Source organism: Halorussus litoreus (assembly GCF_003382685.1).
Classification (GTDB): domain Archaea; phylum Halobacteriota; class Halobacteria; order Halobacteriales; family Haladaptataceae; genus Halorussus; species Halorussus litoreus.
Map to the genome: position 1 here is coordinate 12864 of NZ_KZ859514.1, position 56171 is coordinate 69034.

Below are 56171 nucleotides of genomic sequence, written 5' to 3' on the forward strand. Positions count from 1 at the left end.
CCCTCCATGCCCCCGGCCGGTCCCCCCGCCGCCCCCGCCCCGCCCGCCCCCCCCCCCCCCCGACCGGATAGGCGACCGAACACGTGCTCGCTTTCGTCCGCTCGTTGCCTCATCTCCTCGTGAGTGGGGATTCCACAACCGATTTACCATCAGCGGTTGACGTTTCGCACCTCACATCGCGAAGGCACTAGGTCCTCTCGCTCGCGAGCTGTCCCTGCCGTACTACGACGACGCCCTCCCCGCACACGACGGGTTCCACGCCCGCCGGGTCCGCGACCTGTCGATTCGATTGGCGGACGTGCACGATAGCGCCGTCGACGGGGACGTTCTTCGTCCAGCCGCGTGGCTCCACGACGTGGGTCGGCCGCTGGAACGAACGGGAGAGATCGAGTGCCACGACAAGTGGGCCGCGGAGGAAGCGAGACGCTTCTCGACGGTGAGCAGGTGGCTGCCGATCAGATCGACGCCGTCGAACACTGCATTCGGGCCCACAGCATCCGGCGGAGTTCTCCGGAGCCGGAGACTCCGGCGGCGAAACTGCTGTTCGACGCGGACAAGCTCGACGCGGCGGAGGAGCTGGTTCGGCGCACGTCACCCTTCAGCGAGCGTCATTCCCCGGCACGCGTCACTCTTCGCTGTCGAACTCCTCCGGCGGAGTCCGACCGGAGTCGGGGGGAGCCCGCTGGGAGCGATCGACTCCCGCGCGACCGTTCCGAGTGTGCTCGTTCCGGGCGTGCTCCTCCCGTACGCGCCTGCTCTCCATCGACACCCGGGCGGTGCCGCTGGTCTCGTCGAACACGTGGTGCTGGTGGGGGTAGGCGATCTCCACGTCGGCGTCAGCGAGCTGGCTCCAGATGCGGTCCTGGATCTTCGACCGGACGCGGGCCATGTAGTAGGGATCTTTCACCCAGTAGCGCAGGTCGAGCAGGACCCCGTGGTCGGCGAACGACTTGATGTAGGTGACCGGCGCGGAGGGGTAGCGCGCGCTCCCGACCCGGATGTCGGGACCGCCTTCCACGACTTCGGGTGTCTCGCGGGCTGCTCGCTCCATGATCGCGCGGCCCTTCTCGACGTCGCTCTCGTAGGTTATCAGCACCTCCAGCGAGATGCGCGAGCGGGTGTCCTCCGCCGAGTAGTTGATGACGTCCCGGTCGCGCATGTTCGAGTTCGGGATGACGAGGAAGGTGTTCTCCAGCGTGAATATCTTGGTGTATCGGAGCGTGATGTCCTCGACGTAGCCGCGCTTGTCCCGGTCGACGAGTTCAATCATGTCGCCGATCTCGTATGGCTGGTCGGCCAGCAGGAACAGGCCGTTGATGACGCTCCCGATGATGGGCGCGAGCACGAGGCCCAGCACCGCCGAGAACACGGTCACCGACAGGAGGATGTCGCCCGGCCTGAACCCGAGTCGGTTCGCGGCCAGCGAGGCGGCGAACAGCATCAGAACTGCCTGGATGCCGCCGAGCACCGTCTTCGTCAGGCTGGGCCGCTGGAAGCGTCGGGCGACCGGGCGGCCGACGAACCGGAGCAGTAGCTTCGAGACGTACCAGCCCGCGACGAGTATCAGCGTCGCCTCGACGTACTTCCGCCCCGGCAGGTTCAGATAGGTCCGAACGACCTCGTCGAGGACCGCCGCCACGTCGACCATGAGCCAATCTCCCGCGGAGCCGCAAAAACACTTTCCCACTGGCAGAGAGGGAGTAACCCCTCAGTCGAGAAGGGGCGGTGAACCCAATCGTCTACCCGCGAACTACTAAGGACGGTGCGACCGAAATCCGAGTATGAGCCGCGACGCCCGCCCAGCGCAAGCATCGTTCGACATCCGGGCCGAGAACCCGCAGGAGACCGTCGTGGCGGGGTTTTCGCAGTTCGGCCTCGCGGGGCTGACCGCGGTGGACTACCTCGTCGACCACCTCGAGTTCGAGCAGGTCGGCCACGTCACGGCCGACCAGCTCCCGGCCGTCACGCCGTTCGAGAACGGGCGGCCGCGCCACCACACCCGGCTGTTCTCCCACGCCGAAGCCGAACTAACCGTGCTCGTCGGCGAGCTATTCGTCCCGGTGTCGGCGGCCAAGCCGTTCAGCGACGCCCTGCTGGCGTGGGCCGAGAGCGAGGGCGTCGGTGAGTTCGCGGTCCTCAACGGCGTCACGCTCCCCCACGGTCCGGAGGAACACCGCGTGTTCCACGTCGCCACCGACGACTACCGCCAGCAACGCCTCGACGGCGTGGACGTGCCGCCGATGGGCCACGGCTTCCTCGACGGCACGAACGCCGAACTGATGGCCCGCGGGATGGAGTCGGACCTCCGGACCGCGGTGTTCGTCACGCCGGTCCACCAGCAGGTGCCCGACGTGGAGGCCGCGATCAGGCTTCTCGACGCGATAGAGCGCGTCTACGACCTCGACGTCGACACGGAGCCGCTGGAGCAGTTCGCCGCGGAAGTCCGGAGCCACTACGAGGACCTGACCGAGCGGCTGGCCGAGCGTGCCGAGGCGGAACTGCCCGAGGACCGGATGTACATGTGAGACAACCTTTTAGCCACGACCTTTTGCTGCGGTCGCAGGGCGCGCGACGAGACGCGCGCCCGGCTCCCTGGCAAAAGCTCGACCAAAAACACCGTCAGAGCGAAGCTCTGACGAGCCTTTGCTCGCTCCGCTCCCGAAGACACGGCGTCACTCCCTCAGGCTCGCGCCATCGGCGCGAGCCTTCGAGGATTCCTTGGTCCGCTCGCTCGCCGCTGGCGCTCGCGGTTTCACCCCTCGCGTGGCCGCGGCGCTTCGCGCCACGCTAGCGCTCCTCGCTCGCGGTGCAGCCGCTGGATGTGAGCGGTGGATGGTCAGCGATGCGCTGAGGTAATCCATAGCGCTTCGTGAACCGGACAAAGTTCGTATTCACCTGCCGGTGCGCCAAGAGTTTATAAGTGAGGGCGGGACAAACCCGCCGCGTGCCGATTCCGCGCGTGGTCGCCCGAATCACGAACTTGCTTGTCGCGGTCCTCCAGCGGTCGCTTTGGGTCGTTTGCGACGAGAGTACTGACATGATGAAACTCGTTTTCGGAACCTCGTGCTACTCGAAACCGGATAAATCATTTAACCTCCCGGGCGAATGTCCCGTACATGACCTCGGACGACCTGCGGATGACCATGGAACAGGTGGGCGAGCGATTCGACCTCGGAGAGTACGAGATCGAGGCGTACCTCACAGTGCTCGAACACGGCAACCTCACCGCCAGCGAGATCGCCGACCGGACCGACATTCCCCAGCCGCGGGTGTACGACACGGTGCGGAGCCTGAGCGACCGCGGGCTCGTCGAACTCCGGGAGTCCCGGCCGATGAAGGTCATCGCGGTCGACCCCGACGAGGCGTTCTCGGGCATCCAGTCGTCGCTGATGGACATGGTTTCGGAACTGGAGGCGCGCTACACCGCGCCCGCCCGGGACACCGAGGCCGTCTCGCTCGTCAAGTCCCGCTCGACCATCCTGCGGTACCTCGAAGACGTGATCGACGAGGCCGAGTACGAGATCGTGCTGTCGCTGACGCCCGACCTGCTGGCGCGGTTCCGCGAGGAGCTCTCGGCCGCCATCGACGACGGCGTCAGCGTCGAACTGCTGGTCACGCCCGCCGCGGACGCGCCCGATCCGGCGGAGTTCGACTACCTCGACGTGGCGACGACCGCCCGCGCGCGCCGGGGCATCACCACGCCGGTCATCGCGGTCGCCGACGGCGAGTACTCCATTTACGCCACGCAGGACGCGCTGCGGGACGACGAGGACCGCTACGGCGTCATCTTCAACCGCTCGGCGCTCGGGTTCCTCGTCTCGGGATTCTTCGGCACGGTGCTGTGGACTACCGCCGAGCGCACCCTCGCGGCCGACGGCGAGGACCGCCCGTTCCCCCGCCGGTACGCTTCCATCCGGCGCTGCGTGAAGGAGCTCCAGGAGCTCGAAGGCGACTTCTACGCCACCATCGAGGGCCGGGACATCGAGACCGGCGACTCGTGGGTCGTCGAGGGGTCGGTCGTCGGCTTCTCGTTCGAGGGCGGCGAGCGCGTCGCCGGGATGACCATCGAGACCGAGGAGGTCGGCGAGGTCACGGTCGGCGGGCAGGTGGCCGCGCTGGAGGACATCGAGGCCCACGAGATCCGCGTCGGTCGCGGGAGCCCGCCGAAACGCTAATCGGCGGGAGCGACCGCACCGACTACCGGCAGGTTCGACAGGACGGGGCTTCAGGTTTTCCGACGTGGAGGTTCAGCAGTGTTCGGGGTGCAGTCAGAACTACGGAGATGACCTCAAAGGCCCTCGGACGCTCGACTTCCGCGAGCAGCTGACCCCCGAGGAGTTTATCCTCCCCGACGACGTAGCCCGTCTATGCCTGGTCGAGGCACGGGAGAGACTGACACGGCCGGCTCGACTGCTGCGGCGCTTCGAGGGGGCGCGGCATGACCGACCGACCCGACGTCCTGCTGTTGTTGACCGATCAGGAACGCTACGACGTCAGCGCGCCGGACGGACCCGCCGTCGAGACGCCGACGATGGACCGACTCCAGCGGGAGGGCGTCCGATTCGCCGACGCGTACACGCCGATAGGCATCTGTTCGAGCGCCCGCGCCTCGCTTCTGACGGGACTGTACCCCCACAACCACGGGATGCTGAACAACTGTCACGAACCCGACGCGATCCGGTGGAACCTCCCGCGCGAACACGACACGTTCGGCGAACTGCTCGCCGACGCCGGCTACGACAACAGCTACGCCGGCAAGTGGCACGTCGGCCGCGACCAGCGCCCGGAGGACTTCGGGTTCACCACGCTGGCCCGCGAGGGGCCGCCCTCCGGCACCGACGAGTTCAGGGAACACCAGCGCGAGCACGGCGTCGACCCCGACGCGATAGCACTCGAAGACGCTATCTACGCCGACTACGGCGACGACGACCTCCTCGTGTCCGCGAAGACTCCCGTGCCGAAGGAGGCGACACTGACCTACTACCTCGCCGAGGTCACCGTCGAGCGACTGGAGGCGGCCGCGTCGAGCGACAGTCCGTTCTTCCACCGGACGGACTTCCCCGGTCCCCACCACCCCTACGTCGTACCTGAACCGTACGCCTCGATGTACGACCCGGCCGAGATAGAGCGGTGGGGCAACTACGCCGAGACCTTCGACGGCAAGCCCTACGTCCACGAGCAACACGTCGCCTATCGTGGCGTCGAAGACTTCGACTGGGAGACGTGGTCGCGTGCGGTGAGCAACTACTTCGGATTCGTCACCTTCGTCGACGAGCAGATGGGCCGCGTCCTCGACGCGATGGACCGACTCGGCCTCGCCGACGATACCGTCGTCGTTCACACCGCCGACCACGGTGACTTCACTGGGAGCCATCGCCAGTTCAACAAGGGGCCGATGATGTACGAGGAAGTGTATCACGTCCCCATGATGGTCCGCTGGCCCGACGCGGTCGAGGGCGGACGCACCGTCGAGGAGTTCGTTCGTCTACATGACCTGATGCCGACCTTCTGCGAACTCGCCGGGGTCGAACCGCCCGCCGACCTCGACGCGCGGACCCTCGTCCCGATACTGGAGGGTGATTCACCGGACGACTGGCCCGAGAGTCTCTTCGCGGAGTACCACGGCGACGAGTTCGGCCTCTACAGCCAGCGGATGGTCCGGAAAGGCGAGTATAAACTGGTGTACAATGCGTTTGACACCGACGAACTGTACGACCTCGGGGACGATCCGGGGGAACTTCAGAATCTCGTCGAGCACCCGGAGTACCGCGATACGTATCGGGAACTGCGGGCTGAGCTGGGCGATTGGATGGAACGAACCGACGACCCCATCAACCCGTGGACCCGGACGGTGCTCGACAAGTCACCCCCGTCGCGGTGACCGAACAGCGAGACCGCCGACGCGGGTGCTCCGCGCCGACATTCGGTCAGGAGGTGAGGACCGTCACTCAACCACTCGTCTCTCGGGGTTCTCGTGGTCCCAATCGTCGAGTCTTCACGGATCGTGTCTTGGGTATGGACATGGGTCATGAGCGAGGTGTGGATCGGTCGTGGTAGCGAACCGGTGACGAGCGGGTCGACGTTGTCATCCGTCGAAAGGGGCGCTCGTTTCGACCACTGTCCCTTCGGGGAGGTCACGCATCTGCCCCTCGTTAGGGAGTCGACGCCAGAACGAGTATAAGCACCAATTCGACCGGTATACGAGTCCTTACGCGCGTTAGTTATAAGTTGTATGCCATCCTTGAATGGTGTGGGGATGACTAACAATGACACGACTTCGGATGGGGAATCGGTTAGAGGCGTCTCCCGTCGCCGGTATCTGACGGGAGTCGGATCCGCGAGCACGCTCGCTCTCGCGGGGTACGTCGGCCGTCCGGCGACCGCCCAGCAAATATCGGTCCAGATGGCGATGCCGCCGCCGGTCACGAACAACGCCGACGCCACGCGGGAGGCGCTGCGGAACGCCGGATTGCCGGACAACATCCAGGTGGAGTTCCTGACCACCTCGGAGATAACGGGCGACGTCCGCTCGCAGTTCCGCCAGTGGCTCTCGGCGGGGCGAAACAAGCCCGACATCTTCCGGATGGACAGCGGGTGGACCATCCCGTTCATCGCACGGAATCAGCTCGTGAACCTGAGCGAGCGGCTCTCGGACGAGTCGCTGAGCCTCATCGAAGAGCAGTACTTCGATGCGTCGGTTAACACCGCAAGCGGGCGGGATGGGAACCTCTACGGGGTCCCCTGGCAGGTTGGATTCCCGACCGTGCAGTACCGCAAGGACGTCATCGAGAGTTCGGGGTTCGATCCGGAGAGCGAAAACTGGGCGACCGAACCGATGTCGTGGGAGAACTTCGGGGAAATCATCGCCCAGTCTCACGACCAGTCCGACATCGAGTTCGGCTACGCCTGGCAGGGCAACGACTACGGGGGACTGTCCTGCTGTACCTTCAACGAGTTCATGAGTTCTTGGGGCGGCGCGTACTTCGGCGGGCGCGAGAATCTGTTCGGCCCGGTTGGTGACCGACCGGTCACCGTCGACGAGGAACCGGTCCTCGATGCGCTCCGGATGGCCCGGACGTTCGTGCAGGGGACCGACGACGAGTTCGCCCTGGAGGGGTTCCAGAACATCTCGCCGGAGGCGGTGCTTCAGTGGACCGAGGGTCCGTCCAGTACGGCGTTCATGGACGGCAACGCGATGGCGCTTCGGTACTGGCCCTCCACGATTCCTCAGGGCGTCGAGACGTTTGGCGACGATTTCGGCGTGATGCCGCTTCCCTACGGCATCCCAGAGGGAGAGTCCGAGCACGAAGGGCTCGGGGGGAGTACGCCGGCACTGGGCGGGTGGCACCTCACGGTCAACCCCAACTCGAACAACGTCGATGCGGCCGTCCAAGTCATCGAGGCGACGATACAGCAGAGTTTCCGCGAATTCGAGTTCGGCGAGTTGGGATTCCTGACGGGCGACCGCCGGCTGTTCGACCCGGATGTCGCCCCCGACACCTGGGCCCCCTACATGGAGACGCTACGCATCGCGGGTGAGAACGCCGTGCCGCGACCGGTCACGGTCGTCTGGCCGGACCAGTCGCCGCTCATCTCCTCGGAGATCAACCGAGCGCTGTCCGGGCAGAAGGCCCCCGACCAAGCGTTATCCGACCTGCAGGGATCACTCGAGGAAGTCGAGGCGAGTGTCTGACCCCCCGACCACTACATTCAACTGCCTCACTCGACTGCTTCATGGTGCTATCACACGTATTCGGCCGTGCCCGGTCGCTCGCGACGGCTCCCGCGAACTGGACCGAACAGCTCAACGAGGAGCAGTTCGCGTACGTCCTGCTTGTTCCGACGTTCATTTTGATCGGCGCGATGGCGTTCTGGCCGCTGTGGGACACCTTTCAGATGTCGTTGCACGCGGACAACCTGTACGGGGGCGGGTTCGTCGGCGAGTTCATCGGCCTTGAGAACTACGTCAAACTTCTGACCGGCCAGCGCGATGCGGTTTTGGGTAACTCATTCTTCAGCGTAGAGGAGCCGTTCAGGAGCGCCATCACGGTGACGCTGATTTACACCGTCGTCTCCGTCTTCCTCGAGACGCTCATCGGGTTCGGCCAAGCGCTCGTGCTCGACCAGGACTTTCGCGGCCGCCGGTGGGTCCGGGTCGCCATCCTCATCCCGTGGGCGGTCCCTATCGCCATCCAGGGGTTGATCTTCTTCCTCATCTTCCAGCCCGGCATCGGCTTCGGTACCGAAGTGATGCAAAACCTGGGGATATTCTCCTCGACGCCCCTGATAAACAGCTTCGACTCGACGGTCATCATCATCTTCGCAGACGTCTGGAAGACCTCGGCGTTCATGGCACTGCTCATCCTCGCCGGGCTACAGAGCATCGACCGGAACCTCTACCGCGTTGCGGACGTGTCCGGAGCCACGCTCTGGCAACGGTTCAAACTCATCACCCTCCCGCTGGTGCTGCCTGCGCTTCTGGTCGCGATGCTGTTCCGGACCATCCAGGCGATGCGAGTGTTCGGCGTCATCGAGACCGTCTCCAGTTGCTCGGTCGTGCCGTCGCTTACGTGCATGGTCGTCGGAACGTTCCAGAGCGGTCGCTTCGCGACCGCCGCCGCCGTCGCGTTCATCACGGCCGCTATCGTCGGTGCCGTCGCCACGATCTACATCGTCAAGTTCGCAGACCTTGAGGGGGGACGATGAGCGCCGCCAGCCCCGTCGAGGACGAAGAGGACGGTGGCCTCCTCCAGCGGTGGACTCGCAAAGCCATCGCCGACCCCCGCAGCGTCTACCAGGCGCTGTTCTACGTCGTTACCCTCTTTTTCCTGATCACGACGCTGTTCCCGTTCTACTGGCTGCTGGTGCTGGCGCTCACGCCGCTGGATGCCATCGTGAACATGGGACTGCTGCCGAAGGGATTCAACGTGTACGCCTTCGTAGAGGTGTTCGAGCGACTCCCGTTCCATATCTACATGTTCAACAGCATCGTCATTGCGCTGACAACGACGGTCATCGTCCTGATATTCGGGAGTCTAGCTGGCTACGCGTTCGGCCGACTGCAATTCCGCGGGAAATCCGTGCTGCTCATCGCCCTGCTGGCTGTCTCGTACTTCCCGCCGGCGGCGTTTATCCTCCCACTGTTCCAACTGTTCACGGGAAACATCACGATACTTGCCGTTCCCGGAGCCGGAGCCATCCAGAGCCCCAACTGGTTCAACACGCCAGGGGCGATGGTGACTCCATTCAGCGCGCTGTTCCTCCCGTTGACGATTTTCATTCTCACCACGTTCTACAGCCAGATTCCGGACGGGTTGGAGGAGGCCGCCAGGGTCGAGGGCACCACCCGGATCGGCGCACTGTTCCGCGTCATCGTCCCCCTGTCGGCCCCGGGGGTCGCAACCGCCGGTGTGCTGACGTTCATCGGCGTGTACAACGAGTTCTTCATCTCCTTTTTGATGACCGACGGACAGGCACAGAACTGGGCACCTATCGTCTGGGGCATCCTCAACTATCAGGGCCAGTACCAGGCGTTCTACAACCTGATGGCCGCGGCGAGCATCCTCGGGGTACTCCCGGTAGTCATCCTCGTCGTCGTCGCGCAAGAGCGCATCGTCAGTGGACTGACTGCGGGCGCACTCAAGGAATAACCATGGGAGACGTAACACTCGATCACGTCACGAAACGCTACGCGGACGTAACGGCAGTCGACGACATGAACCTCGACATCGAAGACGGCGAGTTCGTCACGCTCGTCGGCCCCTCAGGGTGCGGAAAGTCGAGCACTCTGGAGACCATCGCGGGACTGACCAAGCCCACCGAAGGAACGATAACCATCGCGGACAGGGACGTGACGAACCTTCCCCCGAAAGACCGCGGAATAGCGATGGTGTTCCAGAACATCGCGCTGTTCCCGCACATGAACGTCTACGACAACATGAGTTTCGGGCTCAGGCTGCGGGACTTCTCGAAGGAGGTGATCGACCAGCGGGTCCACGACGCCGCCGAAATCCTCCAGATCGAGGGGCTGTTGGAGCGCGAGCCGTCCGAGCTGTCTGGCGGGCAGCGCCAGCGGGTGGCCATCGGGCGAGCCATCGTGCGCGAGCCCGAGGTGTTCCTGATGGACGAGCCGCTGGCGAACCTCGACGCCAAGCTCCGGGTCCACATGCGGACCGAGCTCCAGCGGCTCCACAAGGAACTGGACACCACCATCATCTACGTCACCCACGATCAGGCCGAGGCGATGACGATGTCCGACCGTATCGCGGTCATCGACGGCGGACAGCTTCAGCAGATCGCGCCGCCGCTGGTCTGCTACAACGAGCCCGCCAACCTGTTCGTCGCGGGCTTCATCGGCTCGCCCTCGATGAACTTCGTCGAGGGCGAGGTGACCGCCGCCGGGCTCACGACCGAGAACTTCGACGTGGCGTTCGACCCCGGACAGCTGCCGGGCGTCGCGCCGGGCGACCACCTGACGATGGGCGTCCGCCCGGAGGACGTCTACCTCTCCGAGCAGGGGAGGGAGCTGGCGAACCCGAGCCAGCCCATCCCCGCTCGGACGGACGTGTTGGAGCCGATGGGCGACGAGATCTTCGTCTACCTGCTCACTGGCGACGCCATGGACGCCGGGATGGGGACTGACCCCGACGAGGGCCAGAACCAGCTACTGATGAGCGTCGACCCGTACTCGGACATCGAGAGCGACCGAGATGTCGAGATCGTGCTCGACCGCGAGCGCGTCCACCTGTTCGACACGCAAACCGGCAAGGCCGTCAGCCACACGCTGGAGTTCGCGGCGGCCGACGCCGACCCGACCGAGACGGAAGCGGGGGGCGACGACTGATGGTCACCACGCTCGGGTGGTTCTACCTGCTAGGCGGGACCCTGCTCTTCTTCTTCTGGGCGTACGGTATCGTCTCGTTCGCGTTCGACTGCAAGAACAAGTTCCTCCCGGCCGCCCGACAGCTCTGGACCAACTGGCGGGGACGACGCGGACAGTCCAGTCGGTCGGACCGCGCCGACGGAGAGCCCCAACGCGATGAGGAGGAGGAGCGCCAACTGTACTGAGGGGGCGACGACCGATGACCAGCCTCGATTCGGGAACGACAGTCGGCCGACGCGGGCGTTCCCCGAAGCGACGGCGGGGACGTTCCGGCAGGAAGGGACGCCACCGACGTTCTCGCGGGCTGATACACGTGCGAAGGGAAAAACCTAACACCGACTCCGAGTTGCCTACCACTAGTGACTATGCCGGGTACGAATGAGGTGCGGGTCGGGTTCGTGGGGCTGGGGAACATCGGCCACTACCACGCCGACCGACTCGTCGACCTTCACGACGTGGAGATGGTCGGCGGAGTGGATATCAATCCGGAGGCGCGAGCGAGGTTCGCCGAGAAGTACGGCGTCGAGTCGTTCGAGAACTACGAGGACCTGTACGACGCCGACGTGGACGCCGTGATCGTCACGACGCCCAACAAGTTCCACGAGGAGTACGCGGTGTCGGCCCTCCGGAGCGGTCTCGACGTGCTCCTCGAGAAGCCGCTGGCCCACTCGCTGGAGAGCGCCGAGCGCATCGCGGAGGCCGCGCGGAACGCCAGCGGCTTCTGCATGGTCGGGTTCCACAACCGCTTTCGCAACCCCGTCGAGGTGCTGAAGGCGTATCAGGACGAGGACCGGTTCGGTCGGACCCGCCACGTCGAGGCCAACTTCATCCGGCGGCGGGGCATCCCCGGACGCGGGTCGTGGTTCACGAACGACGAGATCGCGGGCGGCGGCGCGCTCATCGACATCGGCGTCCACGCCATCGACCTCGCGCTGCACTTCCACGACTTCCCGAAGGTGACGGAGGTCTCGGGCGCGATCAGGTCGCAGTTCGGGACCCGCGACGACTACGCCTACCTCGAAATGTGGGGCGAGGACGCCGAGTCGGGTGAGTTCTCTGTCGACGACTCCGTGAGTGCGTTCGTCCGCTGCGAGGGCGGCAAGACCATCGCGCTGGAGGTCGCGTGGGCCGCCAACCGCGAGCCGAGCGAGAAGTACGTGGTCCGCGGCACCGAGGCGGGCGCGACCTTCGACCGCGCGGAGGATTCGCTGACCATCTACGAGACGGGCCAGTCGGGGACCGACCACTTCTCGAACTCCGAGATCGAGACTCGCACGGAGGACCCCCACAAGGCCGAACAGCGCGCGTTCGTCGAGGCGGTCAGGAACGACGTTCCGCCCCGCCGGAACACGGTCGAGCAGGCGCTGGAGGTCCAGCGGGTCATCGACGCGGTGTACCGATCCCACGAGCAGGACGCCGCGGTCCGACTCGAGTGATCCGGTTTTTCGGCTCGATTCCTGCGATTGCCCTTGTCTACTGCTCGACCACGGCGTAGAACGAGTCGGCGACGCGAGGGAACAGTCCGACCGGGAACGCGCCGACGACGAAGGCGACCGTCGTGGTGCGCTCGCCGTGGCCGTGCCACGACGTGCGGCGGCGGATCCGGGCCGTCTCGGTCTGTCTCGCCGGTCGAGACGGGTCCTCCGACCCGATTCGCTCGTTGGACACCGTAGCGTCGAACACGACGCCCGGTCGCAAAGCGTGGGTGAACGCTCGTTCCTGCACCGCGACACCAGACCCTACTGCGACAGCAGACCGCACCGAATCACGTGTCGACAACAGACCGCACCGAACTCGTACCGCGACAGCAGACCGCACCGTGACCGCTACTATTGCTTGAGCATAGGAGTACCGCTACCGCACAGCCGGCCGCTACCGCACAGCCGGCCGCTACCGCACAGCGAACAGCACCGCTGACCGCGACTGCTGGAACTGCACTCGGGTAGCTGCCGGATGGACTCTAACACGAGCCGCCCGTCCGAACGCCCTCGGTTTCGACTGTCGCGTCCTCGGTGGTGATTGCCTCGCCGCTCACCGCGATGGTCGAGTTCCGGACGGAACAGCCCTCGGCGGTGTTGACGCCGATGCCGTTACGCGAGCCCTCGGAGTGGGTGATGCAGAGCCCCTCGAACTGGCAGTCGTCCCGGCGGGTCGTCATCACGGCGGTTCCCGAGGCGGCCGACCCCTCCACGCGGACGTTCCGGCAGTCGACCCGCCAGTCGTCGGGCAGACTGTCCATGCTCGGGATGGTCTGGCCCTCCATGCTGTTGACGGGGTTGCGGACGTTGATGCCCGGTGCGTTCACGTCGGTCCTGACGCGGGTGTTCTCGATGGTGGCCCGCCCGAACTGCTTGCCGATCACGATGCCGCCCGAACTGTAGGTCCCCGTGAGGTCGGTGATGGCGATGTCGCAGTCCTCGATGCGGACCTGCGCGCCCTCCTCGGCCCAGATGCCGCGCATATTCGGCTTGTTCTCGCCCTGCTGGGGATTGTCCACGCGCACGGTCACGCCGCGGACGACCGCGCCGGTCTTCCCGCCGCCGACTCGGACCTGTTCGATGCCGTTGTTGGCGTAGTAGCCCCCGAGCACCCGGAGCGGGCCGGAGTGGTACGAGGCGTACAGTCCCTCCCACCAGTGCTCGACGTGGCAGTCTCGGAACGTCAGGTCGCCGACGCTCTGGGGGAACACGTAGATGGCGTGGCCGTCGGTGGAGCCGTCCGGGAGCCTGACGTTCTCGAACAACAGCTCCGTGTCGCGGGTCACCGCGTCGATCTCGAACGCGATGCGGGGCGCGCGCCGGTGGCCCTCGATCTCCACGTCGCGGACGACGTTGCGCCCCCCGGACGTGGAGAGCCGGATGGTCGGCGCGACGCCCTCGGCAGTGTTGTCGATGGTGACCCCCGCGAAGGTGAAGTCCCGGAGCTGGCCCCACTGGAACCAGTAGCTCCGGTGGCCGTCGGGCGGCACGAACGTCGCGTCGGTGCCGACCACGCCGAGGTTCCGGTAGTCGACGACCCGCCAGTCGGTCAGCCGGTAGCGACCCGGCGGGAAGTACAGCAGCGTGTCGTCGCCGACGTGCTCGTCGAGGATGGGGTTCACCGGCTCCTCGCCGCTGGTGTCCGCGCCCTCCTCGGCGACGTTCACCACCGTCTCGTAGTCGGCCCTGTCGACCGACTCGATAGTCTGGGTCTCCGTCGTCCCCGTAGCCGGGTCACCTGCGGTCGTCTCCGCGGTCGGACTCCCGGGGGTTCCCGTGGTACCGGGCGGCGGGGAGTCGGTCGGCGAACTCGTCCCGGGGTCCCGCTCGGCACAACCCGCGAGCGCCGCGGCGGCTGCGGTCGCTCCCGCCGCTCGGAGGTACGCGCGTCTCGTCGGCGGACTGTCGTCGCTCGTCACGTCCCAGTTTCGGGGCCGCTCGTACATTGTTATAGGCGGCCTGCGAGCGCCTAGGGAGTCTCTTCGACCGGTTTCGACCGGACGAGCCACGACCACGCCGCTCGCAGGGGCGGCATCCCGTCGAGGACCCACAGCGCGACCACCGACGCGAACAGCCCGAGTTCGACCGCGAGATACGTTCCGACCTCGCCGCTGGCCAGTTCCGCCACGTAGCGGCCGAACAGCTCCCGGACCTTCGCGACCAGATTCACGGTCGCCCCCGAGTCGCCGGCCGGAACGACCGGCCACAACACGACGGAGTAGGCGGCGTCACTGCCGACGAGAAGCGAGTAGAACACGTCGCCCGGAAGATGTGAGAGGTAGCCGAACGCGAACGCCGCGCCGATCTCGGTCCGGCGGAGCCCCCACGCAGCGGTGATCACCAGCGCCGACAGCGGCGCGGCCACGAACAGCGAATGCCCCAGCGAGTAGCCCGAGGGCAGGATCCCCAGCACCCACGCTAGCGGCTTGTCCACGAGGTCCGGGAACTGCGTCCCGAGCGCGAGCGCGACCACGGCCGCGTCCCCGGGCGCGCGCCGGGCGAGCAGGCGCACCACGAGCGAGTACCCGATGTAGCCGACCGCGAGATGTTCCCACGGCCACATGGTCAGCGGCCCCCCACAGTTATTGGTCCCTCACGAGGCTACCCCGTCACGTCGACCCAGACGTGGACCCACCGATAGGCGTTACGGCTGTTCGGATCCTCGGGCGGGTCGCCCTCGTAGACGAGATACGTCAGCCGCAGGTCCTCGCCCGTCATGGTCGGGGTCACCTCGTGAGTGGTCCGCCACCTCTCGCCCGCGTCCACGCTCGGCGTGAACGTCGCCAGTCGGCGGTCCTCGACGACTCGCGCGCCGCCGTCGGGCCCGTCCCGGACGCGCTGGAGTTCGACCACGACCGAGTAGTCGGTGGACTCGCCCTCGTGGTTGGTCAGCTCCACGACCAGCGGTTCGCTCGCGCCCTGCTCGATGGCGTCCGGGTAGTCCTCGGCGACGAGTTCCCCCGTTCCGTTCCGGGTGAGCAGCGAGACGTCGGTGTACGACTCGCTCGGGCTGGGCGCGGCGACCGCGAACCCGATGGCGGCGACGGACATCACGACCGCGATAGCGAGCCCCACGTTGATGGCCGAATCTAGTATCGACCCACGCGAGATGGCTCGTCGCGCGCGCCGGACCCACGCCCGCAGCGGCACGGCGAATCGACGGTCGGGCGGTCGGCGCGACCGACGGACCGCGCCGACGGCCGAGCAGCCGACAGCGAACCCACTCACGGCGAGTAGCGCGGGCCACGGGGCGATGGGCCAGGGAGAGAGCGAGATCGCGAGGCCCAGAATCGGGAGCAGTGCGAGACTCGCTCCGAAGCCGAGCGCGATCCGCTCGACTCCCGAGAGGCCGTGTCGCCGGACCGCCGCGAGCGTCCGGTCGTCGACCGCATCGTCCGGAGTCGCGCCCGGGAACAGCGCCGAGACCAGCGCGTAGCCCGGAACGAACAGCAACAGCGGGACCCCGAGCGCGACGGCCAGCGGAGTGCCGTACACTCCGGCTCGAAACAGGAGCGCGACCGCGACGACGACGTAGCCCACGACCGCGAGCAGGTCGACCGAGAGCGCCGGCCGGCCGAGGCGGTCGAGCAGCGGTTCGTCGGCCGCTTCCAGACTCATCGGCTCGACCCCTCGGCGACGTCGACGGGAGACGCGTCGGGAGCGAGCCGACGGTGCTCGACGGTGTCGGTTCGATGGCTCATTACCCGTCGCTATCGGGGGATTGGTACTTTGTTATCTCCCGTCTGTCGGAACGCAATCGGTGATTACCGGCGTCTGCGCCGCGGAGTCGGCACGTTCGAGGATCGGTCTTCAGGGACGAGCATCGTGCTCTTGAACTCCAATTAGCGACTCCACGAACGAAGGCACGTCCTATGGAACCGTCAGCGCGCACATAACAAAGGGTCGAACGGGAACACTTGTGGAGTAACGTTCGCTCCGGCCGTCACCGTCCGGGGAGAACGAAGCTAACCGCAGAATAATTCGGGACAACGATACGATACTATGCGCTCGAACAACAGCACATCGAACGGAACGGATCGACCCGTGACGCGGACGGCGGCGGTGGGCGTTCTGCTCGCGCTGCTCGTCGTGGCGGCCCCCGTCGTCAGCCCGGTCGCGCTCGCGGCCGAGACCGCAAGCGCGACCGACGACCGGGTTTCACCCGACGGGAGAGACGACGGCCTGCCAGACAGGTGGTCCGCGACGGTCGGGGGCGGCGACGACGACAAGCTCGCGACCGGGGTGCCGGTCGACGGCGGCTACCTCGTCGTCGGCTGGTCGAACAGCTCGACCGACGAGGCGGCCCACGACGGCTACGTCGCCAAGCTCGACCGCACGGGCGAGACGGAGTGGGAACGAACGTACGGCGATTCGGGCACCGACCGGCTGTACGACGTCGAGAAGGTCGACGACGGCTATCTGGTGGCCGGGATGGCGACCGACGACGCGGGCACGTGGGACGGCTGGCTGCTGAAGCTCGGCGAGGACGGCGAGACCGAGTGGGAGCGAACCTACGGCGAGGACGTTCCGGGCGCGTTCTGGTCGCTCGCTCGCGCCGACGACCGAATCTACGTCGGCGGCTGGCAGGAAGACGGCAGCACCGCCGACGGGTGGGCGATGGAACTCGACTCCGACGGCGACCCCGCGTGGAGCGAGACGTACGACACGCCGTACTCCGGCGCGGACGAGTACGTCAACTCCGCGTTCGCGACCGACGACGGCGACCTCCTCATGACCGGGTCGGTCGTGGGCAGTTCGAGCGACCCCTCGGACGCGTGGGTGTTGAAAGTCGGTGACGGCGGCGAGCGCGAGTGGGACGAGATCTACGGTGGCGGCCGCTACGACCGAATCCACGACGCCGTGGCCGCCGGCAACGGGGACTACGTGCTCGCGGGTCAGACCGCCAGCGACGGCGCGGGCGAGGAGGACGGCTGGATGCTGAAGATCGGCGAGGACGGCACCCAGCAGTGGGACCGGACCTTCGGCACGCCGCGGGGAGACGCCTTCTTCGGCATCCACGACGATCCCGACGGCGGCTACGTCGTCTCCGGGGCGAAGCACGTCCTCGGCGAGAACGGGGCCGACGGCTGGGTCGTGAAGACCGACGACGCGGGCCACCAGCAGTGGGCCGACACCTACGGCGAGGAGTACTGGGACAAGTTCTGGCCGGTCGTCGAGGGCCACGGCGGCGGCTACCTCGCCATCGGCGAGTCGACCAGCTTCGGCGACAGCCGCGACGGCTACCTGGTCCGGATCGGCGGTCCCGAGGTGGCGGCCATCCAGGACGCCGACGAGAACGAGTCCGTCAGGCGGCTCGCGTTCGACGACTCGCGGCTCCGCGCGGTCGCGCTGACCGAGTCGAACGTCTCGGGTGTCGTCTCGGTGGCCGAGCGAGTCGACCTCGCGGCGCTCTCGCCGCCCGGCGAGCCGGTGTACGCGGTGACCGTGAACGCGTCAGACGCGAGGATGAATGGTTCCGCCGCGACGACGAACGGCTCCCTCTCGGCCGCGAACGCCACGGCGGCGGTCGAGTTCGAGGTCCAAACGAACGAAGTCGACGCAAACCTCTCGGACCTGCGGGTCGCCCGCCATGTGAAAGACGGCTGGTCCGTGCTGGAGACGGCGGTCGTCTCACAGAACAACTCGACCGCGATCCTCTCGGCGGACACCGTGCTCGGCTCCACGTTTGTCGTGACCGACGTGCCGGCCCCGGAGGCCAGCATCGACGCGAGCGAGGTCGTCACCGTCGGGGAGTCGGTCGAACTCTCCGCGGCGGGCTCGACCGCCGAGAACGGAACGCTGACCGCCTACGAGTGGTCGGTCGGCGAGGAGTCGCGCTCCGGGCGCACCGCCAGCGTCTCGTTCGCCGAGCCGGGCGAGCGCACGGTCGAACTGACAGTCGTGGACGAGAACGGCCTGCGTGACGGGGCCGCGACGACCCTGCTGGTGAACGACCGGCCCGAGGTCGAGGTCGACGCGCCCGACGAGGTGACGGTCGGGAGCGCGGGGAGCTTCTCGGCCGACGTGTCCGACGATGTCGGGAACGTCACCGTGACGTGGGCGTTCGGCGACAGCGAGGTGACCGGCGAGTCGGTCGAGCACAGCTTTGGCTCGCCCGGGACGCAGACCGTGACCGTGCTCGTCGAGGACGAGTACGGCGCGTCCGCGACGGCCGAGGTCGAGGTCGACGTGCGAGCGCAGGGCGAGGGGACCGAGGGAACGACCGAGCAGACCACCGCCGACACCGTGACCGAGACGCCCGACTCCACGGGTGGCATTCCGGGCTTCGGCGTCGGCGCGGCGGTAGTCGCGCTGCTGGCGACCGTGCTCCTCGCTCGCGGCCGTCCGTAACGTTCCGTTATAAACCGTTTCACCCCGGTACGCCGGGCGTAACGGGAGGTTACGCACGGGACGGTGGCGTGTACTAAAGTCGGCCTCTGCGCTACAGACTGGTACGCGAATCACGGTGATCTCCCCTGAGTTGGACCATTCCCACCGACGACATCGACGAATCGTTCGAGAACGGCGAAGTCATGTTCGCCGTCGACGACGACGGCGACGACCGCACGACCATCATCGCGGACGTGTCGAACGACGAGGCGTACCTCGCGATGCCGTACGACGAGTCGAACACCCTCTCGCAGTGGCGGTAGCGACCCGAGACCGCCTTCTTCCTCGCAGTGTTTTCCTTCGCGCGAAGCCCACCGAGTGTGTTCCTCGATCTCGGTGGCCTTTCTGCGTGTGCTGTTCGCTCTCAGTCCAGCCTACGTCGAACTGGCCTTTGCTCCGTCTCGCGCTGGTTCCACTTCTTCTCCCGGCGCGCGATTGGGCGCGGCGCACCTGTGCGCCGCGCCCCAGCGTGCGAGGGAGGGGGTCGCGTCTGCGCGAGGGACCAAACGAAGCCAAGCAGAAACTCCTTTCATCGTCCGGCGGTAACCGGCTGGGAAATGAACGTCACGCTCACGCTGCTGGCACTCCTGACCGGGTTCGTCACGGGCGCGCTGTTTACCTTCCTCGGCATCCCGATGCCCGCACCGCCGGAACTCCCTGGAGTGGTCGGAATCGTGGGTATCTACACCGGCTACAAGACTGTCAAGTACTTCGGCGCGGGCGTCGACCTGCTGTCTCTGCTCGGGCTTGCCGGCTGAGGTCGTTCGAGCTCTCGAACTAACAGTCTCGCTCCAACCGCCAGTTTTCTCTGAGCCACACAGGCCGATACGCCCTGTCAATTAACGTAGCAGAAGATAGAACTAAAGAAAAAGTATATAAAATAAACGGGAGAGTAGTATCCCAAGGTTAATGACCGAACTGTCAGACTCCGACGCCTCCTCGGAAGCGGAGGCGCGCGACGAGGGAGACCCGGATCACGGGCGACTCGGAAGCGAAGTCGAGGCCGAGGTCGTCGACGACGTCGATCCGGACGACCCCCTGGGTGGACTCGACATCGAAAGCACCGCCGACATCGAGATTCCCGACCGGCTGGTCGATCAGGTCATCGGGCAGGACCACGCGCGGAAGATCGTGCTCAAGGCGGCCGAACAGCGCCGGCACGTGATGATGATCGGCGCGCCCGGCACCGGGAAGTCGATGCTGGCGAAGGCGATGAGTCGCCTGCTTCCCGAAGAGGATCTCGAGGACGTGATCGTCTACCACAATCCGGAGGACAGCAACGAACCCGAGATCCGAACGGTGCCGGCCGGCGAGGGCAGCGAGGTCGTCGAGGAGCACCGCAAGCGGGCGAGCAAGCGCCAGCAGGTCCGCAAGAACGTGATGTGGGTCGTCATCGCCGCGATCGCGGTGTACTCGCTCTTCTTCGCCGGCGAACCGCTGCTGGGGATCATCGCGGCGGGCGTCATCTATCTGGCGTTCCGCTACGGCACCTCGGACGTCGAGGCCGAGATTCCGAAACTGCTGGTCGACCACGCCGACCAGACCACTGCGCCGTTCGAGGACGCGACGGGTGCCCACGCCGGCGCGCTGCTCGGCGACGTGCGCCACGACCCGTTCCAGTCGGGCGACATGAGCACGCCGAGTCACAACCGCGTGGAGGCGGGTGCCATCCACAAGGCGAACAAGGGCGTCCTCTTCCTCGACGAGATCAACACGCTCGACATCCGGTCCCAGCAGAAGCTGATGACTGCGATCCAGGAGGGCGAGTTCTCCATCACCGGCCAGTCCGAGCGCAGTTCCGGCGCGATGGTCCAGACTCAGCCGGTGCCCTGCGACTTCGTCATGATCGCGGCGGGCAACGTCGACGCGATGGAGAACATCCATCCAGCGCTCCGAAGCCGGATCAAGGGGTACGGCTACGAGGTGTTCATGGACGACACCATCGAGGACACTCCGGAGATGCGCCGGAAGTACGCCCGCTTCGTCGCCCAGGAGGTCGAGAACGACGGCCGCCTCCCGCACTTCGACGAGGAGGGGGTCGAGGAGGTCCTGCTCGAAGCCCAGCGTCGCGCGGGCCGGCAGGACCACCTCTCGCTCAAGCTCCGCGATCTCGGCGGGCTCGTCCGCGTGGCTGGCGACATCGCTCGCGGGGAGGACGCCGAGTTCACCAGCCGCGACCACGTCCTGCTGGCGAAACAGCGCTCGCGCTCCATCGAACAGCAGATCGCCGACGACTTCATCGAGCGCCGAAAGGACTACGAACTCACCGTCAGCGACGGCGACGTGGTCGGCCGGGTCAACGGCCTCGCCGTGATGGGCGACGACAGCGGCGTGATGCTCCCCGTGATGGCCGAGGTGACCCCGGCGCAGGGCGGCAGCGAGATCGTCGCAACCGGCCAGTTGAAGGAGATGGCCGAGGAGTCCATCCAGAACGTCTCGGCCATCATCAAGAAGTACAGCGACGAGGACCTCACCGAGAAGGACCTGCACGTCCAGTTCGTGCAGGTGGGCAACCAGGGCGTCGACGGGGCCTCGGCGTCCATCACGGTCGCGACCGCCATCATCTCCGCGCTGGAGGAGGTCCCCATCGCGCAGGACCTCGCGATGACGGGCTCGCTGTCGGTCCGGGGCGACGTGCTCCCGGTCAGCGGTGTCACGCACAAGATCGAGGCCGCCGCGAAAGCCGGCATCGAACGGGTCGTCATCCCCGACGCCAACGAGGAGGACGTGATGATCGAAGAGGAGTACGAGGAGCAGGTCGAGATCGTCCCCGTCTCGCACATCAGCGACGTGATCGAGGTCGCGCTCGCAGGAGAACCGGACGACAGCGGTCTCGCCGACCGGCTGAAGCGCGTCGCGCAGGGCACGTTCGACGAGGACTCGGAGGCCGGCGGGAAACCCAGTCCGACGCCGCAGTAGCCAAAACCGCCACCTGAGTAACGCGACTTCGCCGTTCCGATTCTGGTTTTCTATCACACACTTCGAGAGTATCGGAAACCATTTGAACCGGTGGAGATATCTCTCCGTCATGCAACGACGAACGTTCGTCGCAGGGGTGGCAGGTGCGACGGCCGCCCTCTCGGGCTGCATCTCGACCCTGAACGACTTTCGAACGGCGTCCCGGAGCGGGAGTCGCACGTACGACGTCGACGCTGGAACGAGCCTCCACGTCCTGAATCGAACCGGCTCTGTGACCGCCGAGCGTCACGACGGCGAGACGGTGACCCTCGACTTCGAGATCGAGGGACCGTCGAGCGACGCGGTCGAGGCGGTGTCGGTGACCGACTCACACGAGGACGGCGAGCTACAACTCGAAGTCGAGCCCGGCGACTCGTCGGCCGACCGCGACACCAGCGTCTCGATGACTGTTCAGTACCCAGACAGCGTGTTCGTGAGTCGGCTGCGGACGCGAAGCGGGTCGATAGACGCAGACGTGTCCGGTATCGAAGACGGTGCCGAGATCGAGAGCACGAACGGGAGCGTCGACGCCGCGCTCGCCTCGGGCCTCGACGCGGCGGTGACCGCCACGACGACCAACGGGTCGGTGACCGTCCACGATCTCGAACTGGATTCGTCCTCGACCTCCGCCACGGAAGTGTCGGGGACGCTGGGTGACGGCTCGAAGTCACTCACCCTTCGGACCGAGAACGGCTCGATAGACCTGCGAGCGCTGTCGGACTGAATCGGTGCCGGCGGTCAGTCGAGAAGGTACGAGGAGTGCAAGTCAGTTTCGACCCCAGGTTCGGGCACTACTCGGGTAACTCAGTTGCAGGGGTCGTCGCCGCACCACTGCGAGCACATACAGGTACACGAGCAGTCTAAGCTCCAGATACCCGTGATTTTCTCGGTGTGCTCCTCGAAGCGCTCGTCGAAGACGCCCTTGATCTCGGTTTCCGCGTTGTACGCCATGCCGAAGGATGTCTGATTCGTGGACATCACCGAGAAGTGTATCCTGCAACCATTTATTTTTATTTATTAGTTTATATAGAAAAATAAACACTGCTAATCACGCCGGTAGTTCGGGTGTGGGATCTGCGAACCGACGCAACTGTCTCTGGTCGTGGACAGCCTCGGGTCGAAAAAATCGGGAACGGGTCGGTTCTAACAGCCGCAGGAGCAACCGTTACAGTCGCCCGAGCAGAGACAGGAGTCCGTACAGCTCAGGCTCCAGATGCCGGCGGCCTTCTCGGTGTACTCCTCGAAGCGCTCGTCGAAGACGCCCTTGATCTCGGTTTCTGCGTTGTACGCCATGCCGAAGGATGTCTGATTCGTGGACATCAACGAAAAAATACTGCCATGCAGACTTATACTTTTCTATACTTAGCTAATAATTATATACTAAATAGTATAAATAAAGTGCTCCTTCAGACGTTGTGTCTGTCGGTGACGCATCTATCACCGGTGGTCGATATTCTCACGCCAAAAAATCGGGAACGGGTCGGTTCTAACAGCCGCAGGAGCAACCGTTACAGTCGCCCGAGCAGAGACAGGAGTCCGTACAGCTCAGGCTCCAGACGCCGGCGGCCTTCTCGGTGTACTCCTCGAAGCGCTCGTCGAAGACGCCCTTGATCTCGGTTTCCGCGTTGTACGCCATGCCGAAGGATGTCTGATTCGTGGACATCGAGAAAAACATAGTCCTATTCATACTTGTAGTTTTCTATACTTGGATTATATTTATATTTCTATCTCTTAAATAATTACACTGTCAGAGACGGAAATACGCGTGTGGTCTGCTCTTTTCACCAGTCGGCAGTCGAACGAAGTCCTCGAAAGCCTTTGGCGTGGTCATGCGAGTCGCGGGGGCCGGAGTGGTCCGCGGTCGTTCGGAGAACTGACTTCAGTTCCAGCCCCGTCCTCGGACGCTACCGAGACCGTTCAGTAGCAGTTAGAGGTGTCGCAGTCACCGGTCGAGCAAAGGCAGGAGCCCGTACAGCTAAAGCTCCAGATGTCGGCCATTTTGCCGGTGTACTTCTCGAAACGCTCGTCGAAGACGCCCTTTATATCATTTTCCGCCTCGTGCGTCATGCCGAAGGATGTCTGATCGGTGGACATCGAGAAGAAATAACTGCGTTAGGATTTGTATTTTTCTACACGAAATTTATATTATATTTTATATATATTAAACTATTATGTGTTATAAACGAGAAAGACACGTAGGTACGCCGTTCTTTTCAGTAGTTGGCATACGGGTCGCAGTCGACAGTCGTCGAGCAGAGACAGGTGTCCGTACAGCCAAGGGTCCAGGTGCCAGCGATTTTCTCGGTGTACTCCTCGAAGCGCTCGTCGAAGACGCCCTTGATCTCGGTTTCCGCGTTGTACGCCATGCCGAAGGATGTCTGATCGTGTGTCATCGTGAGAAGTGCCTTACCGCTACCTACTGGCTTTCGATAAACTAGCGTCGGGGTTGTTCAGTTCAGCAACAGCAGGAACAACCGTTGCAGCCGAACGAGCAGATACACGAGCAGGAGAAGCCGAAGTCGAACGTGTCCGGCACTGCGTCGCTCTCGAAGAGACGGTCGAGTTGCGTCTTGAGTTCACTGTCGGTGGTGCTGTGCGTCATGCCGAAGGTGGAAGTCTGAGTTGCTGACATCCGAGAATGCTTTTCTCCGATAGTCACTTATAATTTACCTTTATATTTAATTATACAACATGAATTGTACTCGTATCCGAATCGGGACGACGAGCGGTCTATCGGTCCACGGTTCGACGCGGCTGCGTGGCGGTGTCGCGCTTCCCCAGTGACGCCGAAAAAACGGTACTGGTCGGCTGCGAATCGCTCGGAACTGCCGAACTGTGGGTCGCTTGGAACTGTGAATCACTCGAAACCGGCGTTGGTCCCGAGTTCAGTTCCTCAGCAACCGCAGGAACAGCCGTCGCAGGCGATGTTCGTGCAGAGGCACGAACCGGTACACCAACCGCTCCACTCGACGGTGTGGACGTCGCCGAGGTCCACGTCGAACTTCTCGTCGAACAACTGCTTGAGGCTACTGTCACTGGTACTGTGCTGCATGCCGAACGTCGATGTCTGAGTAACGGACATCAGAACGGACGTACAGGCGCTTCCCTTATATTTCTACTGCTAGGATAGAAAAATTTTGTCTCGTGGGTGCTGTCGTTCGGGGGTTCAGTAGTGGCCCATCACCCCACGCCTGCGTGCGACGCGCGAGCAGACGAGAAACACCGCATATCCGGCGAGCGAGTAGACTGCGGCCACTCCGACGAGTATCCCCAGATCGAACGCCGGGAACTCCCACAGCCGGACGCCGTTGCGCATCGCGTCCTGGAGCATCGACGAGCCCTGAACCAGCGGGAGGAATCGCAACGGGGACAAGCCCGCCACCGGTGCCGCGATGAGGCCGACGATGACGAACTGCATGAGCTGCGAGACGCTCTCGACGCGCTTGTACACGAGCGCGAGCCCGGCGAACACGAAGCCGATGCCGACCACCGACACGAGCGCCAGCAAGGTGACGGGGACGATGGTCAGAACGTCGATGGCGAGCGTCCGCTGGGTCGTCAGCAGTATCAGCCCGAGCATCAACGCGCCGACGAGGAAGCTCTGGAAGATGTTGACGACGACCTTCGTGACCATCACCGGCCCGAAGCCGTACGGCGACATGTACAGCTGTTCGAGCGTCCCCCATTCGGACTCCTGCGTGACGTTGCCCGGCAGGCTGGAGTACGCCGACTGGGCCATGGTGTAGAGGAACCAGCCCACGATGACGCCGTCGAGCGTCTCGGTGATGGCCTGATTCCCGCCGACGCTGCCGACCGCGGCCTGTCCGCCGAAGAACAGCACCGCGAAAAACAGGTACGAGGCCAGCATCTGCGCGAGGAAGTTCACCCGGTAGCGGAGCATGATGCGGAACCGTTTGATGAACAGCTCGCGCAACAGCGTGAGTCCGCCAGCGAGCGACAGGTCCGCACTATCCGATCGGCCCGTGCTATCGTCGGCTGCCGACGCGGTCTTTCTGGTGTTGCTCATGGGTTCGTCGCTCGTGAAACCGTCTCCGTTTTCCGCTCGGTCGCTTTCCGGTCGCGTTCGTTGGCGTCCTCGTCGTCGGTGATCTTGAGGAACACCTCCTCGAGATCGGGTTCGACGGCGTCGAACGACTCGACCGACAGGTCCGCCGAGCGCAACTCGTCGACCAGTTCGTAGAACTCGTCGGTCGTGACGCTCACCTCGAAGCGGGTCGCGTTGGGGAGGCGCTCGAAGTTGTCGGCGTCGAACGTCGACTCGAGTCGGTCGCGGATCGACGCGTCGAGGCGCTCGGTGACACTCACCTCGTACACCTGCGTGTTGAACAGGCTCAGGAGGTTCTCGACCGTGTCGTCGGCCACGATGTGCCCCTCGTTCATGATGATGACGCGGTCGCAGACGTCCTCGATGACGTCCATGTCGTGGCTCGACAGCAATACTGTCGTGCCCTCGTCCTCGACGAGGTTTCGGAGTTCCGAGCGCAGGTCGAGCGAGCTCTCGACGTCGAGGCCGAGCGTCGGCTCGTCGAAGAACACCACGTCGGCGTCCCGAGCCATGGTGCAGGCCAGCGACACCTTCTGTTTCTGGCCGCGCGAGAGCTCTCGAACGACCGTGTCGGCCTTCCCCTCGAGGCCGAACTGCGTGACGAGTTCGTCGTGACGGTCGCCCATCTCGCGGGGGTCGTTGCCGGCCAGCGCCGAGAAGAACTGCATGTTCTCCTTGACGGTGAGCCGCCAGTAGATGTTGCGAGCGCCCTCCAGGGTCGCACCCATCCGCCGATAGGCGACACCCGGCTCGTCGTGAACGTCGATGTCGTCGACCCGAACCTGCCCGGAAGTCGGGACGATGAGTGACAGCAACGACTTGATGGTCGTGGTCTTGCCCGCGCCGTTCGGACCGAGCAGGCCGACCGCGGTCCCCGGCTCGACCTCGAAGTCGACGCCGTCGACCGCTCGAACCGCCTCGTCGCCGCTTCCGTACTCCTTCGAGAGGTTCTCCACGGCGATCGCCGGCTCGCCGTCTCCTGACCGGTCCCGATTCGGAGAGGACTCGACCCCGTCCGGCGGCTTGGATGTGGTTCCCATTGTATGTGCGCCCATACGACGCATCGTATAATAACTATTCGGTTTAAAATATAAAACTGAAAATTAGAATATAACTACCGCAGGTGAACGGGAGTTTCGTGACGGCCGAACGGGGTCCATTAGTCGTCCGAAACGAATTATTTTACAATAAGTACTGAATGGGTAAAGTTAAATGAATAGGGCTGGGAGAGTGGGACATGGCCGCCATCGAAACGAACGGGTTGACCAAGGTGTTCGGCGACTCCGTCGTCGCCGTCGAGGACCTCGACCTCGAAGTCGAGCAGGGCGAGGTGTACGGGTTCCTCGGACACAACGGAGCCGGGAAGTCGACGACAATCGACATCCTCCTCGACTTCCTGCACCCGACCGACGGTAGCGCAAGCGTGCTGGGACACGATACGCGAGAGGAGTCGCTCGCCATCCGCGAGCGGGTCGGCGTCCTGCCGGAAGGGGCGAAGCTGTACGACCGACTCACCGGGCGCGAGCACATCGAGTTCGCGATGGAGATCAAAGGCGTCGACGGCGATCCCGACGACATCTTCGAGCGAGTCGGGCTCGACCGCGACGACGCCGACCGGACGGTCGGCGAGTACTCGAAGGGGATGTGCCAGCGCCTCGGCCTCGGCATGGCGCTGGTCGGTGACCCCGACCTGCTCATCCTCGACGAACCCTCCTCGGGGCTCGACCCGACCGGGATGAGCGAGATGCGCGACCTCATCCGCGAGGAGGCCGACGACGGCACCGCGGTGTTCTTCTCGAGTCACCTCCTCACGGAGGTCGAAGCGGTCTGCGACCGGATCGGTATCCTCAGCGACGGGAAACTCGTCGCGCAGGACAGCATCGAGGTGCTCCGCGAGCGGTTCGGCGGCGAGGCAACGATAGAGGTGACTGTCGACGCGGTGCCCGACGACGGATTCGATCTGGAGACCGTCGACGGCGTGCTCGGGTCGACGGTCGACCCCGAGGAAGACACCGTCGTCGTCGAGTGCGAGGACTCGACGGTGCGGGGCGACGTGGTCCAGCGGGTCGGCGAGGCCGCGACCATCATCGACATCGTCTCGGAGGAAGCTTCGCTGGAGTCGATGTTCGAGGAGTACGTCCGGAACGGAACCGGCGAGGAACTCGCGGGGGGCGATCTCGACTCCGAGAGCGCCGACGGGTCGACCAAGAGCGAAGAATCAGCGAGTAGCAACGGGTCGGAGACGGAGGTGGCCCGATGAACTGGCTCACCATCGCGAAGAAGGACTTCCGCGACGCCCGCCGGTCGAAGATCCTGTGGGGCGCGCTGCTCATCTTCAACGTGTTCATCGTTGCGGTGCTGGGAACCAACTCGACCGACCCCGGCGGCCCGTACTCGGCCGCGCAGGTCGGCATGTCCACGATGGTCGGGGTCGGGATGTTCTTCCTCCCGCTCATCATGCTGGTCATCGCGTACCTCTCGATCACCGGCGAGCAGGAGTCGGGTAGCATCAAGTACCTTCTCGGCCTGCCGAACACGCGGCTCGACGTACTCGTCGGCAAGCTCGTCGGCCGAACTGCGGTCGCGATGCTCGGCATCGGCGTCGCGCTCGTCGTCGGCGCGCTCATCATGTCCGTTCGGTTCGACGAGGTGCCGGTCGGCCAGTACGCCGGGTTCAGCCTGATGATACTCTACTTCACGGCGGTGTACGTCGCCATCGCGGTCGGCGTCTCCGCGCTGTGTCGCACCCGCGCTCGGGCGCTGGCCGGAACGCTCGGCGTCTACTTCGTGTTCAGCGTGCTCTGGATCTTCCCTTCGTTCAACCCACAGACCGCCGTCTCGTACGTGGTCGAGGATCTGCTCGGCCTCGCGGCGATGCCGCGGCTGTACGACCTCATCCTCCACCTCAGCCCGTCGTACGCCTTCTCCATCGCGAACTACGAACTCGTGCTCGACATGACCCGCGGCGGTTACATGGGCACGTACGTCGACGGCTTCCCGTTCTACCTGCAGGGATGGTTCATGCTCGTCATCCTGCTCGCGTGGTTCGTCGCCCCGCTGGCCATCGGGTACGCGCGCTTCCGCAAGGCCGAGTTGAGCTAACTTGAGTTGAGTCGACCTCCGGACCGCTGTCTTGGTCGCCGCGTGCGGCCCTCGCGAACGCGTCGTACGGCGGTAAGAACGCCGCCACGTGACGGGAAGCTATTCAAAACGCTTATTTAATTAGTTGGTATAGAGTCACTCACCGATATGATTAGAGATTATTGTTCGAAAGAAACGGGAGAAATGGGCGTGACCGAACGGCTTCGAGAGCCGCGGTTCTCTGCTAACGACAGATGACCACCGTATTCAGCGAGGACCACAAGCGCCTCATCGCCGGGCGGGCTCGCACGCTGTTCGAACGATTCGAGGATCCCGAGGCCGTCGAACACGGCTTCCGCGACGAGGAGGAGGTCACGGAGATCTTCGAGGAGTGGGAGGAGACGTTCTCGACCGAGGAGTCGTTCGAGCGACGGCTGGATCAGCTCGACGCGACCGAGGCGGAGTGTCGGCAGGCCATCAGCGCCGACAGGCTCGCCGAGTCCGAACCCATCCCTGAGTGGGTCGACCGGCTCGACGATCTCGTCGCGTCGGTCCACCGGACCACTCCGGAGAAGGCCGCCGAGCGACTCGGCCCTGAGGGCTATCGGGTCGAGGAAGAGCGAACGTTCAAGCAGCTGTCGGCGGCCATCGCGGCCCACGCGTGCGACCAGCTCGACGAGTCCGTGCTCGACGTGCTCTCGGCGGAGGCCGTCTGGACGATGGCCGACTGGTTCCGCCGCCGGCTCGAAGACCGGTTCGTGCGCATCCTGTTCGTGGAGTTCAAAGCGTTCATCGCGGCCCACGACGAGGACATGGCGTTCGCCGAGCCCGAGGACTTCGACGACGGCGACCTGCCGACCGACTACTACGAGCTGTTCCTCGGCTACCTGTTCGACGGCGGCTTCGGCGACCTCTGCCAGGAGTACCCGATGTTCGCTCGACTCGTCGTGACCCAGATCCGCCAGTGGCACGAGCATCTTGAAGAGTTCGGTCGCCGCCTCGAAGCCGACCGGGACGCGCTCGCCGACCGGTTCGGCTACGAGACGGGCGTCGGCAACGTGACCCACCTCGAACCGCTGGCCGACGACACCCACGGCGACGGCCGCGCGGTGATGCACGTCGAGTTCGAGTCGGGGCTCGACGTGGCGTACAAGCCCCGGAGCGTCGAAGCCGGCCAGACGTTCTACCGGATGCTCGAACGGTTCAACGACCACCTCGCGGTCCCCGACTTCAAGACGCCGACCTACCTGCCGCGGGGCGACTACGGCTGGATGGAGTGGATCGAGTACGAGGAGTGCGAGGATAGCGACGCGGTCGAACGCTACTACCAGCGAGCCGGGGCGCTCGCGTCGCTGGCGTACTTCCTCGAGTTCACCGACTGCCAGTACGAGAACGTCATCATCAACGGCGAGTACCCGATGCTGGTCGACGCCGAGACCATCTTCACGCCCCACGTCAGCGTCGAGCGCAAGCCGACCCGGACCGGCATCGGCTCGCTCCGGGACAAGAGCCTCCTGCTGACGCTGCTGATCCCCTACGACGTCGAGGACATGCACACCGACCAGAGCGGCGGCCAGTCGAGCACGATCTCCGGGTTCAGTGACTCGGCCGACGAGGACGTGCTCGAGGACATCACCAATCCCGCGATCCAGGCGGTCAACACCGACGTGATGAAGGTCGACCACCAGCCGGTGCCGGTCGACCCCAGCGAGAACATCCCGATGGTCGACGGCGAGGCCCAACCCCCGGCCGACTACCTCGAGGAGTTCCTCGACGGCTTCGAGACAGCCTACGAGACCGTGATGGAGCTGCGCGACACGGGACAGCTCACCGACGACGTCGAACTGTTCGACAGCTTCCGGTCGGTCGAGAACCGCATCGTCTACCGACCGACGATGCAGTACGGCAGCGTCATCAAGTCGCTGTCCTCGCGGCATTGTCTCGGCGACGGGGCGAGATTCGGCGTCGAGATCGACGAGTTGAGCGTCCCGTTCTGCAACGGCATCATCACCGAGCCGAAGCCGTGGGCGCTGTACGACGCCGAGCGGGTGGCGCTCAAACGACTCGACCCACCGCGGTTCACCTGCCGGCCCGACGACACCGAACTCGAACTTAACGGGGAGACGCTCGGCGTCGAAGCCGACGAGTCGGGGATGGAGCGCGCTCGCCAGCGCATCGAGTCGGCGTCGGAAGACGACCTCCAGATGCAGATCGAGTTCGTCCGGGGCTGTTTCGGCGTCACGCCCGACGCGAAGCAGGACGGCAACCGGCCGCCGGACGTCGAGCCCGAGCCAGCTACCGACGAGGCGTTCCACGAGGAAGCGGTCGCGCTGTTCGAGGACCTGCGCGAGTCGGCGCTCGAAGGCGTGAACGGCGGCTACTACTGGGCGTCGGTCGCGCCGTGGACCGAGACAGAGCGGCTCACGCTCCGGCCGGCCGGCGGGTCGATGTACTCCGGACGGAGTGGCATCGCGCTCCTCGGCGCGGGGCTGTATCACCTCACCGGCGAAGACCGCTACCGATCGTTCGCGCTGGACGCGGTCCAGGGCATCCGGCAGGCGGTGCGGCTCGAACTGCCGATGCCGTCGCTCACCAACCACGGCGGCGCGACCGGCATCGGCTCGGTCGCGTACGGGCTCAGCCTCGTCGGCGACCTCGCGGACGAGCCCGAGATCTACGACGACGTGCGCCAGCTACCGAACTTCTTCACGGACGAGGCGCTCGAAGCCGACGACACGTACGACGCGACCGCGGGCTCGGCCGGAACCGTCCTCGGACTGCTCGGCGCGCACGACCGGGTTGGCGGTGACGAACTGCTGTCGGCCGCGCGGGACTGCGGCGACTACCTGCTCGACAACCGCGTCGAGACCGACGACGGCGTCCGCGTCTGGCAGACCCTCGAAGACTGCCCGCCGATGGCCGGCTTCGCCCACGGCGTCAGCGGCATCGCGTACGTGCTGCTCCGACTCTGGAACGTGACTGGCGAGACGAAGTACCGCGACGCAGCGCTGGAGGCGCTGGAGTTCGAGGACGCCCAGTACTCAGAGTCGGCGCAGAACTGGCCGGATCCCCGCGGCTGGTCGGAGACGGAGTTCCTCGACCAGTGGTGTTACGGCCGGAGCGGCATCGGCCTCGCCCGGCTCGGGATGACCGAGTACACGACCGACGACCGCGTCACGCGCGGACTCGAACGAGCGGTCGACGGGTTCCCGAACGACGGCATCGACCGCTTCGACCACGTCTGCTGTGGCGAGGCTGGTCGGTCGGCGTTCCTGCTCGAAGCCGAGCAGCGCCGGGGCGACCGCTCGGGGGAAGCTCGCGAGCGACTCGGCGCGGTCCTCGACCGCAAGCGCGAGGCCGGCATCTACCAGACGCTCGCGCACACCGACAAGATCGACGACCCGACGTTCTTCCACGGCACCGCCGGCATCGGCTACTCGATGCTGCGCGTGACTGCGCCCGACGAACTGCCGAGCGTGCTCCTCTGGGAGTGACGCCGGCGAACGCGTTCTTTTCGGAGTGACGACCGGCTGATCGGCTCTCGCTCGCCTCCGGTGGAGGCGAACGAGAGCCGATCAGCCAAAAGCGAAGAATCGAGAACAGAGAATCGAGAGCCGAAAACCGAGAACCGAAAACCCGATACCAGAATCGAGGACGAGGCCGCTCAGTAGCTGCGCTCTTTCGGCTCGTAGGTCTTGTCTTCGCCTTCGAGGATGGTCGGCTTGTACCAGAGTTCCGGCGTCCCCTCGTTCCACGACAGCATCGTGTGCTTGAGCCACTCGTCGTCCTTACGCTCCTGGTGTTCCTGTCGCCAGTGGGCGCCGCGGAACTCGTCGCGGGCCAGCGCGCCGAGCGTGATTGCCTCCGCGAGGTCGATGAGGTTGCGCGTCTCGATGGTGTGGATGAGGTCGGTGTTGAACGTCCGGGAGGGGTCGGAGACGTACACGTCCTGATACGCCTCGCGGACCTCCTGGATGTCCTCGAGCGCCTGCTTGAGCCCCTCCTCGTTCCGGAAGACGTTGACGTTCTCGGTCATCGACTCCTGGAGGTCGGCCCGGAGCGAGGCGTGCTGGACGCCGGTGTCCTTCTCCAGCAGATGCTCGATGCGGGTGCGTTCGCGCTCGACCGCGCGCCGGACCGTCTCGTCGGGTTCGACGACTGCGGCACCGCCATCCGCGACGGCGTCGTCGTCACCGCCGGCGTTTCCGCCGTCCGCGACGGCATCGTCTTCCTCGGTACTCGCGGACACCGCGCCCGGTTCGACCGGCGTGTCGAGCCCGTCCTCTTCCTCGATCTCGCCGGTGCGGCCGGTCGTGATCTCGGCCTCGCCGAGGTCCGAGCCCGCGGCGTGACGGCCCGCCCGCGCGCCGAAGACGATGAGCTCCGGCAGAGCGTTGCCGCCGAGCCGGTTCGAGCCGTGGACCGAGACGCAGGCGCACTCGCCCGCGGCGTACAGGCCGTCGATGCAGGTCAGGCCGTTCTCGTCGGTCTCGATGCCGCCCATCTCGTAGTGCTGGCCGGGCTTGACCGGCATCGGCTCCTCCAGCCCGTCCACGCCCTCGAAGTCGCGGGCGAGGTGGAGGATGTTTTCGAGCCGGTCGGTGATGCGCTCCTCGCCGAGGTGACGCATGTCGAGGTAGACGTACTCGTCCTCGACCCCGCGACCGTTGTTGACCTCCGTGAGCTCCGCGCGGGAGACCACGTCGCGAGAGGCGAGTTCACCGTCGTTGTTCGCGTAGCCGTACTCGAACATGAACCGCTCGCCCTCGCTGTTGTAGAGGATGCCGCCCTCACCGCGGACGCCCTCGGAGATGAGCACGCCGGTCGAGGGAAGCGTCGTCGGGTGGAACTGGACGAACTCCATGTCCTCCAGCGGGACGCCGGCCCGGTAGGCCATCGCCGGGCCGTCACCGGTGTTGGCCACCGCGTTGGTGGTGTGATCGTACACCTGTCCGAGTCCACCGGTCGCGAGGATGACACCGTTGCGCGCCTTGAACCCCTCGATCTGGCCGGTCTTGATGTCGTAGGCGATCACGCCGTGACACTCCCGGTCGCTCGGGTCGTCGTGGTCGGTCACCGCGAGGTCCGAGACGTACCACTCGTCGTACACCTGGATGCCCCGCTTGACCACCTGCTCGTACATCGTGTGGAGCATGTGGTGGCCGGTCTCCGCGCCGGCGTACGTCGTCCGGGCGAACGAGAGGCCGCCGAACGGCCGTTGGGAGACGGTGCCGTCGTCCTCGCGGGAAAACGGCATCCCCCAGTTCTCGAGCTGGACGGTCTCCTCGGGGCTGTCTTGGGCCAGCGTCTCGATTGCCGGGGCGTCGCCGAGGTAGTCCGACCCCTTCATCGTGTCGTAGGCGTGGAGCTCCCAGTCGTCGCCCTCGCGCAGTGCCGCGTTGATGCCGCCCTCGGCCGCGCCCGTGTGGCTCCGCACCGGGTGGAGCTTCGTCACGATGGCAACGTCGGCACCCTCCTCGTGGGCCGCGATCGCGGCCCTGAGTCCGGCACCGCCGCCGCCGATCACCAGTACGTCGTGTTCGTGCATAGTTGGTAGTTCCGTGGTTGTCTTCGTAATCGTTGCGTTCGGTTACCAGAACTTCAGATTCTGCTTGACCGCTTCCCGCTTGAGCTCCTGGATGTGCTCGGTCAGCGGGATGTCCTTCGGGCAGACGTTCGTACAGGAGAACTGGGTCTGGCACCGCCAGACGCCGTGCTCCTGGTCCATCACGTTCAGCCGGTGTTCCTTCATGTTCTCGCCCTCGCGTTCGTCCATCGCGAACCGGTAGGCCTTGTTGATGGCTGCCGGGCCGAGATACTGGTTGTCCCCGGCCGCGATGTTACAGGAGGACATGCACGCGCCACACCAGATGCAGCGCGTGGACATCTTGATCTCCTCGCGATTCTCGGGCGACTGGCGGTACTCCTCGAGGTCGCCCGGCGACTCCTCGTCGGGCTGGAAGAACGGCTCGACCGCGTGCATCTGGTCGTAGAAGTGCTCCATGTCCACGACGAGGTCTTTCACCACGTCCTGATGGGGCAGCGGCTCGACTCGGACGGGTTTGTCGAGGTCCGAGATCTGGGTCTGGCAGCCGAGTCGCTGGCGACCGTTGATGAACAACGCGTCGGACCCGCAGACCGCCTGCCGGCAGGAGTGGCGGAACGTCAGCGTCGTGTCGTAGGTGTCCCGGGCATAGATGAGCGCGTCCAGGACCGTCATCCCCTTCTCGCGGGGGACGCTGAAGTCGTCGAACCGCGGCTCCATCTTGCCCTCGACCTCGGGGTCGTACCGGAACACCTTCAGCCGGAAGGCGTCCTGCTCCGGTTCGGCGGGCGCGCCCGACACCGACTGGCGCTTGGCGTCCCGATCCGCGCGTCGCCGGTCGCCGTGTGACGCCTCGGGCTGTTCGGCGCTGTCTTCGGCCTCGTGTTCGACGCTCTCGGTTCGTTCGTCTTCTTTCGGAACTTGCGTGCTCATTGTTACATCACTCCGGACATGACCAGCGCGAGGTAGGTACCCTGCCCCGCCAGCGCGAGGCCGGCGATGGCGAGGACGACCTGGACCGCTCGCTTGGCGGTGCCGGTCAGCCCCTGGTTCAGTAGCGCGGCGTACACGCCGTTGACGCCGTGGAACGTCGCGGTCAGCAGGAACAGCACCATCGTGAGCAGGTAGCCCCACTCCTCCATCCGCGCGGTCGTTCCGGCGAACGTCACCTCGGAGGCGTGCTGAACGAAGTGCAGCAGGAAGAAGTGAAACGCCAGCACGACGACGAGGAACGCCGCCGTGACGCGCTGGAGCAGCCACGACGTGCTCCCGCTCCGGAACGAAGAGTAGCGTTCGGCCATCTCAGAACGCCCCCTCGAGGAACGTCGGGATCGAGGCGATCACGATGACGCCCGTCACGATCAGCGACGCGTAGAAGCTCTTGTCCTGCGATTCCAGGCCGAGTCCGAGGTCCACGAACAGCAGGCGGACCCCGTTGAGGATGTGGAAGACCGCGACCGCGAGCAGACCGACCTCCATGACCCGGACGATCAGCAGGCTCTCCAGCCCCTGAATCGTCGCGGTGTACACGTTGAGCTGCTCACCGCCGACCAGCACCGTCTGGCCGTTCGCGCCCGCGATGGCGGTACTCAGTACGGCGATGTGGGTGAACAGATAGCCCACGAGTACCCACCCGGTGAACTTGTGGAAGATCCAGGCCCACATCCCGGCCGTAAACTCTCGCCACCGGCCGAAGTCTTCGACGAGGCCTCGATTGTACGATTGACTCATACTTGTCCGTTCGGGGAGTTGGACTGTGGGCAAATAGAAGTTTCTACCTGCTTTCGGGCGGCGGCGCTACGTCGCCGTCACTTTCTCGGTCCTTTCTCGCCCGGTCGCGCTTGAGCGCCCGACGGGTGTCGGCGGCGAGCTCGACCATGTGACACAACGGGTTCCCGGGGTAGACCACCGGGTTCTCCAGCACGCCGACCAGCAGACCGGTGAACGGTGCCGTGACGCGCTCGCTGTCGGTCTTGAACGGGTTCGTGATGGTGCAGATGACGTCGCCCTCGTACACCAGCGAGCCGCGGTCGTGGTGCATCTCGACGATGCCGCCCACGTCGGCCCGGAGCCACGTCTTCTCCATCTCGTCGTCGATGACGGTGCGCCAGCCCGGCCACTTGACCGCGTCGGTCCGGTGGAGGCCGTACTCGGCGAGCACGCTCTCGACGCCCTCCAGCCCGCGGTCGATGAACTCTCGTTGGAAGCGGTGGGCCTCGCCCATCTCGATGGTGATGGTCGGGACGCCGTACTCGCTGGCCTCCCGGCGGAGCGTCCCCGAGGGCCCCTCCGAGGCGATGACGACGTTCGAGCCGAACGACTTGGCGAGGCGGGCGACGTCGGGGTCGTTCGTGTCCGCGCGGACGTGCAACATGTTCGTCCGCCCGCGCGTGGACGTGTGGAAGTCCAGCCCCACGTCGCAGGGCGCGATGAAGTTCCGGAATATCTGGTGGGCCATCCGCTTGGCACTCGTCGAGCCGGCCCGACCGGGGAACGACCGGTTGAGGTCGCGGTCGTAGATGGGGAGGTAGCGCTCCTGCGCGATGAATCCTGGGACGTTCAGCACGGGGAGACAGACCAGCGTCCCGCAGAGGTCGTCGTGGTTCCACTCGTGGGCGACCTCCCGGACGACCTCGATGCCGTTGAGTTCGTCGCCGTGGGCCGCCGCCGACAGGAACACCGTCGGGCCGGGTTCGGAGCCGTTGACGATGGTGACGGGGATGCGAACCGGGTCGCCAAGATACGTCTCGCTGATGCCGTATCGGATGTTCTGGGTCTCGCCCGGTTCCACGATGCCGCCGTTGTAGGTGAAGGCGTCGGGGTCCGGGTCCGAACCGGTCATACCACCCACTCGGACCCCGCCATATATAAACTCGCGGCAGTCGGGACGAACGTCCTGACCATTCCTTTCGACTCGCCGACGTTCGCGTTCCAGACGATTCCATTTTATAACTTCGGGCCTCCAACGATAGCCCACGAATGACTACTGACGGGTCCGGCGTCCGGGTGGGCGTACTGAGCCTTCACAACAGCAAGGAGACGAAAGCGATCCTGAACGCGGTCGAAGATCTCGGCCACGACCCCTACTGGCTCCGTGAGGAGAACACGGCGGTCAACATCGCGGACGACGAGGTCGAACTCGAACCCGACATCGACGTGGTCGCTAATCGACTCCTGTTGTCGAACACCGAACAGCCCTCCGAGGCGCTCGGGCTCGCCAAGATCTACGACTCACTGTTGCCGATCCTCAACGACCCGAATTCCGTGATGACCGCCATCCACAAGTTCTCGACCGCCACCTCGCTGGCCGCGGCGGGACTTCCGGTGCCCGACGCGCTGCTCGCGCTGTCGAACGACCGGCTCAACGACGGCCGCGCGACCTTCGGCGAGGAGGCCGTCTACAAGACCGCCATCGGCACCCACGGCGGCGGGACGTGGAAGGTCGGCGCGGACGAACTCGTCAACCCAAGAGTCGGCGACCGGCAGGCCTTCCTCCAGGAGCTCATCGAGCGCGACGAGGGCGAACACCGCGACCTCCGGGTGTACGTCGTCGGCGACCGCATCGTCGGCGCGATGAACCGCTACGCGCCCGACAACGACTGGCGGACCAACGTCGCACTGGGCGGTGCCGTCGAGGACGCGACCGAGACGATGCCCGACGAGGTCGCCGAGATCGCCCGCGAGGCCGCGGACGTCATCGGCCTCGACTACGCGGGCGTCGACCTCATCGAGGGCCACGAGGGCTGGCACGTCCTCGAGGTCAACCCCACCGCGGGGTTCAAGGGGCTGTTCAAGGCGACCGAGCGCAGCGCCGCGCCGTACATCGCCCAGCTCGCCATCGAGCGCGGCGGTGGCACGGTCGACGAGCGCCGCGTCGAGGAGCTGGCCGCGACGCTCGACGACTCGGTGCCCGCCTGCAAGCCCCGGCCGAAGGACACCGGCCCGACCGAACCGGTCACCATCGGTTACACGGAGGAGGTGGTCCTGAGCGGTACGTCCGGCTCGGAGACCGTCACCGCAAAGTCCGACACGGGCGCGACCCGGACCAGCATCGACACCAAGCTGGCGGCCCAGATCGGCGCGGGCCCGATCAAGAGCATCGCCCGCGTGAAGTCCGGCTCCAGCAAGACCAGCAGGTCCCGCCCGGTCGTCGACGTGGTGGTCGGCGTCGGCGGGAACCGACACACCGTGACCGCGAGCATCGAGGACCGCGGGCACATGGACTACCCGGTGTTGCTCGGTCGGGACATCCTGAAAAACTATCAGGTGGACGTCCGTCGGCGCGCGGATCAAGAAGAGGAGACCGAGGAAGAAGAATAACGACTGGAGCGCCAATCCCGACGGTCGAGCACGACAATCTATTTCCCGATAAGCATCCGTAGTATCGGACGACACACATGCGACGGAGTACGCGGACCGCTGTCGGCCGAGTCGTCGAGCGCGCCATCAGATACGGACTCGTCGCCGTGTTCGGCGAGGGCGTCCGACGGCGGAACCCCGGCGCGATAGCGAACGCCGTCGGCTCGCTCGCGGCCACCTATCTTCCGAATCTCGTCGAGTCTCAGTGGAACGTCGAGTTCCGGCCGTGGCAGCGCGTCTACGCCGGCGTCGCGATGCTGGCCCATGCGATCGGGATGCTCGGTCCGTACGACGACACGTGGTGGTGGGACCACGTGACTCACACCCTCTCGGCCACGCTGTTCGGTGGGGTCGTCCACGCCGCCGCGCGCCGCCGCGGGCGCGACCCCCGACCGCGGGTCCTCGGTGCCGTCGTCTGTGCGGGCGTCGTCTGGGAGATTCTGGAGTACACCATCCACGCGGTCAGCCGGCGACTCGGCGTCGAACCGCTGCTGGTCCACTACAGCACGCGCGACACCGTCCTCGACCTCGTGTTCAACGTGATGGGGGCGCTCTTGGTCGTGGTCTTCGGGGACCGTCTGCTGGGGAACTTCGTCGAAGACGGGACGTAATCTCTCTTTTCGTGGGTGTTCTCGTTCGGCCAAGCTACTCGAACAGGCGAGTGTTCTCGAAAGCCCTCGGCGCGGTCACGCGAGCGAAGCGAGTGTGACGTTGTCTGCGTGAGCGCCGCGAACGCAGGTTCGACGGACGGGTCCGTCGGCGTCGGAGCTTGTCTCGGACAGAACTCGCGGTCGTTCAGCAGAATATCTCGCGGGCGCAGAACTGCGCCCGCGAGATAGTAGCCGTGTTGAGACGACCATGCGAACGCGAGCGCGCCTCGCCCGTTCAGTCCACCAGGGTAGCGGTTGTTTCACTGGCCGACACCAGTAGTGGTCTCCTCTCCAGCTACCGCCCCGAACCGTCCCGACAACGCTCCAAAGAATCGGACCGACTACGCCAGCCAGTCGTCGGGCTTGGTGTCGTAGTCGACCTCGTCGGCCGCCACGTCCTCGACCTCGGTCCAGTCTAAGTCCTCCATCGTGAACTCCTCGCCGTCGTAGCGCAGTAGTTTGCCGACCTCCTCCGGGTCGGGCTCGCGGTCGCGCCGCCGGGCGATCTCGGCGTCGCGGTCGTCGACCTCCTTCACGATGGTCTTGAGGTTCACCGGGCGACCCCAGAGGTCGAACACGCGTTCGAGGGTACGCTTGGCCTGCTGGAGGTCGAGCATCACGCCGTTGTAGTGGTGGCCCAGCAGCAGCTCGTTGCGGTTGTTGTAGTTGCCGTCGTACACCGCGATGGTGGGCTTGCCGAAGTTGGTGAACTGGAGCATCAGTTTCTTCTTCACGTCCTCGTAGTCGGTGCTGGCGACCCGGTAGTCGCCCGTGGTCCGGCTGAACTCGTAGGTGAAGTACTCGTTGTCGGTGACGAACTCCTGAGTCAGGAAGCTGTCGAGGAACGTCACGTCGTTGTGGCTCTCCCGGACTTCCCGGAGTTTGTCCCAGCCGGTGGTGTACTCCACGTCCGCGATTGCCTCCTCGACGGTGGCGTACCGCGCGTCGTCGACGACGTACCGGGCGTACCGTTCGAGGTCCTGCTGGGAGATCGACCGGAGGAACCCCCGGTTCTGGCGCTTGCAAAGCGAGAAGTGTCGCTCCGCGAGGCCCGCGTAGGTCAGTAGCTTCCACGGGTACCGCTCCACGTCGATCTCCCCGGCTTTCGCCCGGTCGAGATTCTCGCCGTCGACCTTCTCGGGTACCAGCGCTTCGAGGTCGTCGAGATTCTCGGGGTCGACGGCGTCGATGCGGTGGTCGACCGCGAGCAGGTCCTGCACGCGCTCGAAGTCCACCGTGTCGTGGAAGTTGCGCCACGTGACGCCCTCCACGCGGAGCAGCTTCCGGGCGACCTCCCGGCGGTTCTCGGTGTTCTCGACGTACTCCCACAGCTCCTTGCCGAGCTGGTAGGGGTTGAGGCCGGGCGAGTTCAGGACTCGCGCCTGGTGGTCGGCGTACTGGAGGAACTCGTCGTCGCCCGCGAACGCCTCCTCGCCCATCATCATCGACTCCCAGTAGGCGGCCCAGCCCTCGTTCATGACCTTCGTGAGCTTCTGCGCTGCGAAGTAGTACGACTCCGCCCGAAGCATCTCCAGGATCTCCTTCTGCCACTCGGTCATCTCCTCGGCCTTCTCGGTCTCGGCGTCGTACGCCTTGCCGTGGTCCCGGAGGAAGGCCAACACGTCCATCTCCGGCTCGTCGAGGTCGGCGGCCTCCTCCTGTTCGTCGAGGAACTCCTCGTCGAACACCTGCTGGACGACCTCGTCGCTGAGGTCCATCTCGTCGAGCTTCTCGGCGAGTTCGGCCTCCTCGATGTCCTCGTCGCCCTCTTCGCGCTCGTACTGGCGCTTGAACGGCTCGTGCTGGTCGATGTTGTCTTCGAGACAGAGCACGCTGTCGATCCACTGCTCGACCGCCTCGCGGTCGATCTCCGGGTCGGCCATGTACTCTTCGATGCGGCGGGCGTGGCGCTCCAGCATCGCCGCGGCGTCGAGTTCGTCGGCGAACATCCGGTACCAGCGGTTCCGCGCGAAGAAGTCGGCGTGGGCCTCGACGTGGGTGATGACCGCCTTCTGGTCGGCGATTGCGTTGGACTCCTGGAGGAACGCGTGGGACGGGTCGTCGTTGATGACGATCTCGAACGCCTTCCCGCCGGTGTACTGGCCCTGCTTCTGCTGGCGGTCGTACTGCATGCCCCACCGCCAGTGGGGGTACCGCTGTTGGAACCCGTTGTACGCGATGAGTTCGTTCATCTCGTCGTAGTCGACCACCCAGTAGTTCACGTCGTACGGGGCCAGCCCGAGCTTCTGGGCCAGTTCGCGGGCCTCGTCGGCGGGTTCCTGGAGCGGTTCGGCTGCCTTCTCGGTGCGGGGTCGCTCTCTCATGATTCGGCCTCCATGTTGGGTGTCACGATTCGGCCTCCGTGCTGAGTATCTCGTAGATGGCCTCGGTCACGTCCTCGGGGCTGTTGACGTAGCTCACCGCGACCTCCGAGGAGTCGCCGAAGTAGTCGTCGACCTCCTCGGCGTGGGTCGCGTTGATCGCCTTCCCGTCGGGCTGGGTCTCGACGTAGGCGTGGAGGTTCGCGGGGATCTCCTCCATCAGCGGGATGACGTTCTCGCCCGTGTCGTTCCGGGAGTTCTCGCTGTCGCCGGCCGCGAACACGTAGCGGTTCCAGTCGCTCCACGGGTAGCGCTCGTCGAGGACGTGGGCCGTGAGTTCGTACGCCGACGAGATCTTCGTCCCGCCGCCCGATCGGATGCCGAAGAAGTCCTCGCGCTCGACCTCCCACGCCTCGGCGTCGTGGGCGATGTAGACGAACTCCGCGTTGTCGTACTTGCCGGTCAGGTACCAGTCCAGCGGGGTGAAGGTTCGCTCGACCAGTTCGCGTTTCTTCTCGCGCATCGACCCCGACACGTCGCGGATGTTGACGACCACCACGTTCTTCTCGCGCTCCTCGACGATCTCGGGGTAGCGGTAGCGCTCGTCCTCCGTGCGGAAGGGGACGTTCCGGACGCCGTCCTCGCGTATCTTCTGGGCCGCCGAGCGCCGGGTGACGTTCTCCTCGACCTCCTCGATGGAACGCCACTCGGTGCGCTCGTCGTCGGGGATCTCGTCGTACGTCTCCTCCAGCCAGGGCTTCGAGACGTTGATCGCGTTATCCCGTGCCCACTGGAAGGCCCTGTCGGGGCCCCAGCCGTCGATTTTGAGGACCTCCTTCAGGAAGTCGGGGTCGAAGTCCATCGCGAGCTTACGCTTGAGCCCCTCCTTGAACATCCGCTCGAAGTCGAGCGTGGAGTCGGGCCCCGTCCGGGTCATGTCGGTGAAGTCGCCCTCCTTCTCCTCGACGACTTCCTTGCCCTTCGGTTCGAGATCGAGCCCAAGCTCGTCGTCGAGTTCCTCGGCGAACTCCTCGGGGTCCATCTCGTAGTAGTCGTGCTCGCCGCCCTCCTCACCGGGCTCGTCGCCGTCCTCGTCACCGTCGCCCGGCTGGGGTTGGGGCTCGCCGACCGGGTCGCCCACGTCGGGGTCGCCCTGTCCGACCCCGCCCTGATCGCGCTGGTCGTAGGCGAACTCCGGCAGGTCGACGATCTTGATTGGAACTTTGATCTCGTCGGGCAGGCTCTGGCCGAGGTCGCCGTACTGGATAAAGTCCGCGAGGTCCTCGCGCTTCGCTTCGCCGACCTCGCGGTACCGCTCCAGATCCTCTCTCAGTCCCATTCCTGAATCACCTCGTTCAGTCCCATTTCGGGCTCACCTCGGTTCGTCCCATCTGTTGGGTCGCCTCGTTCAGTCCCATTTGTAGCTCACCTGACTCATGACGTGCTGGCTGGTCAGCTCCGCGGAAGCCTCGCTGTAGCCGAACAGCTCCACCAAGTTCGCGATGGTCTCCTCTTTCACCGCGGCCGTCTCGGTGCTGCTCGGCGGGTCGGCCCACTGGGTGGGGTCGAAGTCCTCGTACACCCGGCGCACGTCGTCCCAGTCGTAGTTGGCCAGCACCGTCCGGATGATGGGGATCTCCTTGGGGTCGACGTCGCCCACCTCGAACCCCTCGTCGCGGTTCTCCCACGCGTGGCGGTTCAGCGCGGTGATGACCTTGTTGCGCCGGAACTCCTCGACTGCGGGCGAGGGTTCGTGGTCGCCGCCGTAGCTCTCGGCGGAGAACCGACCGAGGTGCTCGGTCTCGAACACCTTCATCTTGAGCGCGTCGGGCTCGACCCGCTCGCCCCGGTCGTTCTCGACCGTCTCGTCGGTCGCCCACGCGTACACGTGCTCGACGTACTCCTCGACGGTCCCCTCCTCGACCCGCTTGTCCGCCATGATGGCGTCGAGCACGTCTTCCTCTTGGCGCTGGAAAATGTGATTCTTCACCGGGACGAGCCGGTTCTCGTACTCGGTGCGCTCGGCCGTCGAGAACACCGGCGCGCCGGTCAGCCCCTCGGCCATGGCGTCGAGCACGTCGCGGGGCATGATGACCTCCTCGACCGGGTAGTCCGCGTGCGCGCGGTCGCTCTCGTCGTTGAGCAGGTCGGCGATCACGTCCCGCGTGTAGGTCACCGGGACGCCCTGCTCGCCGTCCCCGGCGTCGTCGTCGAACTCGAAGTCGTCCTTGTCGAGGCGGTCATCGCCGTCGAGCAGGTAGCCACGGTCGAACAGCTTCGCCTTGTCCACGAGGTCGAGCCCCGCCGGCACGTCCTCGCCGTCGAGCCGGGTCACGACGCTGTAGAGGGCGGCGGCCTCGACCGCGTGGGGCGCGAGTTCCCGCCGGCTCGGCCCCTCGGCGTCGTCGTCGCTTCGGACCCGTATCGAGAGGGGTTCCCGGATGAGTCCCTCGAGTTCGTCGTAGTTGTCGGCCTTCCAGACGCCGGTCTCGTTGCCGAGTTCACGGCGGATGAGCTCGGCTTCGAGGCTGAGGTTCGTGAGGTACTTGAACCGTCGTCGGTCGAGCCGGCGCTTGAGCGCCTTCAGCGGGTCGGCCCCGCCCGCGTCGGCGTGCTGGTTGAGCTGGGCTTCGAGGTCCGGGTTCGAGATGATGACCAGCTGGGTGTCGATGTCCATCCCGATGCCCTTGTCGAGTTTGACCGTCTGCTCGTCGGGCACGTTCAACAGCTTCTGGAGCAGGTCGGCGTGCTGGGCGGCGTCCTCGACGATGGTCAGCAGGCCGTTGCCCTGCGAGAGCACGCCGTCGAAGCTGAACGCTTGGGGGTTCTTTCGCCCCCGCGAGTCGAGTTCCTGTAGCATTCCGCGCATCCACGAGCCGACGAGCCGCTCTTTGGGTGGGCCGGAATCTTCAGAATGTAGGACGCCGATGCCCGTCCCCACGTCGACCACGTAGTTCTTCACCCGGAGGTGGCTCGGGTCGGTGATGGCCGAGAACAGGTCGTCCTCGCCGCCCCGCCGGTACTGCTCTTCGAGGTAGTCGTACGCCTCGCGGCTGAACGGGTCGAGGGAGCTGTCGACGGTCACGTCGATGTGGTCGTCGACCGACGCGTTGACGGCGTCGAGGATGTCTTCGCGGACCGCCTCGGGGAACACCGTCAGCGGGTTCGCTTGCACCGGGCTCGGGAACCAGTTCTCTTCGTCGGCGGCCGCGCGCTCGTCGCCGTAGCTCAGGCTCCGGGAGTCGGTCGCGCTGGCAATGTTCCACTCGACGGTGTAGCGCCGCCCTTCCTCGGTCTTCGAATATTCGCGGAGGCCGTTGACCAGACACCGCTTGAGCTCGGATTTGCCGGTCGCGGTGGGGCCGTCGAACCAGATGATCTTCTCGGCCTTGCCCCGTTCCGCGGCGATGGAGCGCAGGTCGTCGACGAACGCGTTGAGCACGTCGGTGTTGCCGAGGATCGCGTGCTCGCCGTCGTTGTGCGGGTCGTCGAAGAAGCGGTAGCGCTGCTTCTCTTCCCCTTCTTCGACGACCGTCCGGGTGCCCATCGACTCGATGGCTTCGAGCAAGTACTTGCTGGCGTGGGCCGCGACGTTCGGGTTCTCGAACGCCTCTTCGACGAACGCCGAGAGGCTCTTGGGCTCCTCGTAGGTCTCCCGGAGTTCGCGGTCCGCGGCCTCGATGAACGCCTCGCCGTCCCGGTTCGACGACTCTTCGTCGCCTCGTCGCGAGCGGTCGCGGCCGGTTCGCTCGTCTGGGCCGGACGCCACGGTCAGTCCTCCATCTCCGCGCGGGCGACCTCGGCCCCGGCGAACTCGAGCACCTCCGTGGCACCCTCGCGGGAGTAGCCCTGGTCGATGAGGGCGTCGACCCACGCGTTCTGCTCGTCGTCGTCCATCTCGTTGCTCGACACCAGCGCCGAGAAGTTGATGTTGTGCTTCTTGTCCTCCCAGAGCTTGCGCTCGAGGGCGCGGCGCAGGCGGTCGTTGTCCTGCGGGTCGAAGGGCGACCCCTCGCGGGCGCGACGGCTGACCCAGTTGCTCACTTCCTGCCGGAAGTCGTTCTTCCGGTCGCGCGGGATGTCGAGCTTCTCCTCGACCGCCCGGAGGAAGCTCTCGTCTGGCTCCTGTTCGCGGCCGGTCAGCTCGTCCTCGACGGTGTCGTCGTCGATGTACGCCATCACGTGGTCCATGTACTTCTCGCCCTGTCGCTGGATCTCCTCGATGTCGTAGGCCAGCGCGTGGCGCACGTCCTCGATGGCCCGGTCCTTGTACTCCTCGCGGACCATCTCGAGGTAGCGGTAGTACGTCTCGAAGTTCTCCTCCGGGATGGAGCCGTGGTTCTCCAGATTCTCCTCGAAGTGGTTGAACACCGAGAGCGGCGAGAGAAAGCCCTTGTCGCGGTGGGTGGAGTTCATGATGGCCTCGGCGATCTCGTCGCCGATGAACCGCGCCGAGACGCCCTCCATCCCCTCGCCGATGTCGGCCTTCTCCTCGCCCTCCTCGCGGAGCTTCTTCACGTCCACGTCCTCGCCGTCCTCGATCTCGCCGTTGTACGCCTTGACCTTCTGCATCAGGTCGACCATCTCGGTGTCGGGTTCCTCGACGCGGGTCAGCACGCCGAACAGGCCCGCCATCTCCAGCGTGTGGGGTTCGATGTGGACGTCCGGAACGTCGGCGTTGCCCAGCATCTTCCGGTAGATCTGGGCCTCCTCCTCGTACTCGAGGACGTACGGGAAGTCGATGCGCTTGGTCCGGTCGTTGAACGCCTCCATCTTCTCGTCGCCCTTCTTGTCCCTATATTCGGGCATGTTCGTCCGGCCGACAATGACCTGATCGATGTCGATTCTGGGGTTGTTCTTCGGCTTGATGGTCTGTTCCTGCGTAGCGTGGAGGAAGTCGTACAGGAACTCCCGCTGGAGTTTCAGTAGCTCCTCGCCCGAGAAGATGCCGCGGTTGGCGTTACAGAACGCACCGGAGTAGTCGAACGCGCGCGGGTCCGATTCGCCGTAGATGGCGATCTTCGAGTAGTTGACGTCGCCCGTCAGTTCGGTCTCGTCCTGGTTCTTCTTGTCCTTGGGCTCGAACGTCTCGACGGCCTGGCGCTTGTTCTCGTCCGCGGTGAGTCGGACGATCTCGACGTGGTTTTCGAGCACCTGCTGGATGTCGTCGTCGTAGTACGCCAGCAGTTCGTCCATGTAAAACGCCGACGCGGGGTCGAGGCTCTGCTCGTTCTGGATGGTGTACGGCGCGTCCAAGTTCTCGTTGAGGTCGTCGATGACCCGCTGGCGCTGCTCGACCGGGAGTAGGACGAGTGGGTCCTGGTTCATCGGCGACCGCACCGTGTCGTCGGCGGGGTCCTGGTCGTGGATGACGTCACAGAGGTTCGTCCACCGGTAGGTGTACATCCGGCCCTCCTCCCGGAGGGTGTAGTCCTCGAAGTACGTCCGGGCCTGTCGGTCGAAGTCCGACTTGCCCGACCCCACGGGGCCGAGCAGGAGCTTGATGCGCTTTTGCGGACCGAGCCCCCGTGCCCCCGATTTGACCTTGTTCACGAACTCGTGGATGGCCCGGTGGATCTCGTGGCCGTAGAACGTGTTCTCGCCGTCGTGAAGCGGGTCCTCGGAGGCGAGCAAGTACTCCACCACCCCGGCGTCCTCGTCGTACTCGGTGCCGTAGTAGTCGAACATGTCCGCGACCCGCTGGTGGGCGTTGCGGGCGATCTTCGGGTCGTGGTACACCTCCTCGAGGTACCAGCCGAACGACTTGGTCTCACGGAGGTCCTCGGGCATCGATTCCTGGTAGCGCTGGCTGAGTTCTTCCAGTGTTTCTGTCATCGTATCACGCGTTTGGTTGGGAGAGTCGAGCGCGGACCGTCGGGCGGCCCCGACTCGCGGTCGGCGTCGCGACGGCGGCCGAATTCGCAATCACGGTCGGAGTATGTGGTAGTCACACACGCACATATGCCTGACGGCCTGCGTGCAGAGGGTTCACACGCGTCACGGCGTCGCTGGAGGGACGAAGAGCTATCACTGTCGAATCCCGCTGTCGATGCGTCCCCCTGTTGGACCGTTCTGCCCCTGCGCGAGCGCAGGAGTCGGTATCGAGCGTTCATGTGCGTGCCATCCCCTTTCCGTCCACGGCGACGTCACGTCGGAGGGCGACCAGTTCGGGCGGTCGCGGACGGAAGTTGGCGATTGGTACCGAGTACCGCGTGGATTGCTACCACCGATACTATTTAATGGTTGGGATGGAACAGTATATAGTTTTCCCTCATACGGAGTCCCTGATAAGCTGAATTAACACCCTTGAACCACGGTGACTGTCGTGAGTCGACGCCGTCGGCCGATGAGTGTGGTTTGGTAGCACGTTCTCCTTTTAAGTATCTCGGACGTTCGGGGTGTCCTCATCATCCAGGTCGTCCTAACCGCCAAGACCTTGACGAGGCGGACCCAACCGGCTGGTATGACCGACGGCGACGCGTCCGAAGCGACGGACGACGGTGCAGATCTCCCGGACGGCTGGACCGTCTGGAACGACGAACCCGGCGGGCGAGTCATCTACGCGTACCGCCCGGACGTGTTCGACACCGAGCAGTTCCCGGCGGCGTGCCTTCCGACGCTGTACGTCGCTGCGGGGCCGCCGAACCGTCCGGCTGCCGAGGTCGAGTACGGGACGACCGACGTGTGGCGCGTGCAGTTCTTCCTCGAACCAGACGTGGAGTTGATTCCCGCGCGCACGTACGACTCGCGGGCGGAGGCGCTAGCGGGCGCACGGGAACTGGCCGCAAAGTTCGCTCGCGGCGAGCACGACCACCGCGGCGCGTATCAGGTCCCGCGCGAGGCGTATCTCGACCGACTCGACGAGTTGACTGGTTAAGGGTAGTCGTTCGACTCGACGAACCGACTGGCTGAACGAGTTGTCGTGTGAACCGTCAGTCAGCGCTATCGCAGTCGCTCGTCGGGAGTAGGTTCGCTAAAATTGTGATAGTGAGGTTTCGAGTGATCGACTATCGCGTGACAGTCGACCGTCCGAAGTAGTTACTGGCGAGTGAGATTCGTCGCGCGAGGGCCCTTGTCGGCCTGCTCGATGTCGAACTCGACTTCCGTCCCCTCTTCGAGGTCGGGTCCGCCGATGTCCTCCATGTGGAAGAAGACGTCTTCCTCCGAATCGTCGCTGTCGATGAAACCGTAGCCGCCCGTGTCGTTGAAGAAGTCAACCGTACCGTTTGCCATTACGATTATATCCAGGGACGGGCCCCAAATAAGACTTGCGAGGGGGTCAGTACCACCCGCCAACGGTTCACTCGGTAGCGGTTCACTCGATTCGGTCACGGACCTCCCGGCGGGACTCTTCGACAGGGTCGAATCATCCGATTCGCACCGGGCGTCCCCGCGGCGAGAGGCTTAACCGGGTGGCCTCCGAACGACCTGCCATGTCCACCATCACGCTCGTCGGAACCCGCCTCGCCGAAGCCGAGCAGGAGTTCGTCTACCAGGGCGAGGCGTCGGCCTGCGAGGGGTGTCCGTACCGCGACCAGTGTCTGAACCTCTCGGAGGGCGTGCGCTACCGCGTCAGCGACGTGCGCGACGGCGCACAGACCCTCGACTGCGGCGTCCACGACACCGGCGTGACGGCGGTGGAGGTCGAACCCGTCGGCGTGACGGCCAACGTGCCCGCGAAGAACGCCTACGCCGGGAGCAAGGCCAGCCTCGCGGGACCGTGCCCGCACACCGAGTGCCCGAGCCACGAGTTCTGCGAGCCGATGGGCGCGGACTTCGGCGAGGACTACCAGATTACGGAGGTAAAGGGCGACCCGCCTCACGACTACTGCATGCTCGACCGGGACCTGACGATGGTGGAGTTCGCCGCCGAAGACGATTGAGGACGGCCCTCGTTTTCACCAGCCCCTCGTTTTCACCAGCCCCTCGTTTTCACCAGAGAGTTTCGCCTCTCGAACGAGGACCACTGGCCAGAAAGCCGCAGGTTGTCTTCCAGCGAACACGAACTCGCTTGGGCGGGAAATCGTTAAGGGTCCGAGCGCCGTACACCCAGTTGAGGATGACTAATTACACCGACGAGGAACGGCGCATCCTCGCGTACCTCCGGGAGAGCGTCTCGAAGGGCGAGCGGTACTTCCGCTCGAAGAAGATCGCCGAGCAGTTGGGCCTCTCTTCGAAGCAGGTGGGTGTTAGGCTTCCGGAACTCGCCGAGAAGTCCGAGGAAGTGGACATCGAGAAGTGGGGGCGCTCGCGGTCCACGACGTGGAAAGTCACGCCGGGGTGAACCGGGCGAATCGACTCGGCCCGACTCGCGATCTCCGACCGCCGCGATCCGATCCGCCCTCCGATTTTCGATTTTCGATTTTGATCTCCGGCTGCTCGTCCGCGTGGGTCCGGCGGGTTTTTCACACCGTGGCCCGAAGGCCCGATATGACCGTCCGGGTGGAGCGTACGTTCGAACTCGGGGTTCCGCCGGAGCAGGTGTGGGAGTTTATCGTCGACCCGGAGCGACGCGCCAGCGCGATCAGCGTCGTCGCCGACTACGAGCAGACCGGCGAGAACACCGCCATCTGGCACATCAAGCTCCCGATTCCCTTTCTGGACAAGACAGTTCGCGTCGAGACCGAGGACGTCGAGCGCGACCCGCCGAACTACGTGAAGTTCGTCGGGCGCTCGTCGGCCCTCCGCGTGACGGGCGAACATCAGCTCTCGGCGACAGAGGAGGGCAGCCGCCTCGTCAACCGGTTCACCGTCGACGGGCGAGTGCCGGGCGTCGAGCGCTACTTCCAGAAGCAACTCGACGACGAACTCGACAACCTCGAAGCCGCGATTCGAGAGGAGGCTCCGGCGTGATGATTCGCGCGGCGGTACCTGGTGCGGTGATTCGAGCGGAGGTCCCGAAATGAGGATCGCGCTGGCCCAACTCGACGTCGAGGCCGCCGCGGTCGAGGCGAACTGCGAGCGCGCCGAGGTGGCCATCGCCGAGGCCGCCGACCGGGGCGCGGACCTCGTGGCGCTCCCGGAGATATTCAACGTCGGCTACTTCGCGTTCGACGCCTACCGGCGGGAAGCCGAGCCCGTGGAGGGGCCGACGCTGACCCGCATGGCCGACGCGGCGCGCGAACACGGCGTCGGGCTGCTGGCGGGCACCATCGTTGAGGACCTCGCCGAGACCGAGTCGGTCCCGACCCCGACCGAGGAGGGGTTGGCAAACACCGCAGTGCTGTTCGACCGCGCGGGAGAGCGCCTCGCCGTCTACCGCAAGCACCACCTGTTCGGCTACGACTCGGCGGAGGCCGAGATGCTCGTGCCGGGCGAGCGCCTCGGCGTCGCCGAGTTCGAGGGCGCGACGGTGGGGATGACGACCTGCTACGACCTCCGATTTCCCGAACTCTACCGCGAGATTGCGGAGGCGGGAGCCGACCTGATTCTGGTCCCGAGCGCGTGGCCGTACCCCCGCGTCGAGCACTGGAAGCTGCTGGCTCGCGCCCGCGCGGTGGAAAATCAGCTGTTCGTCGCCGCCATCAACGGCTCCGGCGAGTTCGACGGATCGACGCTGCTCGGCCGCTCGACCGTCTACGACCCGTGGGGAACCACGCTGGCGAGCACGGGCGACGACCCTGACCTCGTGATGGCCGACGCCGACCTCGACCGGGTCGACGCGGCCCGCGAGGAGTTCCCGGCGTGGCGCGACCGGCGAATCTGATCGAGTTCTGGTCGAGTCCGAACCGAGTTCTGGGTGGATTCTAACCCGATCCTGGTCGAACGCCGAGCGTTGCGTCCTGATGGCGATGCCAGTGTGACGAACGGCCGAAAGGTTGAAAACCCGAATATTAATTACGGTGGGGTCCAAACTTCGAATTTGAAACAGATGTCCCGAACGGCCTCGGCTCCCTCCGCGTCGGCGGGCGGGCCACCGGACGGTCCGCAGCCGTCTCGGGAGGTGATGTTCGACCTCCTCGGGAACTCCCGGCGGCGACGCGCCCTCCGTTACCTCCTCGACGAGGGGACGATGACCCTCACGAAACTCAGCGGTCGCGTCGCGTCGTGGGAGAAGGACACGCCGATGGCCGACCTCACCTCGCGCCAGCGCAAGCAGGTGTACTCCTCGCTCTACCAGACCCACGTCCCCAGACTCAGCGACCACGGACTGGTCGACTACGACGCCGACGACCGGACCGTCCACCTGACCGGCGACCCCGACCGAATCCGGCGATTTCTGGAACTCGACGAGTCGCCCGACCGCGGATTTTCAGATTCGTGGAGTCGCTACTTCTTCTGGACCGCGGTGGTCGGGAGCGCGGCCATCGCGGGCAACTGGCTCGGAACCGCACCGGCGACTCATGTCGGGACCGAGGAACTCTACGGCCTGCTCACAGTGACGTTCATGATGCTCAGCGTCTCGTTCGCGATGGCCGTCGAGGGGCCGAAACTGCTTCAACTGTTGGACTGAGTCTCGATTCCACACCAAATCCCAGCCACTCGACCCGTTCACCCGAGAGTCCCAACCGAGAATCCCGAAGTCGGGCAGTCCAGATGATTTATCGGGGTCCGGTCCCCAGTCCCGGCTATGTCGAAAGGGGCGCGACTGCCGGGGACGCCCGACGACGAGGGCGAGGACCCGATCGTGCTCCACGTGGACATGGACTGCTTCTACGCAGCCTGCGAGCGGCGTCGCGAGCCCAAGCTCCGCGGAGAACCCGTCGTCGTCGGGATGGGCTACGAGGACGGCCAGAATCACGGCGCGGTCGCGACCGCGAGCTACGAGGCCCGCGAGTACGGCGTCGAGAGCGCACAGGCGATCTCGACCGCGCTGGAGCAACTCCCGCGGATGGCCGTGGCCGAGGACCCGGATTCCGAGGTCGACCCCGACGAGGCGGGCTACTATCGGCCGGTCGACATGGACCACTACCAGTCGGTGGGCCAGGAGGTCAAGGACATCCTCCACGACTCGGCCGACGTGGTCCGGGAGGTCAGCATCGACGAGGCGTACCTCGACGTGACCGACCGCACCTCGTGGGAGGTCGCGGAGGGGTTTGCCCGCCACGTCAAGCACCGCATCGACCGCGAGGTGGGCGTCACCGCCAGCGTCGGGGTCGCGCCCAACATGTCCGCCGCGAAGATTGCCAGCGACCACGACAAGCCCGACGGACTCGTCGTGGTCGAGCCCGGCGAAGTCCGGGCGTTCCTCGCGCCGCTGGCCGTCTCGGAGATTCACGGCGTCGGCCCGGTCACGGCACGCAAGCTCCGCGAGATGGGTATCGGTACCGCCGCGGACCTCGCGGACGCCGACCGGAGCGACCTCGAAGACGCCTTCGGCGAGCGCGGCGCGGAGATGCACCGCCGCGCGCGCGGCGAGGACCAGCGCGCGGTCACGCCCACGGGCCGCCCGAAGAGCCTCTCCAGAGAATCGGCGTTCACCGAGGCGACCGACGACGACGAGCGAAAGCGCGAGCAGGTCCAAGCCCTCGCGGAGGCGGTCGCCGACCGCGCCACCCGGAAGGGGGTGATGTACCGCACCATCGGCATCAAGGTCGTCACGCCGCCGTACGACGTGAACACCCGCGCGAAGTCGCTGCCCGGCCCGGTGGACGACCCGGAACTGGTCGCGGAAGTCGCGCTCGACCTCCTGACGGAGTTCGACGACGAGGCGGTCCGGAAGGTCGGCGTGCGCGTCTCGAACCTCTCGTTTGCAGACGCCGAGCAGGCCAGCCTCGGGCGCGGTTGGGGGCCAGACGGCCCGGCGGAGGCTTCCCGGGAGGTCGAGAACACGCCCTCGGAGCAGGTCGAGAACGCAGAGTCGGACTCACACGATCCCGGGTCGCAGAACGCGCCGCCGACCGACCTCACTGATTTCGAGGGGAGCGCGAGCGACGATTCCGACGACGGCGAGCGGTCGATGGAATCAGGAGACGGCCCGGCTCCGAGCGGTCAGCTCTCGCTGGAAGACGGCTGGGGGACCACCAGCTGGGATCCTGAGGATGGAGCAATCGACGCCAGCGCGAGCGACGAACCCGACGCCAATGCGACCGACAGCTCCACACCCACCGAGGAAACCGACGCCGACCCGGATTCCGAGGGCCAGTCGTCGATCACGGACTTCTGACGCGACATTCGACTACCAGCCTGCCTCAACAGCCAGACTCAAGAGCGACGGCGATAAGACACGTCTGTGTCCAATGACCCGGTCGAGTCGTGAGACGGAACTCGGTCGTCGTGGCGGCGAAGCGAGGCCCTGGCGATTCGAGGTGAGCCGATGAACCGGAACGACCGCTCCATCGTCGGGCTGGTGATGGTCGCCCACGCGATGGTCCACACCTACGAGCTGTCGATCCCCATCCTGCTAACCATCTGGCTCGACCAGTTCGGCGTCTCCTCGACCACGCTGGGGCTGGCCGTTTCGGCGGGCTACGCGCTGTTCGGCCTCGGGGCGCTGCCCGGCGGCCTGCTGGCCGACGCGTACGGCTCGCGCACGCTCATCATCGCCTGTCTCGCCGGGATGGGCGGGTCGTTCGTCCTGCTGAGCGCCGCACCGAGCGTGCCGGTGATCGCGCTGGCGCTCGTCCTCTGGGGCGTCGCCGCGAGCGTCTACCACCCCTCGGGGCTGGCGCTGGTCAGCAAGGGCGTCTCCCAGCAGGGGACCGCGTTCGCCTACCACGGGATGGCGGGCAACCTCGGCATCGCGCTCGGCCCGCTCTCGACCGCGCTGCTCCTGCTGTTTTTCGACTGGCGGACCGCCGTCGTTCTGCTGGCGGTCCCGGCCGGACTTGCCGTCCTGTTCGCGCTCACGGTGGATTTCGACGAGACCGCCGCAGTGGAAGCCTCCCCTGACGGCGGCGAGGCTGAAGGAGAGAGTGCAGCGTCCGACGGCGGTGAGTCGGGGAGTGAGAACGCGAGCGCCACATCTGACGGCGGGGACGCACGGGCGGGCGGCAGCGTCTCCTCGCTGTCGGAGTTCCTCGCCGACTCGAAGACGCTCTTTTCCGGCGCGTTCGTCTTCGTGTTCGTCGTCGTGATGTGCTCGGGGCTGTACTACCGCGGCGTGCTCACCTTCCTGCCGGAGATGCTGGCGAACCAGCCGCTGTTCGACCCCGTGACCGTCGGCGCGCGCGAGATAGAGCCCTCCCAGTACGTGTACGCCGGACTCCTGATGATCGGCATCGGCGGCCAGTACGTCGGCGGGAAGCTCACCGACCGCATCCGGGTCGAACGCGGCATCACCGCGGCGTTCGCGGCGCTGGCGGTCATCGCGCTGCTGTACGTCCCGGCACTGAACGCCGGCCTGACCGCCCTGCTCGCGGCGAGCGCGGTGCTGGGCTTCGCGCTGTTCGTGGTCCAGCCGCTCTACCAGTCGGCGGTCGCGCAGTACACGCCCGCCGGGACGCGGGGCCTCTCGTACGGCTTCACCTACCTCGGCGTGTTCGGCATCGGCGCGCTGGGTGCGAGTATCGCAGGGATCGTGCTCGACCTGTTCGACCCGACCGCGCTGTTCGTCGTGCTGGCCGGGTTCGCGCTCGTGGCGACCGTCTTCGGGGCGCTGCTCTCGGCGCGGCAGGGATAGTTACGGTTGTGGTGGCGGGTGCGGTTGTTGCTGTCACTGTGGCGGTTGCTGTTGCGGTGCGGTTGTTGCTGTCACTGTGGCGGTTGCTGTTGCGGTGCGGTTACTCCTAGGCTCAACGATAGCAGCGGTCGCGGGTGCTGTCATCGATGAGATCTCGGATGGCAGCTACTCGATGCCATCGGACACCGCCACTGCGACTGCATCTCTGCTTGAGCATATGAGAACCGCATCCGCGACAGCAACCACAGCCACGACCGCCACACCATCCGCAACCGCGTCCGCAGTTATGCTTGAGCATATGAGAATCGCAACCGCCACCGAGTCCGCGACCGCACCCGCATCCGCGACCACAACCGCAGCCGCCTCCGCTACCGCATCCACAACCACAATCGCCGCGGGAACCGCCGCCTCGACACCGAAGTCACCTCGCCGTCGAAGCCCCGACAGTTTATGAGGGCCGGGTGAGAGGTAGCGCGCAACGAACGCATGTCGCAGGAAACCATCGACGTCGCCGAGGTGAGCGACGGGGTCGGGGGAACCGACGGCGAACCCGGCGATCCCGTGGAACTCCCAGTCGTAGAGGTGCTGACCGGTCGCGCGTTCATCACCGGCAAGAGCGGGTCCGGGAAGTCCAACACCATGAGCGTCGTCGCGGAGAAGTTGCTGGACGGCGGCTACCCGGTGATGCTCGTGGATACGGACGGCGAGTATTATGGCTTGAAAGAGGAGTACGAACTGCTCCACGCCGGGGCCGACGACGAGTGCGACATCCAGGTCGAGCCACAGCACGCCGAGAAGCTGGCGTCGCTCGCGCTGGAGGACAACGTCCCCATCATCCTCGACGTGTCTGGCTATTTGGACGAGGACGACGGGAAGGAGC

54 protein-coding genes and 1 pseudogene (1 of these 55 only partly in view) are annotated in these 56171 nt (G+C 65.5%); 29 read left to right on the forward strand and 26 right to left on the reverse strand.

Annotated features, from left to right (window positions below):
- Positions 1–187: 187 nt before the first annotated feature.
- Positions 188–397 (reverse strand): hypothetical protein, encoded by a 210-nt coding sequence (locus DPQ64_RS18685; protein WP_157971623.1) that lies wholly within the window; start codon positions 395–397, stop codon positions 188–190.
- Between DPQ64_RS18685 and DPQ64_RS19505 the strand changes: the two are divergent.
- Positions 299–609, forward strand: a pseudogene (locus DPQ64_RS19505) (HD domain-containing protein); the annotation flags it as partial. The gene DPQ64_RS18685 and the pseudogene DPQ64_RS19505 sit on opposite strands and share 99 nt — an antisense overlap.
- Positions 610–625: 16 nt before the next feature.
- Here DPQ64_RS19505 and DPQ64_RS06895 read toward each other — a convergent pair.
- On the reverse strand, positions 626–1648 hold the full coding sequence (locus DPQ64_RS06895) for a mechanosensitive ion channel family protein (RefSeq protein WP_115863619.1): 1023 nt from the start codon (positions 1646–1648) through the stop codon (positions 626–628).
- Positions 1649–1781: 133 nt separating this feature from the next.
- On the opposite strand from DPQ64_RS06895, the gene DPQ64_RS06900 reads away from it, so the two are divergent.
- The 9 genes from DPQ64_RS06900 to DPQ64_RS06940 all read left to right on the forward strand — a co-directional run bounded on the left by DPQ64_RS06900 (position 1782) and on the right by DPQ64_RS06940 (position 12318).
- Positions 1782–2525 carry a proteasome assembly chaperone family protein gene (locus tag DPQ64_RS06900; RefSeq protein WP_115863620.1) on the forward strand — a complete coding sequence of 248 codons (744 nt, stop codon included), beginning with the start codon at positions 1782–1784 and terminating at the stop codon, positions 2523–2525.
- A 591-nt stretch (positions 2526–3116) separates the two neighbouring features.
- On the forward strand, positions 3117–4175 hold the full coding sequence (gene trmB, locus DPQ64_RS06905; RefSeq protein WP_115863621.1) for an HTH-type sugar sensing transcriptional regulator TrmB: 1059 nt from the start codon (positions 3117–3119) through the stop codon (positions 4173–4175).
- Between the two features lie 263 nt (positions 4176–4438).
- A complete protein-coding gene (locus DPQ64_RS06910; protein ID WP_115863622.1) occupies positions 4439–5881 on the forward strand; it encodes a sulfatase-like hydrolase/transferase in 1443 nt (480 codons plus the stop codon).
- A gap of 375 nt (positions 5882–6256) precedes the next feature.
- Positions 6257–7693 carry an extracellular solute-binding protein gene (locus tag DPQ64_RS06915; protein ID WP_115863623.1) on the forward strand — a complete coding sequence of 479 codons (1437 nt, stop codon included), beginning with the start codon at positions 6257–6259 and terminating at the stop codon, positions 7691–7693.
- Positions 7694–7734: 41 nt separating this feature from the next.
- A complete protein-coding gene (locus DPQ64_RS06920; RefSeq protein ID WP_115863624.1) occupies positions 7735–8706 on the forward strand; it encodes a carbohydrate ABC transporter permease in 972 nt (323 codons plus the stop codon).
- On the forward strand, positions 8703–9650 hold the full coding sequence (locus DPQ64_RS06925; RefSeq protein WP_115863625.1) for a carbohydrate ABC transporter permease: 948 nt from the start codon (positions 8703–8705) through the stop codon (positions 9648–9650). The genes DPQ64_RS06920 and DPQ64_RS06925 overlap by 4 nt, the downstream gene beginning before the upstream one ends.
- Positions 9651–9652: 2 nt before the next feature.
- Complete coding sequence (locus DPQ64_RS06930; protein ID WP_115863626.1) at positions 9653–10843, forward strand: ABC transporter ATP-binding protein; 1191 nt, start codon at positions 9653–9655, stop codon at positions 10841–10843.
- Positions 10843–11067 (forward strand): hypothetical protein, encoded by a 225-nt coding sequence (locus DPQ64_RS06935; protein ID WP_115863627.1) that lies wholly within the window; start codon positions 10843–10845, stop codon positions 11065–11067. Before DPQ64_RS06930 ends, DPQ64_RS06935 begins: the two co-directional genes overlap by 1 nt.
- 180 nt (positions 11068–11247) lie before the next feature.
- Complete coding sequence (locus DPQ64_RS06940; RefSeq protein WP_115863628.1) at positions 11248–12318, forward strand: Gfo/Idh/MocA family protein; 1071 nt, start codon at positions 11248–11250, stop codon at positions 12316–12318.
- A gap of 37 nt (positions 12319–12355) precedes the next feature.
- Here DPQ64_RS06940 and DPQ64_RS06945 read toward each other — a convergent pair whose 3' ends face one another.
- From DPQ64_RS06945 to DPQ64_RS06960, 4 genes are all read right to left on the reverse strand, one after another.
- Positions 12356–12565 carry a hypothetical protein gene (locus DPQ64_RS06945; RefSeq protein WP_115863629.1) on the reverse strand — a complete coding sequence of 70 codons (210 nt, stop codon included), beginning with the start codon at positions 12563–12565 and terminating at the stop codon, positions 12356–12358.
- A gap of 277 nt (positions 12566–12842) precedes the next feature.
- Positions 12843–14306, reverse strand: a complete 1464-nt coding sequence (locus DPQ64_RS06950; RefSeq protein WP_115863630.1) for a hypothetical protein — start codon at positions 14304–14306, stop codon at positions 12843–12845.
- Positions 14307–14329: 23 nt separating this feature from the next.
- Positions 14330–14923, reverse strand: a complete 594-nt coding sequence (locus tag DPQ64_RS06955) for a metal-dependent hydrolase (protein ID WP_115863631.1) — start codon at positions 14921–14923, stop codon at positions 14330–14332.
- 38 nt (positions 14924–14961) lie between these two features.
- The gene (locus DPQ64_RS06960; RefSeq protein ID WP_115863632.1) at positions 14962–15978 is read right to left on the reverse strand and encodes a DUF1616 domain-containing protein; all 1017 of its coding nucleotides are present in this window, start codon (positions 15976–15978) and stop codon (positions 14962–14964) included.
- Positions 15979–16422: 444 nt separating this feature from the next.
- Here DPQ64_RS06960 and DPQ64_RS06965 point away from each other — a divergent pair, with 444 nt between their 5' ends.
- The 5 genes from DPQ64_RS06965 to DPQ64_RS06980 all read left to right on the forward strand — a co-directional run bounded on the left by DPQ64_RS06965 (position 16423) and on the right by DPQ64_RS06980 (position 22432).
- Positions 16423–18711, forward strand: coding sequence for a PKD domain-containing protein (locus tag DPQ64_RS06965; protein WP_198662039.1), 2289 nt, complete (start codon positions 16423–16425; stop codon positions 18709–18711).
- A gap of 152 nt (positions 18712–18863) precedes the next feature.
- Positions 18864–19013 carry a DUF7556 family protein gene (locus DPQ64_RS20010; RefSeq protein WP_449272260.1) on the forward strand — a complete coding sequence of 50 codons (150 nt, stop codon included), beginning with the start codon at positions 18864–18866 and terminating at the stop codon, positions 19011–19013.
- Between the two features lie 294 nt (positions 19014–19307).
- On the forward strand, positions 19308–19508 hold the full coding sequence (locus DPQ64_RS06970; RefSeq protein WP_115863634.1) for a XapX domain-containing protein: 201 nt from the start codon (positions 19308–19310) through the stop codon (positions 19506–19508).
- Positions 19509–19659: 151 nt separating this feature from the next.
- Positions 19660–21669: an ATP-dependent protease LonB gene (gene lonB / locus DPQ64_RS06975; RefSeq protein WP_115863635.1), complete on the forward strand. Its 2010-nt coding sequence runs from the start codon at positions 19660–19662 to the stop codon at positions 21667–21669.
- Positions 21670–21778: 109 nt separating this feature from the next.
- On the forward strand, positions 21779–22432 hold the full coding sequence (locus DPQ64_RS06980) for a DUF4097 family beta strand repeat-containing protein (RefSeq protein ID WP_115863636.1): 654 nt from the start codon (positions 21779–21781) through the stop codon (positions 22430–22432).
- 80 nt (positions 22433–22512) lie between these two features.
- Here DPQ64_RS06980 and DPQ64_RS19145 read toward each other — a convergent pair whose 3' ends face one another.
- From DPQ64_RS19145 to DPQ64_RS07000, 9 genes are all read right to left on the reverse strand, one after another.
- The gene (locus DPQ64_RS19145; protein ID WP_198662040.1) at positions 22513–22686 is read right to left on the reverse strand and encodes a hypothetical protein; all 174 of its coding nucleotides are present in this window, start codon (positions 22684–22686) and stop codon (positions 22513–22515) included.
- A 165-nt stretch (positions 22687–22851) separates the two neighbouring features.
- A complete protein-coding gene (locus tag DPQ64_RS19150) occupies positions 22852–23028 on the reverse strand; it encodes a hypothetical protein (RefSeq protein WP_198662041.1) in 177 nt (58 codons plus the stop codon).
- Positions 23029–23194: 166 nt separating this feature from the next.
- On the reverse strand, positions 23195–23371 hold the full coding sequence (locus DPQ64_RS19155) for a hypothetical protein (RefSeq protein WP_198662042.1): 177 nt from the start codon (positions 23369–23371) through the stop codon (positions 23195–23197).
- Positions 23372–23625: 254 nt separating this feature from the next.
- Positions 23626–23802 carry a hypothetical protein gene (locus DPQ64_RS19160; RefSeq protein ID WP_198662043.1) on the reverse strand — a complete coding sequence of 59 codons (177 nt, stop codon included), beginning with the start codon at positions 23800–23802 and terminating at the stop codon, positions 23626–23628.
- 119 nt (positions 23803–23921) lie between these two features.
- Entirely contained in the window at positions 23922–24101 is a 180-nt protein-coding gene (locus DPQ64_RS18690) for a hypothetical protein (RefSeq protein WP_157971625.1), read from the reverse strand.
- 62 nt (positions 24102–24163) lie between these two features.
- Entirely contained in the window at positions 24164–24340 is a 177-nt protein-coding gene (locus DPQ64_RS19165; protein ID WP_198662044.1) for a hypothetical protein, read from the reverse strand.
- Positions 24341–24601: 261 nt separating this feature from the next.
- The gene (locus tag DPQ64_RS06990; RefSeq protein WP_115863638.1) at positions 24602–24790 is read right to left on the reverse strand and encodes a hypothetical protein; all 189 of its coding nucleotides are present in this window, start codon (positions 24788–24790) and stop codon (positions 24602–24604) included.
- Positions 24791–24874: 84 nt separating this feature from the next.
- Positions 24875–25735, reverse strand: a complete 861-nt coding sequence (locus tag DPQ64_RS06995; RefSeq protein WP_232820503.1) for an ABC transporter permease — start codon at positions 25733–25735, stop codon at positions 24875–24877.
- The gene (locus tag DPQ64_RS07000; RefSeq protein ID WP_115863639.1) at positions 25732–26814 is read right to left on the reverse strand and encodes an ABC transporter ATP-binding protein; all 1083 of its coding nucleotides are present in this window, start codon (positions 26812–26814) and stop codon (positions 25732–25734) included. The genes DPQ64_RS06995 and DPQ64_RS07000 overlap by 4 nt, the downstream gene beginning before the upstream one ends.
- Positions 26815–27011: 197 nt before the next feature.
- Here DPQ64_RS07000 and DPQ64_RS07005 point away from each other — a divergent pair, with 197 nt between their 5' ends.
- From DPQ64_RS07005 to DPQ64_RS07015, 3 genes are all read left to right on the forward strand, one after another.
- Positions 27012–28034, forward strand: coding sequence for an ABC transporter ATP-binding protein (locus DPQ64_RS07005; protein WP_115863640.1), 1023 nt, complete (start codon positions 27012–27014; stop codon positions 28032–28034).
- The gene (locus DPQ64_RS07010; RefSeq protein ID WP_115863641.1) at positions 28031–28876 is read left to right on the forward strand and encodes an ABC transporter permease; all 846 of its coding nucleotides are present in this window, start codon (positions 28031–28033) and stop codon (positions 28874–28876) included. Before DPQ64_RS07005 ends, DPQ64_RS07010 begins: the two co-directional genes overlap by 4 nt.
- Before the next feature lie 233 nt (positions 28877–29109).
- Positions 29110–32349, forward strand: coding sequence for a type 2 lanthipeptide synthetase LanM family protein (locus DPQ64_RS07015; RefSeq protein WP_115863642.1), 3240 nt, complete (start codon positions 29110–29112; stop codon positions 32347–32349).
- A 170-nt stretch (positions 32350–32519) separates the two neighbouring features.
- Here the strand turns inward: DPQ64_RS07015 and DPQ64_RS07020 are convergent, their stop codons facing one another.
- From DPQ64_RS07020 to DPQ64_RS07040, 5 genes are read right to left on the reverse strand one after another with little or no spacing between them, the layout of a single operon-like run.
- Positions 32520–34403, reverse strand: coding sequence for an FAD-binding protein (locus DPQ64_RS07020; RefSeq protein WP_115863643.1), 1884 nt, complete (start codon positions 34401–34403; stop codon positions 32520–32522).
- 42 nt (positions 34404–34445) lie between these two features.
- Positions 34446–35333, reverse strand: coding sequence for a succinate dehydrogenase/fumarate reductase iron-sulfur subunit (locus tag DPQ64_RS07025; RefSeq protein WP_115863644.1), 888 nt, complete (start codon positions 35331–35333; stop codon positions 34446–34448).
- 2 nt (positions 35334–35335) lie between these two features.
- Complete coding sequence (locus DPQ64_RS07030) at positions 35336–35701, reverse strand: succinate dehydrogenase (RefSeq protein WP_115863645.1); 366 nt, start codon at positions 35699–35701, stop codon at positions 35336–35338.
- Position 35702: 1 nt separating this feature from the next.
- Positions 35703–36131 carry a succinate dehydrogenase, cytochrome b556 subunit gene (sdhC, locus tag DPQ64_RS07035; RefSeq protein WP_115863646.1) on the reverse strand — a complete coding sequence of 143 codons (429 nt, stop codon included), beginning with the start codon at positions 36129–36131 and terminating at the stop codon, positions 35703–35705.
- A 43-nt stretch (positions 36132–36174) separates the two neighbouring features.
- Positions 36175–37242, reverse strand: coding sequence for a succinylglutamate desuccinylase/aspartoacylase family protein (locus tag DPQ64_RS07040; RefSeq protein WP_115863647.1), 1068 nt, complete (start codon positions 37240–37242; stop codon positions 36175–36177).
- 137 nt (positions 37243–37379) lie between these two features.
- Here DPQ64_RS07040 and DPQ64_RS07045 point away from each other — a divergent pair, with 137 nt between their 5' ends.
- Positions 37380–38720 carry a RimK family alpha-L-glutamate ligase gene (locus tag DPQ64_RS07045; RefSeq protein WP_115863648.1) on the forward strand — a complete coding sequence of 447 codons (1341 nt, stop codon included), beginning with the start codon at positions 37380–37382 and terminating at the stop codon, positions 38718–38720.
- Positions 38721–38797: 77 nt separating this feature from the next.
- Complete coding sequence (locus DPQ64_RS07050; RefSeq protein WP_115863649.1) at positions 38798–39370, forward strand: hypothetical protein; 573 nt, start codon at positions 38798–38800, stop codon at positions 39368–39370.
- A gap of 380 nt (positions 39371–39750) precedes the next feature.
- On the opposite strand, the gene DPQ64_RS07055 is transcribed toward DPQ64_RS07050, so the two are convergent.
- From DPQ64_RS07055 to DPQ64_RS07070, 4 genes are all read right to left on the reverse strand, one after another.
- Entirely contained in the window at positions 39751–41733 is a 1983-nt protein-coding gene (locus tag DPQ64_RS07055) for a SpoVR family protein (RefSeq protein WP_115863650.1), read from the reverse strand.
- 22 nt (positions 41734–41755) lie between these two features.
- Entirely contained in the window at positions 41756–43069 is a 1314-nt protein-coding gene (locus DPQ64_RS07060) for a YeaH/YhbH family protein (protein WP_115863651.1), read from the reverse strand.
- A gap of 69 nt (positions 43070–43138) precedes the next feature.
- A complete protein-coding gene (locus tag DPQ64_RS07065) occupies positions 43139–45412 on the reverse strand; it encodes a PrkA family serine protein kinase (RefSeq protein WP_232820504.1) in 2274 nt (757 codons plus the stop codon).
- A gap of 89 nt (positions 45413–45501) precedes the next feature.
- Positions 45502–47565 carry a PrkA family serine protein kinase gene (locus DPQ64_RS07070; protein ID WP_115863653.1) on the reverse strand — a complete coding sequence of 688 codons (2064 nt, stop codon included), beginning with the start codon at positions 47563–47565 and terminating at the stop codon, positions 45502–45504.
- 628 nt (positions 47566–48193) lie between these two features.
- On the opposite strand from DPQ64_RS07070, the gene DPQ64_RS07075 reads away from it, so the two are divergent.
- Positions 48194–48607, forward strand: a complete 414-nt coding sequence (locus DPQ64_RS07075) for a DUF5820 family protein (protein WP_115863654.1) — start codon at positions 48194–48196, stop codon at positions 48605–48607.
- Between the two features lie 161 nt (positions 48608–48768).
- Here DPQ64_RS07075 and DPQ64_RS07080 read toward each other — a convergent pair whose 3' ends face one another.
- On the reverse strand, positions 48769–48963 hold the full coding sequence (locus DPQ64_RS07080; protein ID WP_115863655.1) for a cold-shock protein: 195 nt from the start codon (positions 48961–48963) through the stop codon (positions 48769–48771).
- A gap of 200 nt (positions 48964–49163) precedes the next feature.
- On the opposite strand from DPQ64_RS07080, the gene DPQ64_RS07085 reads away from it, so the two are divergent.
- From DPQ64_RS07085 to DPQ64_RS07115, 7 genes are all read left to right on the forward strand, one after another.
- Positions 49164–49613 carry a UPF0179 family protein gene (locus DPQ64_RS07085; RefSeq protein ID WP_115863656.1) on the forward strand — a complete coding sequence of 150 codons (450 nt, stop codon included), beginning with the start codon at positions 49164–49166 and terminating at the stop codon, positions 49611–49613.
- A 176-nt stretch (positions 49614–49789) separates the two neighbouring features.
- Complete coding sequence (locus DPQ64_RS07090; RefSeq protein ID WP_115863657.1) at positions 49790–50014, forward strand: DUF7123 family protein; 225 nt, start codon at positions 49790–49792, stop codon at positions 50012–50014.
- Positions 50015–50160: 146 nt separating this feature from the next.
- On the forward strand, positions 50161–50583 hold the full coding sequence (locus DPQ64_RS07095) for a CoxG family protein (RefSeq protein WP_115863658.1): 423 nt from the start codon (positions 50161–50163) through the stop codon (positions 50581–50583).
- Positions 50584–50632: 49 nt separating this feature from the next.
- On the forward strand, positions 50633–51436 hold the full coding sequence (locus tag DPQ64_RS07100) for a carbon-nitrogen family hydrolase (protein ID WP_115863659.1): 804 nt from the start codon (positions 50633–50635) through the stop codon (positions 51434–51436).
- A 240-nt stretch (positions 51437–51676) separates the two neighbouring features.
- A complete protein-coding gene (locus DPQ64_RS07105; RefSeq protein WP_115863660.1) occupies positions 51677–52183 on the forward strand; it encodes a DUF7344 domain-containing protein in 507 nt (168 codons plus the stop codon).
- Positions 52184–52300: 117 nt separating this feature from the next.
- Entirely contained in the window at positions 52301–53836 is a 1536-nt protein-coding gene (gene dinB, locus DPQ64_RS07110) for a DNA polymerase IV (RefSeq protein ID WP_115863661.1), read from the forward strand.
- Positions 53837–53986: 150 nt separating this feature from the next.
- Positions 53987–55291, forward strand: coding sequence for an MFS transporter (locus DPQ64_RS07115; protein WP_115863662.1), 1305 nt, complete (start codon positions 53987–53989; stop codon positions 55289–55291).
- 165 nt (positions 55292–55456) lie between these two features.
- Here the strand turns inward: DPQ64_RS07115 and DPQ64_RS07120 are convergent, their stop codons facing one another.
- Positions 55457–55672 carry a hypothetical protein gene (locus DPQ64_RS07120; protein WP_115863663.1) on the reverse strand — a complete coding sequence of 72 codons (216 nt, stop codon included), beginning with the start codon at positions 55670–55672 and terminating at the stop codon, positions 55457–55459.
- A gap of 105 nt (positions 55673–55777) precedes the next feature.
- Here DPQ64_RS07120 and DPQ64_RS07125 point away from each other — a divergent pair, with 105 nt between their 5' ends.
- Positions 55778–56171: the beginning of a helicase HerA domain-containing protein gene (locus DPQ64_RS07125; protein WP_115863664.1), read on the forward strand. The gene runs 1208 nt beyond the window's last position; the window shows 394 of its 1602 coding nt (coding positions 1–394); its start codon is at positions 55778–55780; its stop codon lies off the right edge, out of view.

What these genes read in the sequence shown, in the direction of transcription:
- DPQ64_RS19165 (WP_198662044.1), bottom strand. Translation starts at nt 24,340, where the DNA reads ATGTCAGCAACTCAGACTTCCACCTTCGGCATGACGCACAGCACCACC.
- DPQ64_RS07020 (WP_115863643.1), bottom strand. Translation starts at nt 34,403, where the DNA reads ATGCACGAACACGACGTACTGGTGATCGGCGGCGGCGGTGCCGGACTC.
- DPQ64_RS06900 (WP_115863620.1), top strand. Translation starts at nt 1,782, where the DNA reads ATGAGCCGCGACGCCCGCCCAGCGCAAGCATCGTTCGACATCCGGGCC.
- sdhC (WP_115863646.1), bottom strand. Translation starts at nt 36,131, where the DNA reads ATGAGTCAATCGTACAATCGAGGCCTCGTCGAAGACTTCGGCCGGTGG.
- dinB (WP_115863661.1), top strand. Translation starts at nt 52,301, where the DNA reads ATGTCGAAAGGGGCGCGACTGCCGGGGACGCCCGACGACGAGGGCGAG.
- DPQ64_RS06930 (WP_115863626.1), top strand. Translation starts at nt 9,653, where the DNA reads ATGGGAGACGTAACACTCGATCACGTCACGAAACGCTACGCGGACGTA.
- DPQ64_RS19155 (WP_198662042.1), bottom strand. Translation starts at nt 23,371, where the DNA reads ATGTCCACGAATCAGACATCCTTCGGCATGGCGTACAACGCGGAAACC.
- DPQ64_RS19160 (WP_198662043.1), bottom strand. Translation starts at nt 23,802, where the DNA reads ATGTCCACCGATCAGACATCCTTCGGCATGACGCACGAGGCGGAAAAT.
- DPQ64_RS06935 (WP_115863627.1), top strand. Translation starts at nt 10,843, where the DNA reads ATGGTCACCACGCTCGGGTGGTTCTACCTGCTAGGCGGGACCCTGCTC.
- DPQ64_RS07095 (WP_115863658.1), top strand. Translation starts at nt 50,161, where the DNA reads ATGACCGTCCGGGTGGAGCGTACGTTCGAACTCGGGGTTCCGCCGGAG.
- DPQ64_RS06955 (WP_115863631.1), bottom strand. Translation starts at nt 14,923, where the DNA reads ATGTGGCCGTGGGAACATCTCGCGGTCGGCTACATCGGGTACTCGCTC.
- DPQ64_RS06970 (WP_115863634.1), top strand. Translation starts at nt 19,308, where the DNA reads ATGAACGTCACGCTCACGCTGCTGGCACTCCTGACCGGGTTCGTCACG.
- DPQ64_RS19145 (WP_198662040.1), bottom strand. Translation starts at nt 22,686, where the DNA reads ATGTCCACGAATCAGACATCCTTCGGCATGGCGTACAACGCGGAAACC.
- DPQ64_RS07115 (WP_115863662.1), top strand. Translation starts at nt 53,987, where the DNA reads ATGAACCGGAACGACCGCTCCATCGTCGGGCTGGTGATGGTCGCCCAC.
- DPQ64_RS06980 (WP_115863636.1), top strand. Translation starts at nt 21,779, where the DNA reads ATGCAACGACGAACGTTCGTCGCAGGGGTGGCAGGTGCGACGGCCGCC.
- DPQ64_RS06995 (WP_232820503.1), bottom strand. Translation starts at nt 25,735, where the DNA reads ATGAGCAACACCAGAAAGACCGCGTCGGCAGCCGACGATAGCACGGGC.
- DPQ64_RS07105 (WP_115863660.1), top strand. Translation starts at nt 51,677, where the DNA reads ATGTTCGACCTCCTCGGGAACTCCCGGCGGCGACGCGCCCTCCGTTAC.
- DPQ64_RS07090 (WP_115863657.1), top strand. Translation starts at nt 49,790, where the DNA reads ATGACTAATTACACCGACGAGGAACGGCGCATCCTCGCGTACCTCCGG.
- DPQ64_RS06920 (WP_115863624.1), top strand. Translation starts at nt 7,735, where the DNA reads ATGGTGCTATCACACGTATTCGGCCGTGCCCGGTCGCTCGCGACGGCT.
- DPQ64_RS07000 (WP_115863639.1), bottom strand. Translation starts at nt 26,814, where the DNA reads ATGGGAACCACATCCAAGCCGCCGGACGGGGTCGAGTCCTCTCCGAAT.
- DPQ64_RS07050 (WP_115863649.1), top strand. Translation starts at nt 38,798, where the DNA reads ATGCGACGGAGTACGCGGACCGCTGTCGGCCGAGTCGTCGAGCGCGCC.
- DPQ64_RS06960 (WP_115863632.1), bottom strand. Translation starts at nt 15,978, where the DNA reads ATGAGTCTGGAAGCGGCCGACGAACCGCTGCTCGACCGCCTCGGCCGG.
- DPQ64_RS06895 (WP_115863619.1), bottom strand. Translation starts at nt 1,648, where the DNA reads ATGGTCGACGTGGCGGCGGTCCTCGACGAGGTCGTTCGGACCTATCTG.
- DPQ64_RS07100 (WP_115863659.1), top strand. Translation starts at nt 50,633, where the DNA reads ATGAGGATCGCGCTGGCCCAACTCGACGTCGAGGCCGCCGCGGTCGAG.
- DPQ64_RS18690 (WP_157971625.1), bottom strand. Translation starts at nt 24,101, where the DNA reads ATGACACACGATCAGACATCCTTCGGCATGGCGTACAACGCGGAAACC.
- DPQ64_RS07085 (WP_115863656.1), top strand. Translation starts at nt 49,164, where the DNA reads ATGTCCACCATCACGCTCGTCGGAACCCGCCTCGCCGAAGCCGAGCAG.
- DPQ64_RS19150 (WP_198662041.1), bottom strand. Translation starts at nt 23,028, where the DNA reads ATGTCCACGAATCAGACATCCTTCGGCATGGCGTACAACGCAGAAACC.
- DPQ64_RS07070 (WP_115863653.1), bottom strand. Translation starts at nt 47,565, where the DNA reads ATGACAGAAACACTGGAAGAACTCAGCCAGCGCTACCAGGAATCGATG.
- DPQ64_RS06915 (WP_115863623.1), top strand. Translation starts at nt 6,257, where the DNA reads ATGACTAACAATGACACGACTTCGGATGGGGAATCGGTTAGAGGCGTC.
- DPQ64_RS06950 (WP_115863630.1), bottom strand. Translation starts at nt 14,306, where the DNA reads ATGTACGAGCGGCCCCGAAACTGGGACGTGACGAGCGACGACAGTCCG.
- DPQ64_RS07055 (WP_115863650.1), bottom strand. Translation starts at nt 41,733, where the DNA reads ATGAGAGAGCGACCCCGCACCGAGAAGGCAGCCGAACCGCTCCAGGAA.
- DPQ64_RS06990 (WP_115863638.1), bottom strand. Translation starts at nt 24,790, where the DNA reads ATGTCCGTTACTCAGACATCGACGTTCGGCATGCAGCACAGTACCAGT.
- DPQ64_RS07040 (WP_115863647.1), bottom strand. Translation starts at nt 37,242, where the DNA reads ATGACCGGTTCGGACCCGGACCCCGACGCCTTCACCTACAACGGCGGC.
- DPQ64_RS07080 (WP_115863655.1), bottom strand. Translation starts at nt 48,963, where the DNA reads ATGGCAAACGGTACGGTTGACTTCTTCAACGACACGGGCGGCTACGGT.
- DPQ64_RS06925 (WP_115863625.1), top strand. Translation starts at nt 8,703, where the DNA reads ATGAGCGCCGCCAGCCCCGTCGAGGACGAAGAGGACGGTGGCCTCCTC.
- DPQ64_RS06910 (WP_115863622.1), top strand. Translation starts at nt 4,439, where the DNA reads ATGACCGACCGACCCGACGTCCTGCTGTTGTTGACCGATCAGGAACGC.
- DPQ64_RS07005 (WP_115863640.1), top strand. Translation starts at nt 27,012, where the DNA reads ATGGCCGCCATCGAAACGAACGGGTTGACCAAGGTGTTCGGCGACTCC.
- DPQ64_RS07030 (WP_115863645.1), bottom strand. Translation starts at nt 35,701, where the DNA reads ATGGCCGAACGCTACTCTTCGTTCCGGAGCGGGAGCACGTCGTGGCTG.
- DPQ64_RS07075 (WP_115863654.1), top strand. Translation starts at nt 48,194, where the DNA reads ATGACCGACGGCGACGCGTCCGAAGCGACGGACGACGGTGCAGATCTC.
- DPQ64_RS07010 (WP_115863641.1), top strand. Translation starts at nt 28,031, where the DNA reads ATGAACTGGCTCACCATCGCGAAGAAGGACTTCCGCGACGCCCGCCGG.
- DPQ64_RS07060 (WP_115863651.1), bottom strand. Translation starts at nt 43,069, where the DNA reads ATGGGACTGAGAGAGGATCTGGAGCGGTACCGCGAGGTCGGCGAAGCG.
- lonB (WP_115863635.1), top strand. Translation starts at nt 19,660, where the DNA reads ATGACCGAACTGTCAGACTCCGACGCCTCCTCGGAAGCGGAGGCGCGC.
- trmB (WP_115863621.1), top strand. Translation starts at nt 3,117, where the DNA reads ATGACCTCGGACGACCTGCGGATGACCATGGAACAGGTGGGCGAGCGA.
- DPQ64_RS07025 (WP_115863644.1), bottom strand. Translation starts at nt 35,333, where the DNA reads ATGAGCACGCAAGTTCCGAAAGAAGACGAACGAACCGAGAGCGTCGAA.
- DPQ64_RS07045 (WP_115863648.1), top strand. Translation starts at nt 37,380, where the DNA reads ATGACTACTGACGGGTCCGGCGTCCGGGTGGGCGTACTGAGCCTTCAC.
- DPQ64_RS06940 (WP_115863628.1), top strand. Translation starts at nt 11,248, where the DNA reads ATGCCGGGTACGAATGAGGTGCGGGTCGGGTTCGTGGGGCTGGGGAAC.
- DPQ64_RS07015 (WP_115863642.1), top strand. Translation starts at nt 29,110, where the DNA reads ATGACCACCGTATTCAGCGAGGACCACAAGCGCCTCATCGCCGGGCGG.